Genomic DNA, 57671 nt, shown 5'->3' with positions numbered 1-57671 from the left:
CGAAATGACAAATTTGGCGTGAGTTTGTATGCTTCTGGAAACTATCAACAAATATTTGACCCAGAAGATGACGGATTTAGCAATCTCCCAGAAACGACTTCGATTACGTTCAATCCGAAATTTTATTACTATCCATCTGAAAAAACCACGTTTTGGATTGGACTAAACGGAACGTACGACGATCGAATCGGTGGCGATGTTTCCACTATTGAAAACAACCAAAATGGTACACAACAATACACGGAAGAAAACATTTCCAAACGTTTAAGTAGTCAAGCTGTATTCACGACAAAAATAGATTCTACGCGAGTTTTTACGCTTAAAAATAGTTTCTCCTTTTTTGACAGAGAATTGAATGTGCCGAATTTACAATTTAACGGAACACAACTCAATTCCTTTACTGAAGCGACGTTACAACACAACTACGACAAAAATGATTGGACGCTTGGCGCGAATTTGTACACGACCAATTTTGACGAAGATGACAATGCAGCATTGCAACGCGATCAAGATGACGTGACCTTAGGTGTCTTTGTCAATTCCAACTTTGACTTATCGGAAAACTGGATTTTAGAAACAGGCTTACGAACCGATTTTGCAAAAGGTTGGGGCGTTTTTGCATTGCCGAGAGTATCATTATTATATAAAAACGACAGTGGATTTTCAAGTCGTTTTGGTGGCGGATTGGGCTATAAAACACCCGATTTATTCACTGAAGAAGCAGAATTTATCAACTTTGAAAACATTGTGCGAATTGACAAAAATGTGCTAAAAGCCGAGCGTTCGTATGGTTTGAACCTTGATTTTAACTACAAAACCAAAATATTTGACGATACGGTTGGCTTCTCCATCAATCAATTATTTTATGTGACTGCTATTGATAATGGTTTGCTTTTAAATGTGAATGACAACAACTTTTTTCAATATGAAAATGCAGACGGATTAATTTTGACGCAAGGAGCAGAAACCAATATCAAATTCTCGTATGGCGCTTTCAAATGGTTTGTCAATTATGCTTTGATTGATGCAAAACTTCGCTACTTGCCAGGAAATCCGCAAAAACCATTGACTGCAAAACACAATGCAGGAAGCGTGGTGATGTATGAAACTGAAAAATGGCGTTTGGGGTATGAAACCTATTACACAGGTTCGCAATTCTTGTCAAATGGTACGGAAACCACCGATTTCATTACGATGGGATTCTTAGCGATGCGTAACTTTTCTTGGGGCGGAATTTATGCCAACTTTGAAAACTTTACAGACAGAAGGCAAAGTCGTTTTTCGCCATTGGTATTGCCGCCACATAGCAATCCGACGTTTCCAGAAATCTATGCGCCAACCGATGGATTTATTTTAAGCATCGGACTCATCATCAAACCATTTGGAAATCATTCAGAACATCATGATGATCATTAAATTCTCACGAAAGCGGGAATCTCTTTGATTTCAGAATAATGATAAGCGATTGTAGATTTTTGAGGTGTTTTTATGCTTACATTGACATGTCAAAAATCTACAATTGTAAATTCTATCGACAAGCGCTTTGTTTCAAAATGGCATTTCAAACAAAAAGCATTATCAAATAGACAAATAACGAATAACGAAATTTAAAAATGTAAAAGTATGTTTAACCAATAAATGAAGTTTATGTGTTTATAAGTTAACGTGAGTTCGACTTAAGAAATCACTATGTAATTCATAATTCCAAAGGAATCTCGACTGCGCTCGATTTGACATTGAGTATAATCTATTAGTAATCAATTGTATAATAAAATAGTTATATCGAACTCACGTTAAGTTAAGGAGTTTAAATTTTAAAATAACTAATAGTGTAAACAAGTTAACCGACAACCAAGTTAAAAAGTTATGAGTTAAGAGTTAAGAGTTAAGAGTTAAGAGTGACAAATCGGAAAAAGACAAGCAACACTTCGACAAGCTCAGTGTAAACAACCAACTAAACCTTCCAAGTAAACGTAATCGTAGTACCATTTCCAGCTTCAGAATCAATCGTGATTTTTCCTTTATTTCCAGAAACAATCTTTTTTACTATCGTTAAGCCAATTCCAGTGCTTTCTTCGATATTTCCTTTTTTCAATTGGTAAAACATATCGAAAATTTTGGAATGATATTTTGCGTCAATTCCAGGACCATTATCGCGAATAGAAAACGTAAACATGTCCGCAATTTTCGTGTGTGAAATCGTAATAATCGCTTTCTCTTTATCGCAATGTTTAATGGCATTACTGATTAAATTCAACAATACATGTTCCAATTCTACTTTGCTGGTGTGAATCTGTATGTCTTCTTTCGGAATATGAATTTCGTGTAGATTTTCAGGATTCAGTGTAAGCACAATCTCTTCTAGCAACTTTTGAATGCTAAAGGTTTCTTTCGTTTTCTTTCCGCGTGCAATTTTAGAATATTCTAGCATGCCATTAATCAGCGCGTACATTTTAGAAATACGTCCTTTGAGCGATTCAAAATGTGTGGCAGCTTCAGTATTGGTCTCCAAATCGAGTTCTTCTTCCATAAAAGAAACCAGCGAATGCATGGCAACCAACGGCGCTTTTAAATCGTGTGAAACAATATGATTAAAGCTATTCAATTCTGCATTATAATTCTTCAATTGACGGACATTTTCTTTGAGTTCAATATTGACGTTGGAAAGTTCTTCCGATTTCGTTGCAATTTCCTGTTGCTGTGCTTGTGCCGTTACTTTTGCTTTTTCAAGTGCGTGAAACGAATCGGCAAATCTTGTCATCAACAACATGGAAAGCAATAGAAAAACGATAATATATCCAAAATTCACATACACAATGATATTGCTACTTTCACCTAAAAAGATAAAAATATGCGAAAAGAAAATCAGCGACGCCAATACCATACTCGTCATCATCAAAATAGATTCATGACGCTGACTAGTAAGCGCTCTGATGATGATGTAAAACACATATAAAATGTTAATAACCATCAAAATTAAAAATGGCATCACGAATCGAGTAAAATGTGGCGCAGGTAAAAAAGTGGTCAGTGTGCATAATATCAAAAATCCGTAGATAATGATTTTTTTGTATGTTTTTGGAACGAATTTGACGAAAATGGTATAGAAAAATAGGCTAGAGGACAAGCCCGCTAAAAATAATGAAATGTATTCCACTTTCGTCAAGAAAATCCAGCTAATCGACTCAAAAATCTCTGCAAAAGGCGCGTATCGGTCACTGAGCGACATATAAACGAGCGATAAACACAGCACTGCAAAATACAATACCGCTTTATCTTTATTCCAATACAACAAAAAGAACAAAAGGAAAAAGACACCAATAAAACTCAAACTTCCCATATACGTCATGTCAGCAATGATGCGTTTGGATTTTTGGTTTTGCAGTTTTTGAGAATTGTCAATAATCAAAGGCTTGTCGATGCCACCTTTGTGATGGTAAAAATTCGCGACCTGAATCACGATTTCAAAACGCGTATCGCTGGTATTCAGTGGAATAATTTGCGAAAAACGTCTATGCAACGTTTCGGCACGTGTTTTTCCGACTTTTCCGATTTCAGAGACCAATCTGCCATTAATCCACGTTTTAGAAGCTGCATAAATCGACGGAATGTACAACGAAACATGCGGACGTTCTTTTGGAAGTGTCACTGTCGTTCGATACGTAGCATAGCCAAACGCAGGCAAACTTTCGGCGTTTGAAGCAGCAAAGTTTGTCCAGTCTTGCAATGAAACCTTCTCTGAAGCAGGATTTTGAGGCAACTCTTCAGGAGTCAACAAAGCATTCCAATAAAACTCCCAATCGTCTGCCAATATGACTTGTATATCGTCTTGATGCTCCTCCGAAATCGCTGTTTGTGAATTTTGACCAACGCAAGCAGTAAACGCTGTAGCGCATAAAAAAAAGCTCAAAAAACAGGCAAGATGCGCATAGTTTTTTGGCAACAACAACGTTGGATTTAGGTTAATTCTCAATAGTACATTATTATTCGGGACATCCAAAATAGACAATAAAAATGACTTATGGAAATTTTGTTAATGTAGCAGTTTGCTAATGTAGCAATGTAGCAATGTTTTTTTAATTTGATAATTTGAAAATGTGCTGATTTGAAAATTTTTTGCTACGTCCTTGTGAGGAAGAATGACGAAGCAATCTGTTACTTCAAATACCAAAACTGCGCTACGACACACAGATTGCCACGACTTCGTCTCGCAAAGACGTTTCGTAGTTGGTGTTTAAAGGTTTATAAGTTTAGGAGTTTAGTTTGAAGAAATTCAAAATTCAAAAATCCAACATTTGTCATATCGAGCATTATTGAAATTAAAATAAATTTTAATTGAAGATACCTAGCGGAGCTATCGAGATACAACATACCAAAAAGCAAAGCCGCCACCAAAATTCCAAAACTCTAAAAGCAAAGCGCCTCCAACAATCTAAGAAGTCTAAGCCAGTCTAAAAAATCTAACAACTCTAACACCAAAAGTTTACACTGAGCCTGTCGAAAAGTTTACACTGAGCTTGTCGAAGTGTAAGAATATATTTCCTATTTTAGTAAGATATAAAAAACCAACACCTGTCACATCGAGCATAGTCGAGATGCAACACCTAACAAAAAAACATGTCAAAAGAACTAAACCCAGCAGATTTTAACAACGAATTGGAATATGTAGAAGCGGTATTAGGGTTTAAACTTGATGAAAGTAATTATAAATTAAATAAGGAAGGAAAGCTTGTAAGGTTAAAAATTATAGATAAAGGAATCTCTAATATTAAATTTATAGAAAAGTTAACTTCGTTGACAACATTGGATCTTTATAATAATCAAATTCAATATATCGAGGCACTTTCAGGCTTGACTTCGTTGACTTTGTTGAGTCTTTCTGCTAATCAAATTCAAGACATCGAAGCACTTTCTGGCTTGACTTCGTTGTCCTTTTTATACCTTTCTAATAATCAAATTCAAGACCTCGAAGTACTTTCTGGCTTGACTTCGTTGATTTATTTGAATCTTTATGGAAATCAAATTCAAGACATAGAAGCGCTTTCTGAATTGACATCATTGACGGAGTTATCTCTTTCTAATAATCAAATTCAAGATATTAAATCACTTTCTGAATTAACATCGTTGAAGGAGTTATCTCTTTCTTCTAATCAAATTCAAGATATCGAATCACTTTCTGGATTGATTTCTTTGAAGAAATTAGATATTTCTTATAATCAAATTCAAGATATCAAAGCATTCTCTGGATTAACTTTATTAAAGTATTTATATATTTCTTTCAATCAAATTCAAGACCTCAAAGCACTTTCTGGCTTAACTTCGTTGAAAAAATTGTATCTTGATAATAATCAAATTCAAGATCTCGAAGCACTTTCAGGCTTGACTTCGTTGACGAGTTTGTATCTTTCAAACAATCCAATTAAAAACATTCCAGAAACCATTCTAAATAGTTCTGCTCAAGAAATCGTCCGTTGGTTGCAGCTAAACGAAAATGCCAAAGCAACGAACGAAGAAAAGGTACTTCTACATGATATCAAAGTATTGTTATTAGGAAATACGAATATTGGGAAATCAAATTTGCTATCATATTGGGAGCAATGGTACAAAGACAGGAAAATTACCAATCTGTATCCTATAAATAGTGAGACCACGCATGGCTTGGTCTATAAAGAACTGCAAAAAAAAGGTATAGAAACGCCATTATTACATATTTGGGATTTTGGTGGACAAGAGTATTTTCATGCTACGCATCAACTGTTTTTTAGTCCGCAAGCCTTGCATGTATTGCTTTGGACAAAAGACATGACCAATACACGTATCAAAGGCGAGCAAATTTTTGAATTGGACTATTGGCTGCGCTGTTCGGAGCAATTGAGCAAACATGACAGTCCCATCGAAATGGTGCTCATCGAAAACCGTATTGACCATACAGATGAAAATGATAATCTAGAATTTTATTCACATTTTCCGGATGACCACTATTTGGAAAAATTCAATATTCATTCACCACACAAAGAAAAAGATACGAGCAGACCGCCTTTTATGCTCAATACGTGTTCTGTTAGCTTGTTGCATCAAAAGCGTTTGGAAGGCATGTTTGAATTGTTGGACGAGCGCATTGAGATGTTGCATCAAAAGAATTTGCATCCGCCGATATATGCTGAAATACGAGATGGTTTGGAAAAATCCACCAAAAAGTTTTGGACATTAGCCGAGTATAAAAAGAAATTTAATCAAGAAGATAATACCATTCTAAAAACACTGCACAAGCTAGGCTGTATTCTCTATTTTCATAAAAGATTGCCCAATAAAATCTTTACGCAACCCGAATTGTTATTGGAGTTGATTTATAATAAAATTTTAAATGAAAACCTTCAAAAACAACAAGGAAAACTAACGGATGAATTGAAAAAAGCTGGAAAAGATAATGAGTTGGGATTGACAGCCTTAGAATTGCAAAAGCTACTCAGCGATTTTAAACTAATCTTTAAAACGCATGACGATTGTTGGTACGCGCCGCAATACTTACCCGAAGCGTCGCCTGCGTGGTTGCAATTGCTGAAAGATTATACCTTTGGTGTGGCAAATATCAAAGTATCGTCTGACCGTTATTTGATGAATAACATTTTGCTTGACCTATTTACGGAATATGCAGATGTTATTAAAAAGGACGATTCGTATATGTTTTGGCAAAAAGGTTTGGTGATACAAAAAGACGGACAATTATTGCTGATAGAATATGACCGTAAGCAAATGTGTTTATTATTATATGGAGACCAACAGGAAAAAAATCGTGCCTTGCAAAAAGAAGTAGTAGACTTTATCATCGAAGTCATCCACAAAGACGGCAAACCAAGCTACGAACTAGAAAGTATGAGTGAAGAGGTTGACCGTATTGGATTCAAAAACCATGAATTAAAACTCAAAGGAGAGAAGAGAGCAACAAAAAACAGCGGTTGGCGTAGTGATAAAGTCAACATTGGCGTGAGTATTGACGGAAATTACTATGTAAATGTACAACAGTTGCACGACAATGTGCTAAACAAAATATACCTACACAAAGAACTACAAGGAACCATGAAAAAAGTGACTATCAGTTATTCCAAAGACGATTTAAAACTAGTCAATGAGTTTATCAAAAACTTAGTACCGTTGCACGATGATGGTTTGATAGAAAATCCGTGGTATTGCTCGCAATTGGAAGCTGGTACGGAATGGAATAAGGAAATTCAAGAAAAATTTAACCAAGCAGATATCATTTTCTTTATGGTAAGTCCTAACTTTCTAGCAACCAAATATATCAAAGAACACGAAATCAAAACTGCCATTGCGCGGCGTCAAAAAGAAATAGAAGAGAAGCTGGTGCCAAGTAAGCAAGTGAAAATCATTCCTATCATTTTAGATTTCTGTCGTTGGAATCGAAAAGATGCAAAGTACAATCTAGGAAAATACACAGCACTGCCATACACGGCAAAACCTGTTATGGATTTCAAAAACAGAAGCATGGCTTGGTACATCATTGAAGAAGCTATTCGTGTTGCTATTGAAAAAGACAATGACCCAGATTTTAATAATACACTAAGCAAAGAAGTTCAAAAAATCTACGAACGCATCATGGCGAGAAAAGTAGATGATGACAATGACATTAGTGATTAAAAACGGTTCTACAATATCGGCAACCATTCCCACAAACCTTCCTTGACGTTGTATATAGACTCTTTTCGGTTACAACAATCATTCGTTGCGGTTGTTTAATGAATATTTTGGGTTGTGTAAAGAAAATATTCGGTTATTTAATGCTTTGAACCCCTTTCAGAACCCTTTCGAAGCTATAAAATATAGAAAATAAGCTATAAATAACCTCAAGAAATGATTTCCCAAAGGGATCTCAATTATTACTGAACCTTTTTCAATGTATCAATGAATCAATGTAACAGTGTATCGATGTTTTTTAATGTGTTCATTTGAAAATTTTTTGATTCGTCCTTGCGAGGAAGTATGACGAAGCAATCTGTTATTTCAAATACCAAAACTGCACTATGACACACAGATTGCCACGACTTCGTCTCGCAAAGACGTTTCGTAGTTGAAGTTTAAAGGTTTATAAGTTTAAGAGTTTAGTTTGAAGAAATTCCTATATATATTTTTTGCTACGTCCTTGCGAGGAAGTATGACGAAGCAATCTGTTATTTCAAATACCAAAACTACACTATGACACACAGATTGCCACGACTTCGTCTCGCAAAGACGTTTCGTAGTTGAAGTTTAAAGGTTTATAAGTTTAGGAGTTTAGTTTGAAAGGAATTCAAAATCCAACATTCAAAATTCAAAATTCAACACCTGTCATATCGAGCATTATCGAAATTAAAATAAATTTTAATTGAAGATACCTAGCGGAGCTATCGAGATACAACATACCAAGAGCGAAGCGCTACCAAAATACGAACATACCAAAAGGCAAAGTCGCTACCAACAACAATCACCCTAAAAACTTCCCCAAAGCCGACGGTTGTTGCAATAACCATCCTGTTAAGCTATATCTAGGTTTGTGCGATGGCATGACGCGATGTGGCACTACAGCACTTTTAAACATGACGCATCTTGCTTCAATAGGTTCTACGAGTATAGAACTTCCGTCTTTGCGGAAAATTTCCAATTCACCACCATCTCCTTTTTGCCAGTCTTTATTCAAATAAATGACCATACTAATCGTTCGGTTGTTTCGAGCGTTGAATTGGTCTAAATGGGTATCGTAATGTCCGCCTTTTGGATAATGTGCTAAATGAAATTCATGTCCTGCCAGACTCAGAAAGCAATAGCGATTGTATATATACATGGTTTCATCAATCAAGTCCCAAAGCGCGTGTAAGCTTGCATCTCTATTTCTGTCGAGCCAATACGTATAATCTCCGCGAATGTCCTCGCGTATTATATTTTCACTCAACGCACCAATTCCAGCGCGCGTAAAATCTTCTAAATGTGATAGAAAAAACGATCGAATTGTATCAAATCTCTGTTGATCTAAGAAATTGTCAACAATTACAAAATCTTTATCGGAAAGTTCATCCACCCAGGAGAGCCAATCCGTTAACGTATGGCACTTGTTCAAGTCATAAAAAAAAGTGCGTAAATATAGAGTTTAATCATATACAAAAAACACAGTGTATTGTAATTTTTTAATATGTTGATTTGAAAATGTTTTTTATACCACGAACCATCAGCTTGAAAGTATAATTATAGATTTGATATGAATCGATAAACTCATCAACACTATTGAGAAAAGCTTAGATTTCAAAGTACTTCTCGATACATTTTTTCTTCATTTCATTGCGAAAAAACACTCGAAGAGACGGTTTGAAGTTTAAAGGTTTAAAAGTTTAGGAGTTTAGTTTGAAAGCAATTCAAAATTTAATATTTGTCATGTCGATTTGATGTGCATCGATAAGCTCATCAACACTATTGAGAAAAGCTTAGATTTCAAAGTACTTCTCGATACATTTTTTCTTCATTTCATTGCGAAAAAACACTCGAAGTGACGGTTTGAAGTTTAAAGCTTTATAAGTTTAGGAGTTTAGTTTGAAAGGAATTCAAAATTCAATATTTGTCATGTCGATTTGATGTGCATCGATAAGCTCATCAACACTATTGAGAAAAGCTTAGATTTCAAAGTACTTCTCGATACATTTTTTCTTCATTTCATTGCGAAAAAACACTCGAAGTGACGGTTTGAAGTTTAAAGCTTTATAAGTTTAGGAGTTTAGTTTGAAAGGAATTCAAAATCCAACATCCAACATTTGTCATATCGAGCATTATCGAAATTAAAATAAATTTTAATTGAAGATACCTAGCGGAGCTATCGAGATACAACATTCCAACATACCAAAATACGAACATACCAAAAAGCGCCAGCGACCCAACACCCAACACCCAACACCCAACACCTAAAACCTAAAACCCAACCGCCTTATCATCCCCACGCGGATCCGCCCCGCCTTCTAACTTTCCGTTGGGCAATACTAAAATGCCTTCTACTTTTCCTATGACGGGACTGTTCGTAGCATCAATCGTATAACCGAGTTTGGTGAGTTTTGCTTGTATTTCTGGACTGAATCCGTCAGGTTCCATTTTAATCGTGTCTGGCAACCATTGATGGTGAAATCGCGGTTGATTGATGGCTTCTTGCATGCCCATTTTATGTTCGTGAACGTTTAAAATTGTTTGTAATACGCTCGTAATAATCGTAGAACCGCCTGGCGTTCCCACAACCATGTATAGTTTTCCGTTTTTTTCAACAATTGTAGGTGTCATGGAGCTTAACATCCGCTTTTCAGGCGCAATGCTGTTGGCTTCTGCACCAATCAATCCAAACATATTGGGTTCGCCAGGTTTGGCACTAAAATCGTCCATTTCGTTGTTTAAAAAGAAACCCAATTCCTCACAATACAACTTGGAACCGTACGCACCGTTAATCGTGGTTGTGACCGATACCGCATTTCCAAATTGATCTACGATGGAGTAGTGCGTGGTTTCATTACTTTCTACAATTTCAATATTTCCATGCGCGACTTCCGATGACGGCGTGGCTTTTTCAAAAGAAAAGTTTGCCATTCGTTCTCTAATATAGGTTTCGCTTAGTAATGTTTCTGTGGGAATGGTGACAAAATCAGGATCACCTAAAAAATAATTTCTATCTGCATAGGCTCTGCGTTCTGCTTCGGTAATTAGTTGAATCGATTTAACAGTATTGTGTCCAAATTCGTCCACAGCATACGGTTCAATCGCTTTCATGATTTCTGCCAAGCAAATTCCACCACTAGACGGCGGCGACATGGAAATGACGCGTAAATCATCATACGTAAACGTAATAGGAGTACGCCATTTCACTTCGTATTTTGCCAAATCTTCCAGCGTCATAATACCGCCCGATTGTTGCATGAACGCTACGAGTTTTTGTGCCGTTTCTCCCTTGTAAAATTCGTCGCGACCGTTTTTCTGAATGCGTTCCAGCGTTTTTGCCAATTGCAAACGTTTGATGGTATCGTTCGCTTTCCACGCTTTTGCAAATAGAAAATTAGCATCGTTTACTTTTAAAAATTCACTTCGATACTCTTCCAAGCGTTCTTGTTGTTTTTTCGTTACAACCACACCTTTTTTTGCCAAGGCAATCACAGGTTCAATGATTTCGCTCATTGGTAGTTTTCCATATTTTTCATGCGAAGCAAAGATACCCGCTATATTTCCAGGAATTCCAACTGCCATTGCGCCCAGCGTGCTTTTATTGGGAATGACTTCCTGCGTAATAGAATCCAAATACATATTTTTAGACGCTGCCAACGGTGCTTTTTCCCTAAAGTCCAATCCGCCAATGCTTCCATCATCCAAACGATATACCATAAATCCGCCGCCGCCCAAACTTCCCGCGTACGGATAGGCAACCGCCAACGCCAATTCCATTCCTGCCATGGCATCAAATGCATTGCCGCCTTTTTGAAGAATATTTTTCCCAATCATGGAGACTTCTTCACGCGCCGAAACCACCATTGCATTTTCAGAAATAACGCCTTTTACGGTTTCTTTACAAGAAAAAAATAGTAAAAAAGTAAGACTAAAAAGTAAGAGTTTATTCATGTTGTAATTCGTTTAGTTTTTGGTTGGAAAATGCTATGAGTTCTTCAAAAAAAGAGGTGAATTCTGCTTCAAATTCATCATAAAATTCTTTGAGTTCCACAACTGCTAAGTTCATTTTTGAACGATTTTGCGTTCGGCGATTCATACCTTCCAATACTTTGGTAATGCCTTCAATCGATGCATAACTCACCAACCAATTGTCGTGAATCATGTGCGGAAGCAAGCGTTGTACATTTTCGGGAAGCATCTCAAAATGATCTTCCAGCAAATGGTAAAAATCGTTTACAAACGTTTCGAGTGGAACATCGGAATACGTTGTCCAGTTTTTCGCCAAAAAATGATCGTATAAAATATCGACAATAACACTGCTATAGTGACTGTAGTTTTTATGCAAACGTTTCGTGCTTTGTCGCACCGTAGGATGCGCATCGGTAAAAGTGTCAATATGGCGATGCAGTAAAATGCCTTGTTGCACTTTGGGTGGATATTTTTTATACTTTTTGCCACGAATACTATCGGCAATAAAGTTTCCTATCGTAATTTCGTCGTCGTTTTGTGAAAGATAAATGTGCGCTAAAAAATTCATGTATGCTTAAAAAGAGTTTCTAAAGTACATAAATATTTGCGTATGGAATTATGAAATCATTAATAATTGTGCTGTGCGAACAAAATCCATCAAGAACTTTTATATTTGCTTGAAATTTTAATTGAACAGAATATGACTTTAATCAAATCAATTTCAGGGATTCGAGGAACTATTGGAGGAAATGTAGGTGATAATTTGACACCTATTGATGCGGTAAAATTTGCAAGTGCCTACGGAACTTGGTTGAAGAAAGAATATAACAAAGAAAAATTAACGGTTGTCATTGGAAGAGACGCACGAATTTCTGGCGCGATGATTCAGAGCTTGGTGGTCAATACTTTAGTAGGTTTGGGAATTGATGTCATTGACTTAGGATTGTCCACAACACCAACAGTTGAGGTAGCCGTTCCGTTAGAAAAAGCCGATGGTGGAATTATCTTAACCGCAAGTCACAACCCAAAACAATGGAATGCGTTAAAATTGTTGAATCATAAAGGTGAATTTTTAAATGGTGCCGATGGTGCTGACATTTTAGAAATTGCCGAAAGTGACGATTTCGATTTTGCCGAAGTAGACGATTTGGGAAGCGTGACTGAAAATGATACCTACATCACCAAACATATAGAAGAAGTACTCAACTTACCATTGGTAGATGTTGAAGCGATTAAAAAAGCAAATTTTAAAGTGGTTGTTGATGGCGTGAATTCTACAGGAGGAATCGCCATTCCACAGTTATTGCGCGCGTTGAATGTTGATGTGGTGGAATTGTATTGTGAGCCTAACGGACATTTTCCGCACAATCCAGAACCGTTGAAAGAGCATTTAACCGATATTTCAGAATTGGTAGTGAAAGAAAAAGCTGATTTCGGAATTGTCGTTGATCCTGATGTTGATCGTTTGGCATTTATTTGTGATGATGGCGAAATGTTTGGCGAAGAATATACTTTGGTCGCTTGCGCAGATTATGTACTAGGAAAGGAAAAAGGCAATACAGTTTCTAACTTATCATCGTCAAGAGCCTTGCGCGATGTCACGGAAAAACACGGAGGAAGCTATGAAGCTAGTGCGGTTGGAGAAGTGAATGTAGTCATTAAGATGAAAGATACCAATGCTGTGATTGGTGGTGAAGGAAACGGAGGTATCATTTATCCTGAATTGCATTATGGACGCGATTCGTTAGTTGGTGTTGCATTATTCTTAACGCATTTGGCAGAAAAAAACATGACCGTTCGCGAATTACGTGATAGTTATCCGAGTTATTTTATGAGCAAGAATAAAATTCAGTTGACGCCAACATTAGATGTAGACGGAATTTTAAAAGCGATGGAAGAGAAGTATGCTGATGAAAATGTAACTACGATTGACGGTGTAAAGATTGATTTCCCAGAAAATTGGGTACACTTACGTAAATCGAACACCGAACCAATTATTCGTATCTACACAGAAGCCAAATCGCAACAAGCAGCGGATGACTTGGCACAGCGCATTATGGGCGAAATTAAGGAGATTGCGAATTTGTAGACGATAAAAAAATATGAATTAATGAAAAGCTGTCCATTTATGGATGGCTTTTTTTAATGGTTTTGTGTAAATTGATATTAGTTCAGTACGCAATATAGTTTTGACGAACTTGTACTTTATACACATAACTTTTTTTTGATTGTATGTTTAAGCTATGTATGTAATATATACATACGTGCTAATAACTAACAAACTAGGTAAGAGATATACAGGATAAATTGTTCTAGAGAAAAAGGTATTCCAATAATTACAATTACCTTTGGTATAGTTTTGTATATTCATATTAAATTCTTTAATGGAACTTTTCTTTTGGATAGCATCATTGTACAAACTTCTAAATTTTCGCTCAAGCATGAGATAGTAGGTGTCTAAAAACCAAAATACCGTCAGCGGAAACAGCGCAGAAAGTATGATAAGAATATTCTTTTCTGCACAGTAAATAGCCAATAAAGCAGAAACAATGGTGATACATAATCCTTTCAAATGAAAAGAATTAGTGTTCATTCGGGTAATGATATTTTGAATAAATTCAAGGTGTTTTAATTTTTCGTCACTCATATTCAAAATTTACTTGTTATTTGATTAGCGTGAAATTGCAATTCTGGATACTTATTCAAAATCTGTGGTTTACTGCCAGTAGTGTTGGGAATTCGCATGCAAGCAATATCTTTATGTAAACTATTCGCAACCTCAACTTCCCATGTAATCCAATTGTGATTATGTGTATTATCTCCAATCAGTACCAACACTATATTTGCTTTATTTATCAATGGTTTTAGATATTCTTTTACTGCTTTTTTTCCGCTAGTTCTGTTGTCTTCTTTTTCAGCAACAATTGTATAACCGGGAAGTAAACCTTTACTTTCCCATCTTTTAATTTTATTCAAATATTTTATGTCTTCGTAGACATAGCTCACAAAAATTGATTTCATACTAAATTTTACTTTAAAGTAAAACTAGCATAATAATCGGAACAATAATTACGGATTTCCGTACAGTGAAAAAAATAGAAAAACACGCTTACTTTTGATACTTCTCAGGCACTTTATCTCGGTGTTTCCAACGCTTGTGTACCCAATAATAATGCTCCGGAACTTCGCGTATTTGTGCTTCTAAAGCTCTGTAGAAAAATTCGGTAGGTTCGTGTTGTGCGTAATTTTCAATTCCTTCAGGAGTTAAATCGATAAACGAACCTTGATAGTGTCCGCGCTTTACCTTTTCAATCTTAAAATAAATAAAAGGCATATCCGCTTTTCGCGCTAAAATTTCAGGTCCGTCAAAACAAGGAACCACAATGTCCATAAACTCCGTCCAGTAATAATGATCTAACGGTTTTGGCGATTGGTCACTGACCATATAATAAATTCCCAACAAACCATCATCTTCATTCTTTTTAATGGTTTTAAAGGTTTCTTTTGTGGTAATTAGTTTTGCATCAGTACGTTCGCGAATATCGCGGACAAGTTTGTCAAAATACTTATTGGTGAGTCGTTTGTAAATTCCGAAACCTTTATAAGACACATATTCATTCATAATATTCATCCATTCCCAATTGGCGTAATGTCCAGAAATTAACAAAATACTTCGTCCTTGCTTTTCATATTCGGTAATCAGCTCAATATTCGGAAATACAAAACGTTTTCGCATCGATTTCTTTGAGATAGTCAACGATTTAATCATCTCTAAAAACATATCACACAAGTGACTGTAAAACTTTTTCTCAATTTTCAAGCGTTCCGAATCGCTCTTTTCAGGAAAGGCTAATTTTAAATTTTCGCGAACAACTTTCTTTCGATAGCCAATTATATGATAAGTAATAAAATAGCAAAAATCAGAAAATAAATATAACAGCGGAAACGGCAACAAGGAGATTAACCAAAGAATAGGATAGATAATAATGAATGCGACAAGCTGCATAGGAATCGTATATTTTTGACAAATATAGCTATATTTGGCATCTAATAAAGGCTATTTCATGATGAATTTAGAACCCGTAACCATTGTGCTCATTTTAGCAAATGTGTTGCCATCAATCAAAGGATTTGACGATCAATCTTTTCTTAATAAATATTTGTTCAATATCAGTGCTATTAAATACGGACAACATTTTCGAATGTTTACTTCCGGATTTTTACATGCTGATATCACACATCTGTTATTCAACATGTTAACGCTGTATTTCTTTGCAAACTATGTCATCTTTACACTTGGAACACAGTATTTTATACTCATCTATTTAGCCAGTTTATTGTTTGGAAACCTATTATCGTATTTCTTTCATCAAAATGAGCCACATTATACGGCGTTAGGCGCGAGTGGTGCGGTTTCAGGCGTGTTATTTTCGGCTATTTTGTTATATCCAAACATGAATTTGTATCTGATGTTCATTCCTATTCCTATCAAAGGTTATGTAGTTGGAATTGGTTATTTGCTTTTTTCTATTTATGGAATGAAAAATCGTTTGGGTAATATTGGACATGATGCGCATTTTGGTGGCGCTGTCGCGGGATTTGTCATTACGCTCATTCTTCGTCCCGACAGACTTTATGAAGAAACTCTTTTGGTAATTTTACTCGCGATTCCTATTGTTATTTTATTTGTGATGATAAAAACAGGGAAGATTTAGACGAAATAAGCGATTTTAAAAAGGGGAATTTTCCTATATAAAAGGGTAAAATAAATGTTTTTTCTTTGTAAAAAACATAACTACCATGAACATTAAAACCATTTTTACAAGTATCGTGTGTTTCATCATTTTTTCAATGAACGCACAAGTAGATATCAATGAAAAAGCAGCAACCATCAAACTATCTCCATCCTTTACGAAAGGAATGGAACTAAAGTATGATGTGAAAAAGTCTATTTTCGTTGAAGAAGCAGACACCATTTCGTATCAATTAAATATTTTGTTTAAAGATATCAAAGACGACACTGCAAATCTTTCAGTGTTTTACACCAATTTAAAAAACGGAAACTCTCTTACAGAACTTTTTGAAGATGTAATAGTTGATATAGACTATCATCTCACAAACCAAACGTTTACATTGAGTAATGAAAAAAAGCTTCAGCGCAAGCTCAAAAAAATCTTGAATAAAAATTATAAAAACAACGACATAGCATCCATAAAAGCATTAACAGAAATTGTAAATAGCTTACACAATCAAGGAAATCCTATTGAGAATATTTTTGTAAATGACATAGAGCAGCTTAGTATGTATTATCAAAAAACGATTCCTTACAATCGTTCGGTTTCAGATTCTTTAAAGGTAGATGAACCTATACCACAATCTACACAAATATTAAAATATGGAATGTATAAGCAAGACAACGGTGATTATAATTTTAAATATAATAAAGAGGTACTAACTGATGGACTACGAAAACTCATTGAAGCAGAAACGGAAAAGGCGTATAGAGAAGAAGTAGGCGCTGATTCTTTAAGTGTAGTTGAATTCACCATAGATAAAGATATTAAAATGGAAATGACTTCCGAAGAGAATATCTTGTACGATGGCGAAAGTTGCTTGATAAAATCATATACATTTACAGATAGAGTTGTAGCTTTTGGATCAAAACTTCTAGATACATTCAAATCGATGACACGTGTTGAGTAGAGAAGATGACATACAAAAAAATCCGTTCAAAACTTGAACGGATTTTTTTTGTGGGGAGAGCAGGATTCGAACCTGCGAAGGTAAAAACCAACAGATTTACAGTCTGTCCTCGTTGGCCGCTTGAGTATCTCCCCAAACGCTTTTGCGTTATTGCGGATGCAAATATAGCATTGTTTTTGAACCGCGCAAATAAAAAATATACGTTTTTTTACGAAAAATAATAACTCGTTGGAAATCAGTTATCGGTTGTCAGTTGCTAGTTGTGGGTTTTCGCTTTTTCATTATCTAAACGAAAAACGAAATTTAAAACTCAAACACTCACAAACAAAACAACTCACCTACCAAAATACCAAGAGCGAAGCGACCTAACACCCAAAACCTAACACCCAAAATCCAACACCAAATTATTTCCCAAGCAATTCCTTAATCTTTGCTTCCAAGACATCGCCACGCAAATTCTTTGCAACAATTTCTCCTTTTTCATTCAAAATAAACGTTGCAGGAATAGTTCGTACGTTGTATGTTCTTGCAATGGCATCTCTTCCGCCGTCTAAGTTTGAAACTTGATGCCAAGGCAATCCATCAGTTTTGATAGCGTTTATCCACGCTTCTTTAGGATTGTTCTGATTTGGACGACCATCAAGCGAAACACCGATAATTTCCAAACCATCTTCGTGGTATTTATTGTAAATCTTTACCAAATTCGGGTTCTCTTTTCGGCACGGTCCACACCAAGCTGCCCAAAAATCAATCACCGTGACTTTTCCTTTGATATCATTCAAAGAAATCATTTCTCCGTCAGGATTTGGCGCTGTAAAATTGGTAGCAACACTTCCTACTGCCGTACGCAACAGTTCGGTAGTTTTGATAAACAATTCCTGACCAATACGTGTCTTTTTCATATCATCTGGAAGTCCGTCAAAAAACTGTTTTGCATTTTTTGGAGTCGTCAATTTATTTTGAAGCATACGGTTTACCAACATTACAGAAATATAAGAAGTAGGATGTTCTAACACATAATCTTCTTGGTATTGTAGCGCTTCTTTATCGATTGCAGAAACTTTCTTTTTAGCAATAGCAACAGCTGCCGTATCTTTAGCAATCATTGCTTTTTGATATTCAGCGCGTACTTCTTGCACTCTTTTTGATAATTCTTTCGAAGCCTCAATAAAGTTGAGGTATTCTTCATTGTGCTTTCCGCCCGAAATTTTAGCTGCCGACAAACTATCTTTATGAGCATCAATCAAAATTGGAGCATTTTCTAAGATAACGTTGATGTTACTTTGGGTACCATTCACATAAATAAAACCTAACTGTGGATATTCAACTTTTCCTGTAAAGATAAATTTACCATTTTGAACAATGGCAGTGTCTTTGGGTTGTGGTGCACCTTTATCATTTGGCACTTTCAAAAATGCACGGACACCATCAGGAATTCCATTGACGGTAGTTTCTATCACATATCCATCGCCACTATTTTGTGATTGTTCGCCACAGGAAACAAACAATAACAGTCCCATCATACAAGTAATTATAGATACTTTTTTCATGTTTATATACATTTTTGTTGCTAATTTTAAAGTTAAACGCGCAAATTTAACCAAATGTGTAGAATTACCCTAGAAAAATTAAAATTGATAACGCACGCCCAGCGCTAGATCAAAATTTAAGTCATCGTTAAAACCATTATCAAAGCCAATTTCCGGACGTACATCTAGCGAAAGCTGTAATGGAAATTCAAAAGAATACGCAATTCCAACATCGCCTGCAAGAAAAGCATACACACCGTCGTTGGTCAAATTTCGATTACTTTTCCAACTCCCAATTCCGCCACCTGCGCCCGCGTACCAATGAAATCCGTCATCAATATTCCAAATCCATTGGTACAATCCTGTGAGTTTGTAAGCATCGTAGGCATCGCTGTCTTTCCAACCCAAATCCAATTCCAAACGGTTGTTACTCCACAACGCTCTTTGATACGAAATTTCAGTACCAAAACCATTATTTCCGCCAATTCGCAATCCGATAGCATTGTCTGCTATTTGTTGGGCTGAAGCTGAAAATCCCACAAATAAAACTCCTAAAATCACCAGTTTTTTCATAATATACTCTTTTAGTTTATGTACTTTTGTTACGGCAAAACCGATACCTCATATTCGTTACGGTACTGCTAGAAGTGGTGGTTAGAAATACTTGTTAATATCTTGTGATGAACTCATCATTGGTTGTTATTTATAACTAAAAAAATAAAAGTATATTGCCAAAAAAATTGCAAAAGACACGTAAAAAAGTGGCATGAAGACGAAATTGGAACAACTAAAAAAAACGTTTGCAGGAACGATTTTTTACGACGATTTACATCGAATTTTATACGCAACCGATGCATCTGTATATCGAAAACTTCCGCTTGCGGTTGCCTATCCTAAAAATACCACCGATTTACAATTACTCATCAATTTTGCCAATACGTACCATACATCGCTCATTCCCAGAACAGCTGGAACCTCGCTTGCGGGACAATGTGTAGGAGAAGGAATTATAGTAGATGTGTCGAAACATTTCACAAAAATCATTTCGGTTGATGAACAAGCCAAAACTGTCACCGTGCAACCTGGCGTGGTGCGAGATGCATTGAACAATCATTTACAAAGTGTCAATTTATTTTTTGGACCGAATACGTCAACGTCCAATCGTTGTATGATTGGTGGCATGGTTGGAAACAATTCGTCTGGAACAACGTCTATTCAATATGGCGTTACGCGCGATAAAGTTTTGGAAATGGACGTATTGCTATCTGACGGAAGTGAAGTCACTTTTGGTGAAATTACGGTAGATGAATTTCATCAAAAACGACAATTGCAAACGCTTGAAGGTAGCATTTATCAAAAAATATACAACATGCTTTCGGATGAAGCGAATCAGCGTGAAATCTTAGCCGAATTCCCGAAGGCCGCTATTCACCGAAGAAATACAGGTTATGCCATTGACGAATTGTTGCGTTTGCAACCGTTTTCTACGGATGGAGCAACGTTTAACATGTGTAAATTGCTCTCAGGAAGTGAAGGAACCTTAGCATTTACCACAAAAATCAAGCTACAGCTGGACGATTTGCAACCTGCAGAAAGTTGTGTTGTAGCAGCGCATTACAACAGTATAGAAGATTGTTTGGAGTCGGTTTCGCTAACCATGCAACACAATTTATACACTTGCGAAATGATGGACAAAATCATTTTAGATTGTACAAAATCCAATCTCGCGCAAGCTAAAAACCGCTTCTTCGTAAAAGGCGATCCACAAGCCATTTTGTTACTAGAATTACGCTCAAACTCCAAAGACGATTTAGAAATACAATCCGAAAAACTATTGGCTTCGCTTGAAAAAGAAGGTAAAAGCTATCACTATCCTGTGTTGAAAGGCGAGGAAATAGCCAAAGCGATGGAATTGCGCAAAGCTGGTTTGGGACTGTTAGGAAATATTGTGGGCGATAAAAAAGCCGTAGCATGTATTGAAGATACGGCAGTCGCGCTGGAAGATTTGGCAGCGTACATTTCCGAATTCACACAGTTGATGGACAATTACGAGCAAAAAGCCGTGTATTATGCGCATGCAGGCGCGGGCGAATTGCATTTGCGTCCTATTTTGAATTTAAAGAAAAAGGAAGATGTCGTTTTATTTCGAAAAATAACGCATGATGTAGCCAAGTTGGTCAAAAAATACAACGGTTCGTTTAGCGGTGAACACGGTGACGGAATTGTGCGTGCGGAATTTATTCCCATCATGATTGGTGAGAAGAATTACGAATTACTAAAAGAAATTAAAGCCGTATTTGATCCGAACACGATTTTCAATCCTGGGAAAATTGTCGATGCTGCTAAAATGGACACGTCGCTGCGCTATGAAATTGACCGTGAAGAACCTGAAATTGAAACTATTTTTGACTTTTCAGATAGTGAAGGAATTCTGCGAGCGGCTGAAAAATGCAACGGTTCGGGCGATTGTAGAAAACCTGCGTCGTTTTCGGGAGCTATGTGTCCAAGTTATCGCGCTACGACGAATGAAAAAGATACCACACGCGCACGAGCTAACGCGTTGCGGGAATTTTTAACGGTTTCCGAAAAAGAAAACAAGTTCAATCACACGGAATTGAAAGAGGTGTTTGATTTGTGTTTGAGCTGTAAAGCTTGTGCTAGCGAATGCCCAAGCAATGTAGATGTAGCAGCCTTAAAGGCAGAATTTTTATATCAATATTACAAATCGAACAAACCTACATTTCGTGACAAATCGTTTGCGTTTTCAACCAAATCAAATCGTTTGGCAAGTACATTTCCGAGTCTTTCCAATTTCGTCAAAACAAATGGTTTCACGTCAAAAATCATCAAAAAAACACTTGGTGTTGCGGTAGAACGCGATTTACCTACAAATTCCAAAAAGACTTTAGAGAAAATTATTCAAAAGTCATTCAAAACGGCTTCTCCAAAAGTGACAAAAACTAAAAAAGTGTATCTATTTAACGATGAATTTACCAATTACTTGGAATCTGACATCGGGCAAGATGCCTTGGTTTTATTAGTACAATTGGGATATGACGTACAATATGTAAAACACAAAGAAAGCGGTCGAACCTTTATCTCAAAAGGATTTTTGGAAGAAGCCAAAAAAGTAGCCAATGCCAATGTAGAAATCTTTAAAAATCTACTCAACAACGATGCGGTTTTGGTGGGCATTGAGCCTTCTGCCATTTTAACCTTCCGCGATGAATATATTCGTTTGGCGGATGATAAAACGGCGGCAAAACAACTTTCAGAACACGTGTATTTATTAGAAGAATTTTTAGCAGAAGAAATCAAGTTGGGAGCAATTACTTCGGAAGCGTTTACGGAAGAAGCGAAAGACATTAAAGTTCACGTGCATTGTTATCAAAAATCCTTGTCCAATCAAAAATGTACGTTTGATATTTTGAATCTTCCAAAAAATTACAAACCGACGATTATTGCTTCGGGTTGTTGCGGTATGGCAGGTTCGTTTGGCTATGAAAAAGAGCATTATGAAATCAGCATGAATATTGGAGAACACTCGCTATTTCCAGCCGTTCGAAACGCAGCAGCTACCACTATTATTGCAGCCAATGGAACAAGTTGCAGACATCAAATTAAAGATGGAACGAGTAGGGAAGCATTGCATCCGATAACGGTGTTGAGACGCGCGTTGGTTTAGATTTTTAGACACGGCTCGTGCCTTTAGAATCGCTCGCTTTGCTCACTTTTGGAAACGGCTTCGCCTTTGGTATTGCTCGTTGTTACTCGCTGTTCGTATTTTGGAAAATGTTTTTAGATTTTTCTATGAAAATTACTCGAACTGACGGTTTGTTGTTTGAATTATAATTTAAAATTAAACATCCAACATCCAACATCCAACATCCAACATCCAACATCCAACATCCAACATCCAACATTCAACATTCAACATCCAACATTCAAAGAGGCGAAGCCAAGTCTAAAAGAGAGCAAAGCGAGCAACTCTAAAGCAGAGCGTTTCAAAGAAGTCTAAAAAATAAAAACCTATTTTGTTTCTTTGATAATTGTTATGGCTGCCAATAAATCTTTATAATCCATGGATTTTAATTCCTCGTCTGCATAAAAAGCAGTAAGGCGATCTTCGGTATGGCGATAGAGTTTCCAACGGTTTTTGTGATATTCCAACGCAGTTAAGTTTTCAACCCAATCACCTGAATTTAAGTAAATACACGAGCCTTTACGATTGGATTTCTTCTCCATTTGTGGTTGGTGAATATGTCCGCAAACCACATATCCGTATCCGTTGTCAATCGCTAAATCAGCAGCGACATCTTCAAAATCACTGATATATTTTACGGCTTTTTTGACGCTGTTTTTTATTTTTTTCGATAAGGAATATTTTTCGCGACCAAGTTTTAGCAATACCCAATTAATCATTCGGTTCAAGCGAATGAGCAAATCGTAGCCAATGCCGCCCAATTTCGCAATCCATTTGGCATTTTGAATAGAAGCATCAAACACATCGCCGTGAAAAAACCATGCTTTTTTGCCGTTCAATTCAAGCACCAATTTATCAACCAATGAAAAATGCCCAAGCGTGGTATCTGAAAAACGACGCAAGGATTCATCGTGATTTCCCGTAATATAAATCACTTCAACACCTTTTGTCGTAAAATCAATTAATTTCTTGATGACTTGTAAATGTGCTTTGGGAAAGTAGCGTTTTCGAAACTGCCAAATATCAATAATATCTCCGTTCAGAATAATTTTTTTAGGATCAATGCTGTTCAAATAGGCGAGTAGTTCGTTTGCGTGACAACCGTAGGTTCCTAAATGAACATCGGAAATCACCACAAGGTCTATCTTTCTTTTTTTCATGGGCTATTATTACTATTTGCAAATAAAAAAGAAACCCACAAAATGCATGAAAAAATAGTGTTAAGGTTCGTTGGTGGAATGTTACCAATTTATCAACAGAAATCGCTGAATGTTAAGATAATGTGAGATTGGTGTTAGCTTTATTCAAACAAAAGAAAATGTACATGACAAAAGTATTGCTGGAAGTACTTATAAAGTTAATTTCAAGCATTTGTTGGGTTTTTAAATCAGTTCCTTTAAATTTACAAACGTTAAAAAATTACTATGGCAGGAAATACGTTTGGTTCGCTATTCAAATTAACCACTTTTGGAGAATCGCATGGCGCAGCAATTGGAGGAATTATTGATGGTTGTCCAGCAGGATTGGAATTGGATATGGACATGATTCAACACGAAATGGATCGTAGAAAACCCGGGCAATCAGCGATTGTGACGCAACGTAAAGAACCCGATACGGTAGAATTTTACTCTGGAATTTTTGAAGGAAAAACAACTGGCGTTCCTATCGGATTTGCCATTCACAATACCAATCAGAAATCACACGATTATTCACACATCAAAGAAACCTATCGTCCATCGCATGCCGATTATGTGTACGACCAAAAATACGGACATCGCGATTATCGCGGTGGCGGAAGAAGTTCTGCACGAGAAACTGCAAGTAGAGTCGTAGCAGGTGCCATTGCCAAACAATTACTTTCAGACATTAAAATCAATGCGTTTGTGGCATCTGTGGGAGATATTTCGATTGATAAACCCTATCACGAACTCGATTTTTCATTAACAGAAAGCAATCCCGTGCGCTGTCCTGATGTGGAAAAAGCGGCGGAAATGGAAGAAAAAATTCGTCAAATTCGCAAAGAAGGTGATACCATTGGCGGAACCGTAATGTGCGTACTTCAAAATGTCCCTGTCGGATTGGGCGAACCTGTGTTTGACAAATTACACGCAGAACTCGGAAAAGCCATGCTGTCGATTAACGCCGTCAAAGGATTTGAATATGGAAGCGGATTTGCAGGCTCCAAAATGAAAGGAAGCGAACACAACGATATTTTCAATGCAGATGGTACGACAAAAACCAATCTTTCTGGAGGAATTCAAGGTGGAATTAGCAACGGAATGGACATTTACTTTACGGTGGCTTTCAAACCTGTAGCCACCATTATGCAATCGCAAGATACCATCAACAAAGACGGCGATATTGTGGAAATGCAAGGAAAAGGTCGCCACGATCCGTGCGTGGTGCCACGCGCCGTTCCTATTGTAGAAGCGATGGCAGCATTGGTGTTGGCGGATTATTATTTAATCAATAGAACTATCAAACTATGAGCGTAAAGGATTTTTTTATCGCTGTCATCCGAATTATGGCAATCTATTTGTTTTCTCAGGGAATCATTTCGATAAGTCATTATCTTACATATTCGTTTGATATTGATAATTCATCAACCATGTTTTGGTCTGTGAGTCTAACTTTACTTTTTTCGACTATCCTTTATTTTTTATTCAGAAAGACTTCTGCTATTGTAACGTTTTTAGGCTTGGATAAAGGTTTTTCTTCAAATCATTTTAATTTTTCCAATACGGAAAGCAAATACATTGTAGAAATTGCCATCACTATCATGGGACTTTTTTTAGTTTTCATGAAAATTCCTTACATGTTAGAGAATTTATATATATTGATAAAATCTAGTTACAGCACGCTTGTTCTTGCAAGTGACTATAACTTTAGGCCATTACAACAAGATTTAATTATTAACTTTTTACATATCTTAGTCGGATTGGTGATTATCTTTTTAAGAAAACCAATTGCAAACCTATTTACCACAAACACAGACAAAGCATAATCTATAAAATAGAAACAGATACAACATGAAAAAAATGGCATTACATTGGAAAATCTTGATAGGAATGGTGTTGGGCGTTATTTTCGCCTTCATTTTACTGTCCACTTCTTGGGGAAGCGAAAAAGTAGTTTTAAAAGAAATTGCGGCTTCTGAAGAAATTGTACAGCAAATTGTGAATGGAGAAGTCGTAACGACCGTCAAAGAAATTCCAGCACAAATCATCAAAACGACACGTGCCGAATATTTCATCAGTCGCTGGATAAAACCATTTGGAACCATTTTTATCAACTTGTTAAAATTGATTGCGGTTCCGTTAATTTTAGCGTCCTTAATTAAAGGAGTTTCTGATTTAAAAGACATCGCAAAAATCAAAAAAATGGGCTTGCGTACTATTGCCATTTACATTGTAACGACGTTGGTAGCGATTATCATTGGACTCGGAATAGTAAACACCGTGCGTCCAGGCGCAGGAATGCCACAAGATACCATAGAAAAAATTAAGTTGAAATATGCGGATTCTGATGGTGTTACTGACAAACTCACCAAAGCTGCTGCTCAAAAAGATGCTGGACCATTACAACCATTGGTAGATATTTTTCCAGATAATGTTTTTAAATCGTTGGGAGATGCGAAAATGTTACAAATTATCTTTTTTGCGCTATTTGTTGGAATTTGTTTGTTGTTAATTCCAGAAAGCAAAGCCAAACCAATGATTGACATTTTCGATTCGCTCAATGAAGTCGTCATGAAAATGGTCGATTTAATTATGCTTTTTGCGCCGTATGCCGTTTTTGCGCTCTTAGCAAACGTTATTGTTGCTTTTGACGACCCTGAAATTCTGCTGAAATTAGTTTCGTATGGATTGTGCGTTGTTGGCGGATTGTTATTAATGATTGTATTCTATTTAATCATCGTGAGTGTGTACACCAAAAAATCACCATTATGGTTTTTAAAACAAATAAGTCCAGCACAATTATTAGCATTTTCTACAAGTTCTAGCGCGGCAACCCTGCCTGTAACCATGGAACGTGTAGAAGAGCATATTGGTGTTGACAAAGAAGTTTCAGGATTTGTATTGCCTGTTGGCGCCACGATTAATATGGACGGAACGAGTTTGTATCAAGCGATTGCAGCGGTATTCATCATGCAAGTGTTGACGCCAGAAAATATCAACTTTCAAGTACAATTAATCATTGTATTTACAGCCTTATTAGCTTCTATCGGAAGTGCGGCAGTGCCAAGTGCGGGAATGGTGATGTTGGTCATAGTATTAGAATCTGTAGGATTTGACCCAACATTGCTTCCAATTGGATTGGCGTTGATTTTTGCTATTGATAGACCACTTGACATGTGTAGAACGGTCATCAACGTTACAGGAGATGCTACCGTTTCGATGGTAGTTGCCAAATCGCTGGATAAATTACACGAACCACATCCTAAAAATTGGGATGACAATTATCCAGCAAAAAAAGCTTGATACATCACTTCGAGAGATTACTGCTCGATTATTGGGTAAAAACCAACATTTTGCCTACATTTAAATAAATCAATAAAGAACCAAAAAAAAATCTCAATGAATATTTGTTTTTTAATGTATCCATGGGAAGATATCGATCCAGAAAATGATACAAGTTTAGCTTTAATCAAAGAATGTGTAAAAAGAGGACATGGTGTGGCAATGTGTTCACCTTCCAATTTAACAATTCGCGATAGTGTTACGAGTGCTTTTTGTACGGTTATCGGTAGAATGGATAAAGTGCCAAGTACATTAAAATCATTTTATGCAAAAGCACAGCTTAGAGAAGAAATGCTGCCTTTAGCGGGTTTTGATGTCGTATTCATGAGAGCCAATCCGCCATTAGATCCAATTATGTTGAACTTTTTGGATTCTGTGAAAGATGACGTGTTCATTGTGAATTCATTACAAGGAATGCGAGAAGCTAACAACAAATTATACACCGCAGCTTTTGGCGATGCGCATAGCAATATCATTCCAAACACACATGTGTCAAAGAATAAAGATTATTTGGTAGAGCAAATTAAAGAATCAAAATCTGATAAAATGATTCTAAAACCATTAAATGGTTTTGGTGGTTCGGGTGTGATTTTAATTGAAAGATCGGCAATGAACAATATTAAATCGTTGTTGGATTTTTATATTACAAACAGCGACGGAACGTCTAATTATGTGATTCTTCAAGATTATATAGAAGGCGCTGACCAAGGAGATGTTCGTATTTTACTGCTAAATGGAGAACCTATAGGAGCGATGCGTCGTGTGCCTGGAAATGACGATCACCGCTCAAACGTAAGTGCTGGTGGAAGTGTGCAAAAACATACCTTAACTAAAGCGGAAAAAGCGTTGTGTAAGCAAATTGGACCGAAATTGGTCAATGACGGACTCTACTTCGTAGGAATAGATGTCATTGGTGGTAAACTGGTAGAGGTCAATGTGATGTCGCCTGGTGGAATTACCTATATCAATAAAGTGTACAAAATACGTTTACAGGAAAAAGTAATCGATTTTATAGAAAGCAAGGTTGTAGACAAGTTACAAGCTTTTGACAGACGCGTACGACTTCGTAAAACCGTGGACGACGCCTAATGTACGTTCACTTAGAAAACCCAATAATTTCAGTAGATTGGTTGTGTGAAAACCTTTCCGCAACCAATCTTGTGATTTTAAACGGAACCATTCCAAAAGTCGTTAATGCTACATATCAAGCAGAAACGCATCAAATTTCTAACGCTCGTTTTTTTGATATCAAAAATACCTTTAGTGATACCGCTGCGCCTTTTCCCAATACGATGGTTGATGCAGTAACATTTACGAAGGAAGCACAAAAGCTAGGAATTAATCAAGATAGTGCAATTGTGGTGTATGATGAATTGGGTATCTACGCTTCGCCACGTGTTTGGTATATGTTCAAAACGATGGGATTTGACAATATTGCCGTTTTAAATGGCGGATTTCCTGCGTGGAAAGCAAGAAACTATCCGATAGAAGTCAAAAAAGTATATCAGGGTAATCACGGAAATTTTCAAGCAAAAAGTTCATTACACAGATTTAAAAATTATACCGCGATGCTTCAAATCGTGCAAGATGAAGCTGCTGTCATTTTAGATGCGCGTTCCGAGGCTCGTTTTACAGGGCAAGTTCCAGAACCGAGAAAAGGCTTGCGAAGCGGAACCATTCCAACCTCCAAAAATTTACCGTACACGGAGGTATTGCAAGATTATCATTTCAAATCAACAACAGACTTACAAAATATTTTTTCATCCTTCCAACACGAAAATTCACCATTTGTCTTTTCGTGCGGATCGGGAATTACAGCGTGTATTCTCGCGTTAGCAGCTGAACTTGCTGATTACACAGATTACGCAGTATACGACGGTTCGTGGACGGAATGGGGAACATTATACAATTAACACCTTCATTAGTAACTAACCAATTATCGCATGAATTTTCAAAAAATTAAAGATTTCGTTTATCAGAACATCGTGTATTTTGCTATGTACAACGTTTTGATACTCTTGGTACTTTTCATTATCGTGAACTTTTCGGACTTTTCAACAGGATTTGGCGCCATCACAACTGTAGATTATTTTATGTTTGATTATACGAAACTCTCGTATTTTGGAACAAAGCTATTTAGAACGGACATAGATTTACTGAGCAGTTTTTCATTATTTAGAGAAATATTTATTCCTGTATTTTATCTCATGATTATTGTTGCCATTGTGTTGTATTTCATTTCTAAAAAAACAGAGCAACGATTATTGCAATTCTGTATGTCTATTATGTTTATCTCAAACGCAATCATGGCTCTTCTATTAATTTTTGCCATTATAGGTTTGTTTTCTACGTTGGGCAATCGACCACTTTCAGAAGAAATAAGCATTTCAGGAATTTTCTTAACGTTTTTCTTTACACTATTCAAAATTTTAGTTACCGTGAGTGTTTGCTTTATCTATTTACGCGAAAGCAAAAAACGTGTCGTTCTAAGAACGTTGCCAGAAGAACAACTAGAAGTTTTGTTCTTAAAAGAAGGAAAAGTTGAAATTCCGTACCAACGCGCAACACGCGGTACACGTTTTTTAAACGTTTTTATTGATTCCGTCATCATTGTATTGGTCTTTTCTCCCATACTGATGCGAGAATTAAGAATCTTTTCAAGATATATAGAAGATGTAATGGGAGAAAACTTAGGATTGTATGTTGTTTCTTTAGTGACAGGAATTTTATACTATACTATTTTTGAAGGTTGCTTCCGAATGACACCAGCAAAATTCTTAACCAGCACGATTGTAACAGGATATACATCCTTGAAAACAAATTTTGGTCAAATTATTGGGCGTTCATTCTGTAGAAAAATTCCGTTTGAAGCTTTTTCTTTTTTTGGCGATATGGGCTGGCACGATCAATTACCAGAAACTACCGTCTCACGTTATGAAACAAATAAAAAATATACAAGTGTCATCACTACCGTTTTTATAATAGCTGCTATAATTATACTATTTGTTATGCTTAAAAACATGTTCCGCTTTTAATCGTATTTTTGCAGGATGAATGAAGAAGAAAAACAAGCACTACAAACAGAAATACTTGACACGCTAGTTGCTATTGAAAAACTACAACTCAAACGAAAAAGTTTACTCAAAGAAGCTAGTCTGTTAGGGATTATTGCGCTTGGTATTATGGGAATTGGCGCCTACGGAAGTGTTCAGGAATGGACGGAATTTCCAATTTTTCAAGGTGCGATTGCCGCAGGCGGAATTTTATTAGCCATAGCGTTTCGTCCGTTACAACAATGCAAACAGCAAATAGACCTTTACGAAAAAAAGTTGTCGGAATTGGAAACTTGGTTAAAAAAGAATAATTTAGAATATAAAGCAGACGTACGTGTTTCTCGTAATCAAAAAGGAGATTATGTGGTTCAAAAAAGTATCAAGCTTGCTACAATAAAATAAAAACGCATGGAAATTTACCAACATTGTTCATTTTGCGAGCATAAAAAATTTGACTTTACAACAGGAAATTTGTGTGGAATCACGAATAAAAAGGCAGATTTCATCCGTAAATGTCCTAAAATTGAGTTGAACATCAATGCAAAAAACGAAATTGCGAGAATCAACAAAGAATACAAAAAAATCCAAGATCAAAAAGTAGATGTGTTTGGACATTTAGTGATGTTCTCAATCATAGGTGTAGTCATCATGGTAGCAGATATTTTTTTAACGCAGTATTTGTATGATACTGGCTGGGTTTCTACCATAAGCATTATCGGAATTGGGATAGGAATGTCTGCAATAGTGTATGCATTTGCTCCTTTCTATAAATATCGAGAAGCAAACAGCGTTGCTAAAGACAAGAAAAAAGAGCTAGATAACTTTTTAGCCTTGTATGACTATGATTATGAGATTAATTTTGAAAAAGAAAACCCAGAAGCTGCTGTCAAATTATTTAGATCAAAACGATCAGCATAAGTAATCTTAAATTGTATATGAAAAAACTAACCATCGAGCAGATTATAACGAATATTCAAAATGAAGAACTGTTTGAAGCCGTTGCTTCCGATTATTCATTTACGATAAAAATAGACAAATACGTGCCGTATGCCTGTGGCGCGGTACACGACGGACATCAATTTAGACGCGAATTGTGGGAAAACTGCATGCACACGGAATACGATCGTTGGTTTGAAGAAGATCCTGCGACGAAAGAAATGGTACAAACGCATCCGATTGTGATTGCAGGCATGGATTCTCGCTTTGAATACGACTTGAATCGTGCACCAGAAAGTGCCATTTACGAAGATGCTTGGGGAAAACAACTGTGGCATTCACCGTTGCCAGATGCGATGAAACAGAAAAGTTTAGACAAACACGCCAATTTTTACAAAGTAGTACACGCGTTAATTGCCAAATTGGAAGAAAAATTTGGCGTTTGTGTGGTGTACGACATGCATTCGTACAATTGGAAACGCTGGACGCGCGAAGTACCAACCTTCAATTTGGGAACGTCTAATGTTGACAATGAACGTTTTGGAAGCATCATAGAATTGTGGCGAAAAATGCTTTCAGAAATCAAATTGCCTAATGGAATTGCTTCAACCTCAAAAATTAACGATACTTTTCAAGGAAATGGCTATTTTTTAAAGTTTATTACGGAGCATTTTAGCAATACCTTAGTTTTGGCAACTGAAGTAAAAAAGATATATTGCGACGAAATTGAGCAAATCATGTTCCCCGAAGTTGTTGCTGCGGTTGAAGAAGCGTTAAAAACGCTCATTCCGCAACATGCAGACGGCTTTTACCAACAATATAGCTAAGAAAAAGACGTACGATGAAGGATATTAATGTAGCCAGTAAAGTAGTTATTGATATTGACAACAATATCAACGAAGTTGTTAAAAAGATTGAATTACTCAGTTATGTCAATCCGTTAAATATAGAAGAAGAAAAAGAAAAATTCTTCAAGTCAAAATACCTAAAAGATCCGAAGTTCAAATATCCAAAAATGGATTTTGATCGTTTTCAACTCCATCGCGAACTCATTTCACAACCTATTGAATACATAGAAGATGAAAATATTCGCGAGTTATATGAAGATGTTATTTATGCGTATTCAGGCTTGGTACAGTGTATTCAAACGATAGGAACGAAACGAAAGTTTTATTACAATAGTCTGCGTTCGTTCGGAACACCAAAAGAGCAAGATGTAGAAAACGCAAAGTTTATTCTGCATTTTGAAGATGAAGATCCTTCCGAAGCACAATTTCAGCCTAAATATTCTCCCAAAGAAACTGAAAAATTATTTCGTGATTATTCTAAACAATACGATTTTAGCTATCACATTAAGTTTTCAAAAGACATGAGCGCCATTGCCATGGTGCTGAACAACTTTCAAACACTAGTTATCAACGAAAAACACACCTTTTCGGATAATGAAATTGCGGTGTTGACCAATCATGAAATTGGCGTACACATGGTGACTACCATGAACGGATTGTTGCATCCGCTTAAAATATTTTCCAACGGTTTTCCCAATTATGAAGAAACTCAAGAAGGTTTGGCGGTATTTTCAGAATATATGAGTAATAATTTGACGGTAAAACGCTTAAAAGAACTGGCATATCGCGTGATTGCAGTCAACAGTTTGGCAAAAGGCTATTCGTTTTCGGAAACCTTTCGAATGTTTGTCAACAATTACGATTTAGACCGAGAAACTGCTTTTAACATTTCCGTGCGCGCACATCGCGGTGGTGGATTTACAAAAGATTATCTGTATCTCACGGGACTGAAAAAAATCTATAACTACTACAAATCGGGTAAAGACATGAAACCGTTACTTCGCGGAAAAATAGCCTTAGATTATTTAGAAAATATAGATTCCCTTGTCAAAAACGGATACGCAGTCGATTCCAAGCACATTACTGATTCGTACATGGAAAACAAAAACACCAACAAAACCGTTGATTTCATTTTGGAGAATTTGAAGTAAGACATTGGTTTGGTGTTGGGTGTTAGGTGTTAGGTGTTCAGGACTTAAACTGTTTCTTTTTATAAAATGCAGTAGAGTTCACAAACTTTTGCTATCTTAAAGTTTTAAAAGTTAGCATACATGTCATATTGGGCACTTGGGATTTTTATTTTTATCATTATTTATATTCTTGCAAATGTAATTCTCTACTTTTTGCAAGAACGCTTTATTTTTAAGGCAGAAAAATTGCCAAGTGATTTTAAATTTGACTACGAAAACCAAATTTTTGATGAATATAATATTGAAGTCGATCCTGGTGTGAATATCAACGGAATCCACTTTAAAGTCCGCAAACCGAAAGGTGTGGTGTTGTATTTAAAAGGAAACTCCAGAAGCATTAAAGGTTGGGGAAAGTTTGCAGTCGATTTTACCCGTCACGGATTTGATGTATTGATGGTAGATTATCGTGGCTATGGAAAAAGTACCGGAAAACGTACCGAAAAAGGCATCAAAAAAGATTTGCAATATGTGTACGACCGACTGAAAGAACAAGTTGATGAACAATATATTACACTGTACGGACGTTCGTTAGGCTCAGGATTTGCTACCAAACTCGCTTCTAGTAACAATCCGAGATTGCTGATTTTAGACGCGCCGTATTACAGCGTCAAACACATAACCAAACGATTTTTGCCTATCATGCCGATGTCGCTTATTTTACGTTTTCCTGTGAAAACCTATCGTTGGATTGAATATGTAAAATGTCCGATAAAAATCATTCATGGTACGAGTGACAAACTCATTCCGTTTAAAACGAGCGTAAAACTCTCCAAAATCAATCCTGAATGGACGCGCTTGTATCCTGTGATTGATGGCGGACATAACAATTTGCATACGTTTCCGCAGTATCATCGTTTCTTGGAAGAAATTCTACATTCGGAATTACCCAAAGAAATTGACCCGAAAAACTCTAGTTTGAATTTTAGAAGAAAAAAAGTCTAGATGAAGTTTCTAAAACGTGTCAGTATTGCGCTCATTGCCGTATATTTGTTGCTTATTTGTATGATAACTGCATTTCAAGAAAAAATAATATTCCGAAGCGAAACACTACCGCAAGATCACGTATTTACGTCGTCGATACCTTTTGAAGAATTATATTTAAAAGCGTCTGACGATGCCATTATACATGGATTACATTACCAACAGCCAAACCCAAAAGGCGTTATTTTATATTTTCATGGAAATGCGCGTACGATAGATTATTGGGGACAATGGGCAGAAACGTTAGCTACAAAATATAAATATGATGTAGTAATCATGGACTATCGCGGTTATGGGAAAAGTGTAGGAGAGCGCAGTCATGGACAAATGTTGGCAGATGCTTTGTTGTTTTATGACTATGCACGTACAAAGTTTGAAGAAGAAGATATTACCATTTTCGGTCGCTCACTTGGTGGCGCTTTTGCGACGCACACGGCAACAAAACGTAACGCCAAGCAATTACTTTTAGAATCTACATTTACGAGTGTATACGATATAGGAAAACAACGCTTTTGGTTTTTACCGCTAAAATGGTTGTTACGCTATCCTTTTCAAAACATAAAAAACGTACAACACATCAAAATGCCAACGCATATCATTCACGGAACAGAAGATGCGGTAGTACCTTATAAACACGGTCAAAAGCTCTATAAAAAGGCTGCTAGCAATAACAAACAATTCTACACCATCCAAAACGGCGCTCACAACGATTTGATAAGCTTTGAAGACTATTTTAAAGCATTAGACGCGATTTTTCTTTAGCATCGCTGCGCTCAATTCAAAGATTTTAAAATTCAATATTCAACATACCTAAAAGCGAAGTAGTCTTACAAAAAAAGCTTTTTGGGTTCTTTTTACACTGCTACAAAACATTGTAGAGGCAAAGAATAATGCTTTTTTTAGGCTATACGCGTTAACTTTTATAGGGATGTACAATTTGTACACTACACAAACAAAAATGCGCTGACTTTTAAAGAACTTTTTTGATTGTCTACGCATCACACAGTATGAAAGCGATGTGTTTTTTTATCAAATTAAACAACCATTCAATTTTGTAAACCTTTATCGGTAAAGATGTTTTTGCAAACTTTTCTTACTTGCTTTAGGGTAGAAATAAACGGCCATTTATTCAAAAAGGGGAAGCCGAAAAACTACTAGAGTAGGCACTACTAAAAATGTATTTCATCATGAAAAAACGAGAATTCAAATCAAATTTGCTATTTAAAAAGTCTGTAATTTCAAATTTTAACGGTACAAAACTAAAAGGGGGAACTATCGGAATTGAATCTGCTGACAGACTGCATTGTGAAACGGAAGATTGTACACAAAACTGTGTTACTGCCTTGTACACTAATTGTTATCAGTGTCCAAACACCACATGCTAGTCACCAACAAAAGTGGAAGCTGAAAAACTTACGAGTAGGCATAAATTTTTAATTACATCATCATGAAAAAACAAAAAATTGAAAAAACGTTAAAAATGAACAAATCAAGCATTGCTAGCTTGTCAAATAAAGAATTAAACATGCTTAAAGGAGGTTCGGCCGTAGCGCATTTATGTCCGACATTTATTCCGTATTTATGTTTAATTACCGAGCGCTCATGCACGTTCACAGAAACATATCATACGTGTCCAGTGTAATATAATTGTAAATCATTAAAACCAAAAGATTATGAAAAAACAAATCAAAAAATCATCGTTAGAAATTAAAAAAGCTACCATTGCACAATTACACGATAAGCAAGTAGACGCTGTAAAAGGAGGTTCAACCATTTCAACTTCGGTATTGGCAGCATTATGTGCTACTATTAATCCGTTAGATTGTACGATGAGTGCGTATTGTGCGTACTAGTATTAATTAATTCGCTAATCCAAATGTAAAGGGACAACTCCAAACTTCGGTTTGGAGTTGTTTTTTTATGAAATGTATGCTGAAACTAGAGAATTCACAATTTTTGAATGATTTTCTGTCTTCTACAGCCAAAAACTAAACTTTTAGTACATTGCGGAAAATTTTTCACATGTGTGACATCTACATTTACATACTTCTCGGACTCGCTGTTGGTTATATTGGTGGATTTGCAGGCATTGGTGGCGGTCCGTTTTTAGTGTCGTTTCTGGTTTTATACTGTGGAATGTCGCAATTGGCGGCGCAAGGAAATGTATTGACCATGATGCTTGGTCCAATGAGTTTACTCGGTGTTATGTCGCTTTATCCGTATGTAAAACAGCAATGGTTGCATATTGTCGTCGGTGTCATTTCCTATTGTGTATGCTCGTATTTTGGAGCTGTATTCGCTTTTTACATTGGAGAAACTAGTTTAAAATATTACTTCGCTGTATTATTAATCATTATTGCGTTATTGCAATTCAAATCGTTTGTTCAAAAGAACGCGAAAGAACCACACAAAGATCAAATTTCTGTCTATTGGATTGCTATTTTAGCAGCTGTGACGGGAATTTTAGGCGGATTATTTGGAATAGGAGCAGGCGTACTCATGGTGCCAATTCTAATCGGTGTTTTTAAACTAAAAAAAGAATTTGCCCGTTCACTGAGTTTGGCAATTCTAATTCCGCCAGTTAGTTATGGTGCGTTTTTAAAATACAATCTAGAAAGTCCTGTTGATTGGCAATTGGTCGGAATTTTATTCGGAACCTACTTTATCGCAAACTTCTTCGGAGCCAAAATGGGCAGCAAAACCTCAGGAAAAACGTTTACGTTGATTTATGGCGTAATTTTACTTTCAATTGCTACAATTTATTTGGTGTAAGGTGAAGGAAATAGTCTTTTGTTTAAGAATTTGATTTATAAGACTTAAAGAAAAATCTAAGCGTTACGCACGTAAAATACTTAAAACTGTTGTTTCATCCTAAAAAACATTCAAATCATCTAAAAATAGCATATTAATTATTTCAATTATTAACTATTTTCTTTATATTAAATACTTTTGATAGATAAATCAACAACATATATGAAATATATTTTCCCCTTATTATTTCTTTGTTTTTCAGTGACTTATTCCCAAATAGGAATCAATACAACTACTGTAGAAGATGGTGTTGCATTAAAAATAGAAAGCTCTGATGAGGGTATTTTAATTCCTCGAGTTTCTCTAACTGCAAAAAATAATTTGTCACCATTCACTACAGCTCCTCCAACAAGTACACTGATATATAATACCCAAACATCTGGTACATTTCCTAACAATGTTGTCCCTGGATTTTATTATTGGGATGGCTCTGTATGGCGTCCTATCAATGATACTAAAATTAGTAAAACAACAAAATTTTCTAACAACAGTACTTCTACAAACTTCAATACATCAGGCGGTGTTGATATTGATATTTTCAATAGTTTGCAATGGAACGAGGATACTGCGTTATACAATAAAATAAACAATACTCAACTGGAAATCCTTGAAACAGGATTGTATCGAGTTACATGTAATTTATCATTGGTTACAAGTGATATCGAGCGCTATATTTATACAAGTTTAAGACTCGATACTACTGATGTTGGAGATAGAATACATGGAGTAGGTCCAGAAGATTCGGGAGGTAATGATAAATTTTCAATACATTTTTCTCAAATAATTCAAATAAATGCAGGGCAAATATTAAAACTTCGATCGTACAGAGATGGAAGTAGTGCTACCATAACATTTGACAGCTTAGGAACTTCTAGCATACTAGTTGAACGTGTTAGATAAACGACAAACAGTATATAATTTTAATAAAACAATAATAACATACTTTTTTATACAAAGTGAAACCCTATGATGATAAACACCATAAAAATAAAATTTTTTATTGGTCTATTACTTCTTTTATTTAGTAATGAAATTTATGCACAATTGCTAGTACAAGACGATGCGTATATATTTGTAAACGATCGCGTATTGTTTGTGGGAGACGATGTAAACTTACAAAGCACAGATGCTAAAATATATCTCAGGGACAATAGTCAATTGATTCAAGGAGATGGTACTACAGGAAATGCTGGAACAGGTCAACTAAGTGTCTACCAAAGTGGAACGACACATGAATATGCGTATAATTATTGGTGCTCTCCAGTAGGGAATAACTCAGCAGCTTTAGGAAATGAAAATTTTAGAATAAACCTCATTGACGATGCTACTGGTTTAACGACAAGTTCAGATGCACTTTTCACCTCTTATAATGGCTCTTCGAGTCCATTAACCATTGCAAGTTATTGGATATATACTTTTGAAAATGCCACTGAATACAGCGAATGGTTTTATAGAGGAAATACAGGTACTATTGCTCCTGGACTCGGTTTTACAATGAAAGGAACTAGTGGTTCTGGCAATAATCAATTGTATGACTTTAGAGGAAAACCCAATAATGGAACTATTTCAAATAGCGTGACTGCTGAAGAATGGACGTTGGTAGGTAATCCGTATCCTTCTGCAATGGATGCGTTAGATTATATTCACGATACAGACAATGCCGCCGCTATTACAGGAACCTTATACTATTGGGAGCAAGATTTAAGTGTATTATCTCACTTTGTTGCTGATTATGTTGGCGGGTATGCAACCTATACTATAAACGCAGCAGGAACCTTAGAAACATTCATTCCTGCGACTTTTGATACGTATAATTCTGATGGCTCTCTGAACACTGTTGGTTCTAATAGTACCAGTGGTAAAAGAGCTCGACGTTATATTCCTATCGGGCAAGGATTTATGGTAGAAGGAAGTAGTTCGACAACAGGAATCGTTCAAACAAAAAATTCACATCGAGAGTATTACAAGCAAACAGGAGCTGACAGTGAATTTTTTAGAATGTCAAACCAAGATGATGTTGGTTTTATTGAAAATGATAGTGCTACAGAAGATAATGCTACCACAACTAATTCAGTACTGAATCCTTATGGTGTAGTTCCAGAAGCATACAAGCGCTTTCGCTTAAATGTAGATTTTAATGATGTGTATACGCGACAGTTGGTGCAAACATTTCATGGCACAGAAGCAACTACAGGATTTGACTATGGACTAGAATCCAAAAGTCCTTCAACAATTGCGAAAGATGCATATTGGTTAATAGAAAATGAACCTTATGTTGCTCAGGCATTGCCTTTTGCAAGTAATATGACAATTCCGCTTCACATTCAACTCGATGACGATAGTGTATTGCGAATTCGCATTTTTGATATTCAAAATTTTGATGCAAATCAATCAATATATTTGCTTGATAATGAAGCGAATACTTATACAGACTTGAAAGTATTACCTTTTGAAATAACGCTTCCGCAAGGCGAATATCACGATAGATTTCAAATTGTGTTCAATCAAGCAACTTTGCTAAGTACAGATGATTTGATACTTACTGATGTACAAATCACACAAGACAATCTAAATCATAAAATTTACATTCACAATCCAGAAAGGTACAACCTTAAAGAAATTGCTTTATATGATATTTTAGGGAAAAAAATAAAGCTTCAACAATTTTCAGATGCGAAAAATCTATACGAATTGGATACCAATACGTTAACTGATGGTGTATATATTATTCACATCTTAGCATCAGATTATAGGAAGGTTTCTAAAAAAATAATTATAAAAAAGTAAGCAATAAATATTTCTAGTTTCGTTTGGCACATTCAGAAAATACACAAAGTCTTATAAATACTAGGATTTCTTTGTAACTTAAAGAACCATAAAACCCCGAAAATGACCGATATGGTTCAAAAATGGGGTTTTCTTTTTTCTATGACTATGATAATACAAAGAATTTCCGATTTACAAACACCGTTTATCTCTTTTTTCAATATCTGAAAATTACACGCTGTTTTATGAGCGTTTTTTACAAAGTGATTTAGGCAAGATTTATACAACTATTTCTTGGGACGATTTGGTAGCCACTTTTACTATTAAGGAACATAGACTGGGCAGAAATATGCTTTTCAGTCCCAAAGGTAGGATTGCGCTAATGTTTTTAAAACATTATGCATGTTGTGGTGACAAACGACTTATAGAACAACTCAACGGCAATGTTGACTATCAATTTTCTATTAGAAGAAAAACCCTCTTATTTTTACGGTTTTACTAGAACGCATCTTTATATTATTGTTGTATAATTGGTAAACCAAATTGGTTTACCAATTTGGTTTACCAATAAATAATTAACCATAAACCAAAATCATGAAGTATTTTTTAGTACAACAACATCAAAAATTAGTGAAAATCACCATGCTCATCGCTTTTATGCTATGCTTTTCATGTCAAACAGACGAATTAATACAAGTAGAAGAAGAAGCTGCCATTGTTGATAATGGAAAAGTTCCATTAACTGCAAAAAACGGTGAAATTATCCCAATTAGCGTTTCTGCCAATGGCGATGACGGAAACGTTCCGCAGAATACACTAGATGGGAATTTAGGAACACGCTGGTCGTCCAACGGCTATGACGGAAAGTATATTACCTACGATTTAGGTTCGGTAAAATCGGTTTCGTCAGTAAAATTAGCCTTTTACAAAGGAGATCAGCGAAAAGCGTATTTTAAAATCAGAGTAGGAACTTCTATTTACAATTTACAAACGGTTGTAGATAAAAAATCTTCAGGAAGTAGTGGAAACACAACTGGTTTAGAAACCTATACGTTCAATGCTGTCGATGTGCGTTATGTGCGAATTTCGTGTTTTGGAAATTCTTCAAGTTCTTGGAATAGTATTACGGAGACCGAAATCTACGGAAGTGGAGGAACTAATGGAAACGGAGATTCTCCAGGAGATAATTTAGGACTAACTTCTAATGATTGGAAACTGAACGGGTTCACAGGAAGCCCAGGACCTAATGCAACGTATAGAGATAATGTTTTAGCTGCTACAGGAGAAACATTTGGTACGTATAATGATCCAAATTATTTCTACACGGATGGTGAATGGACATTTTTTAAATGCTACAGAGGTTTGGGAGGTTCTGAAAATTCTGGAAATCCTAGAGTTGAATTACGAGAAATGAGCAATGGAAACTTAGCAAGCTGGAATGGCGGTTCAGGAAATAACACCATGACCTTTACCGTGAGAGTAGACAGATTGCCTCAAGATGCCGACAATAATGGTGGCGTTTTGTGTTTTGCCCAAATTCACGGACCTTCAAGTACCGTTGATGATGTCATTAGAGTACAATTTATAGGAGATGAAAATCAAACTTCTGGAGGTGTACGCATGAAAATTAGCGGATATATTACCGAAGATGTACAAGGAAGTAGTTTGATAATTGATAATGGCTATCAACTCAATACAAGTTACACTTTTAAAATCTCTTACAACAACGGAGTTGTAAAGGTGTTTGATGGATCAAATGAAATCTTTTCACAAGCAATCGGTACCAATACTTCAGGAAACTATTTTAAAGTTGGAAACTATTTGCAATCGGTTCAAGGTGCAAGTTATACAGGTTCTCATGGAGTTGTTCGAATTAAAGACTTGAGTATTACGCATTAATTCATTTTGCCGAATTAGCGCAAAAAAACTCCCAATAGTATATTTATTGGGAGTTTTGATTTTATAATTAATCTATAATTAGGTTACTTTTTTTTGGGTTGAAACACTGGCAATAATTTTGAACTTACTTCTCCAAAACCGATACGCACATGCTCATTTTTACAGTGTCCACGCATGGTTACCGTATCACCATCTTCAATAAAGGTACGTTCGGAACCGTCTTTTAATTTGACAGGATTTTTTCCGCCCCAAGACAATTCTAACATCGAACCGTACGAATCAGGTGTTTTCCCAGATAAAGTTCCACTTCCCATCATATCTCCTGAATTTACAGGGCAGCCATTCACGGTGTGATGCGCTAATTGCTGTGCCATATTCCAGTACATATATTTAAAATTTGAACGCGACACAATCGTTTCTTCTCCGTTTTCAGGTGTAATTCCTACTTCTAGGTGAATATCATAACTTTTCTTGCCAGTATATTGTAAATATTCCATTTGTGGTTTTAATGGTTCAGGCGATTCTACTCTAAAAGGTTGTAAAGCATCCAATGTCACAATCCAAGGAGAAATAGAAGAGGCAAAACTCTTACCTAAAAAAGGACCTAACGGCACATATTCCCACTTTTGAATATCGCGCGCACTCCAATCATTAAACAAGACCAAGCCAAAAATATAATCTTCCGCTTCTTCAATAGGAATCGGTTCTCCTAAATGATTTGCATCAGTTGTAATAAACGCCATTTCCAACTCAAAATCAACACGTTTTGAAGGACCAAACACAGGTGTGTCTGCACCAGCTGGTAGAGTTTGTCCTTGCGGACGGTGAATTGGAATGCCTGACGGAATGATAGACGAACTTCTACCGTGATATCCCACAGGAATATGCAACCAGTTTGGCATCAAGGCATTTTCCTCACCGCGAAACATCTTTCCAACATTCGTTGCGTGTTCAATACTTGAATAAAAATCCGTGTAATCGCCAATCTGAACAGGCAATTGCATTTCAATCTCGTTCAAGGTAAAAATAACGCGATTTCTATGTTCCGCATGATCGCGCAAAGTAGCATTACTTACGTCAAAAATATCTCCAATACGATTGCGAACCAAACGCCAAGTTTTCTTTCCGTCAGAAATAAAATCGTTTAAACTATCTTGTAAAAATATATCATCGGTTAGTGGAATTCCATCAAAATATCCTAGTTGATGCAACGCTCCTAAATCGATGGCATAATCACCAATTCGTGTTCCAATAGTAATGACATCATCTCTAGTAAGGAAAACTCCAAAAGGTATATTTTGTATAGGAAAGTCACTATCGGGAGCAACTTCTAGCCATGTTTTTCGGTTGGGATTATTGGTTGTATTTGGCATAGTTGTTCTGAATATTTAATATTTGAAAAAAAATGTTATTTCTCTTCAAATATATGAGTTTTATATATGAGTTATCGAATCTAAATCATATTTTTGGATTTTATTAACATAGAGTCAAAAAAATGCAACGCGACGAACAAATTTTTGAATTAATACAAGCTGAAAAAGAAAGACAACTCGAAGGATTAGAATTGATTGCTTCGGAAAATTTTGTAAGTGACCAAGTCATGGAAGCCGTAGGTTCTGTACTTACCAATAAATATGCAGAAGGCTATCCAGGAAAACGGTATTATGGTGGTTGTGAGGTAGTTGATGAAGTAGAAACGATTGCTATTGAACGCGCAAAAACCTTGTTTGGCGCCGAATGGGCAAATGTGCAACCGCACAGTGGAAGTCAAGCAAATACAGCCGTTTTTGCAGCCTGCTTGAAGCCAGGCGATAAAATTTTAGGATTCGATTTATCACACGGAGGACACCTCACACACGGTTCACCTGTCAATTTTTCAGGAAAATTATACACACCCGTTTTTTACGGAGTAGAAGAAGCAACGGGCGTATTGAACTATGATAAAATTCAAGAAATTGCGACCAAAGAACAGCCAAAAATGATCATTGCGGGTGCGTCTGCATACTCAAGAGATATTGACTTTAAACGCTTTCGCGAGATAGCAGATAGTGTAGGAGCCTTGTTATTGGCAGATATTTCACATCCTTCAGGATTGATTGCCAAAGGAATTTTAAACGATCCAATTCCACATTGTCATATTGTAACGACAACTACACACAAAACACTTCGTGGCCCACGAGGCGGACTGATTTTAATGGGGAAAGATTTTGACAATCCTTTCGGAATCACACTAAAAAATGGAAAACCACGCAAAATGTCTTCGTTGTTAGATGGCGCTGTTTTCCCAGGAAACCAAGGTGGACCGTTGGAACACGTCATTGCAGGAAAAGCAATTGCTTTCGGTGAAGCATTAACGGATGAGTTTATGCATTACATTTTACAAGTACAAAAAAATGCCAAAGCCATGGCAGCTGCGTTTATTGCAAAAGGATACAATATCATTTCTGGCGGAACGGACAATCACATGATGTTGATTGATCTTCGCAACAAAAATATCACAGGAAAAGATGCTGAAAAAGCCTTAGGAAAAGCAGATATCACGGTCAACAAAAATATGGTGCCGTTTGACGATAAAAGTCCATTCGTAACTTCTGGAATTCGCGTTGGAACTGCAGCGGTGACTACCAGAGGTTTAAAAGAAGATGATATGGAACTTATTGTGGAATATATTGACGAAGCCATTACGCATTACGAAGATGAAGGACGTTTGGAAAATATCGCCTTTAAAGTAAATACAATGATGTCTGGAAAACCGTTGTTTCAGGCGTAATTATCATAAACAGTTTATACGTACGTAAAAATTATCAAATCGAGCGCAGTCGAGATTCCTAGAAATCTCGACTGCGTTTTGTTTTATGTATATGTAACACATTCACTGCCAAACAATCGCATAATTTTTTAACACAAAATTAAGATTTTGCTATATTTGTCTTTATAATAAAATTGGCAGATGAAAAATTATACGATGGTACTTTTAGCACTTCTTTGTTTCCCCTTAGTACACGCGCAGATTTTTTTTGAGGAAAAAGCGATAGACGTGGGAATTAATATCACAGGAAGTTTTAGCACACAACTTGGCGGCGTTAGTTTTTATGATTATGACAACGATGGTTGGGACGATATTACGTTTGCTTCCAAAGGAAATTTTTCTGTTCGATTTTTTAAAAACAATGCAGGAACGTTTGTTGAAGAAACCTTCAATATCAGTATTCCAGGACATTCCAAACAAGTATTGTGGGTTGATTATGACAACGATGGCGACAACGATTTGTTTGTGGCACGACTAGATGCAGCCAATAAATTATACAACAACGACGGTAATTTCAACTTTACCGATGTTTCTGGAATTGCAGGAATTCCAAGTACGATTCTATACACGTATGGCGCTTGTTTTGGGGATTATGACAATGATGGCGATTTAGATTTGTTTCTGTCTAATAAAGATGATGCTAAAATAATTCCGAATCAACTATACAGAAACAATGGCGATGGTACGTTTACCGATGTTTCGCTAGTTGCGGGCATCAGTACTGTGGGACATTTATCGTTTTGTGCTTCCTTTTTTGATTATGACAACGATGGTTTTTTGGATATTTATATTTCCAATGACCGATTTGTCAATACGAATATTTTATACAAAAATAATGGCAATGGAACCTTTACAGATGTCAGTGCATCTTCGGGCGCTGGCGTAGCGGCAAATGCCATGTCAACTACGATTGACGATTACAATTACGATGGTTTTTTAGATATTTATGTGACGAATACTCCTGAAGGAAATCATTTATTACAAAATAACGGTGACGGAACGTTTACTGACGTAGCAACCGCCACAGGAACTATTTTTAACAGTATCGGTTGGGGCGCAAATTTCTTTGATGCGGACAATGATATGGATTTAGATTTGTATGTAAGTAGCATGATCAACAACACCGCTTCTGGATTGATGACTTCAGGGTTTTACGAATGTGCAACAGGCTACAATTACTCCGTACCTACAACTGCAGGATTTACGAATGATACGTTCACAAGTTTCTCCAACGCTATTGGTGATGTCAACAACGACGGTTATCAAGATTTTGTGGTAGTGAATCAGGCACCTGAGAATCACACATTTTGGAGAAATGCTGGAGGCACCAATAATTGGCTAAAGGTAAAACTGCAAGGAACAACTAGTAATAAAGCGGGGATTGGCGCTAAAATAAAGGCAACTGTTGGTGGACAAGTCATGTACCGATATGTATTGTGTGGAGAAGGATTTTTGGGACAGAATTCAGCAACAGAAATTTTTGGTGTAGGAGCACAAACTACCATTGATATGCTCGAAATCTTTTGGCCAAGCGGTATTCAAGATACGTATACCAACATTACGGCTAATCAGGTGGTGACGGCTGTTGAAGGTAGTTCCTTAGGTATAAACGAAGAAAACGCTGAAAAATTCAGCGTTTACCCAAATCCGGCATCGGATGTTTTGTATGTTTCTTCAACTGTTTCTGAACCGTATACGGTAACGATTTTTGATAGTGTTGGAAAAAAGTTATTTACACAACACCTACAAAATCGTCAAGCGAACCTTGATGTTTCTTCACTTGCTAGCGGATTATTCTTTGTAGAAATTCGCACTAAAACCGCGAAAACCGTTCAAAAAATAGTGATTCAGTAGTTTTTAAAAAATATTTAAAATTGCTAAAATTAAAAGTGCAATTCCAATAATTACCTTAAAAGGCATTAGTGCTTTTGAAGCTTTTACAAGACTTTCTCCTACTGATGGAATCTGACTTAGCACATGTGTTAATAAAAGTAAACCTGCAGCAATAGCGACACTACTGTATAGTATGTGGCTAAAAAGAAACCAAATTCCTAAAGCTAAACAAGTACCTCCAATTAATACTGTGAAGGGCATTAGTTTTTTGGCAATGTCATTAAAAAAATTGCTTTCTCCGTCGAGTTTGTCTAAAGCAGTAATTCCTAAGAGAATTCCTCCTGAAATCGTTGCAATTGTAAAAATAATGTGAGCAATCATGTCGTTGTTTTTTTGATTAGTTATATCCTTGTTTGTTAATATTTACTTCTAAGATACATATAAAAAAAGAATCATAAAACAGGAAATTGAATTTATGATTCTTTTCGGTGTATTGTTTATATATCAGTCAAAATGGCGGATATTTTGTTACAACTTGTAATTTGATTTTTTTCAGAAAGAGTGATTTTTAGTATGAAAACACGATTAATAATTTCGATTTAATTAATCCTCATCACTAAACGTCGTATGATTGTACGCACCAACATCCGACATCATCGCTCTGGCAAAGCCTAAAATGTCAAATTGAATTTCTAGAGGCGTGTTTGGCGTACTTCCAATACCAATAGCAACAGAGTTTTCGCCAATGTTGAATTCGTTGTTTTCAGGATTTTTAAAATCAATTGTGTTGGAATTGAGTACCAAATCGACTTCGTCAAAAATTGTATTGTTAGAGAAGTTATATAATTCGTTATTCGTGAAACGATTTTGGAAATCGTCAAACTTTATCAAAGAGTTTTTAAAATTATAATTTAATTCGATAGCGGAATTGGTCTCGGCTCTGTCAAAAAGCAATTCAATAGCATTATTTCCGTCAATAATACAATTGGAAAAGTCAGCTTGAACCAAGTCTTCAAAAAGCTCTGTTCCGTCGCCTAAATCAATATAATTATCAATCAAAACGGTTGGAAAGACTCTAAAGCTGTTGCTCCAATAATTGGCAAAGGTACAATGACGAAACGTGTATTTTCCGCCTAAATTTAAGTATAACGAAGCTTGTCCAGAGTTTCCAAAAACAGAGTTGTTTGCTTCTATATGTGCTGTTCGTGCCAAAAGTCCGACCGTGGCACTGTTGTATATTTTTGAATTATTGAGTCGCAACATCGGATTGTCAGGATCGTCACTTTTATCAGATAAGATTCCGACCGTAGCGTTTTTTATGGTTGCATAATTAATTTCGCTATTCACACTTCCGTTGGTTAGCCAAATCGTTCCCCATTGTCCAGGAACATCCGCAAAAACAGGCTCCAAACGATCGCCTTCAAAAATAACTTCATTTTCTTGTTCTTCGGTATTGCTCAACGCACCATTGACTTGCAACGAACCCTGATTTCCAATAATTAAACCAGAATTCGCATGAAAATGTACACGTGCGCCAGCATCAATCGTAAGTATTTTATTTTGTCCGACCGCTGCATATCCGTACACAACATACGGTTTTTCGTTGGTCCAGTTGAGTTCGGTATCGTCTAAAAAGAAACCTTCAATACGTGTTTCGTTGCCTTCGTCATCTACGCCGAGTAGGAGCGTTTCTGTGGTTCCGTCGCTAAATTGTTGTGGATATAGAAACACCGCATCTTGTACCAACGTTACCAATTCTACTTTTTGCTGATTGCTTCCTGAGTCAAATTCAATCGCATCGGTATACAAAAATTGAGTTCCGCCTGCAAAATCATTGATATCAATTGTTGTTTCTACAAACACAAACATGCTGTCATTTGCCAACAATTCTACATCTTCAAATATCTTTCCTGCAAGTCCGTCCACATTTAAGCGATAGCGTGAGTTTTCACCTTCGCCCAACTGAATACGCGGAATGCGAATATCATCGTCTGTGCGATTGTACACTTTAAGATTATAAGTACTAGAACCAATATTGGTGAAAACTGTGTCTAAAAACACCGTATCTTTTGAAAACTGTAGTTGTCCCGAACTCGGAACAGTAACAAAATCTTTTCGGCAAGAACTCCAAAGAATGGCGATAGAGAGTATTAAAAACGTGTATAAAAATTTCTTCATTGTATTATTTTAATTGTTGATACTGTTTGTAAACAGCAAACGTGGTAAAAATATAACTTTTTGAAATTCTTATTATTGTTTACAGGTGTTTATTTGTTGTTTTTCTTCGGATTTTTTGAATGATTATTACCTTTTCGATTTTCGTTTCGCTCTTCTTGCTGCACGAGCTGCTTTACGTTTGGCACGTTTTTCCAACCATTTTTTGCGTTTAAAAGTAAAGTAGTTTTTTATACGTTTTTTTCGGGCTTTCTTTTCAGGAGTTTCTTGGTTGGGTAAGCCATACGAAGAACCGTCACAATAATAAATTCCACCAACAACAGTACTTGCTTCCAATGCTTCTCCTAGTTTCATTTTGATTTTATATTCAAAAGTACCTTCAACTACAGATATTTCTTGTGTTTCGTACCCAACATAACTTATAATTAGCGTGTCGCCAACGTTTGCTGTAATAGAAAAGTCTCCATCAAAATCGGTTGCTTTTCCTTTGTCAGTTCCTTTAATTGCGATTGTTGCGCTAGGCAAAGGAAATTCGTCTTCATCAGTTACGTTTCCTGAAATCGTTATTTGTTTGCCTAATTCTTTTTTCGAATTTACTTTTAGAAGTTGCTCTTCAGCTATGGTAATGCTATCGGCATCTATAGTAACCATTTCTCCTGCAATTTCTGATAATTCATGTGTAGCAATCGGAACCGCTTCTGCAGAAGGATCTACGGCTAGTTGTATATTATATATTTCTTGTGATGCGTTGATTGTTAATTCTTTAGTTTTAAATCCAAAGCTATTGAATGTTAGTACGCTGCCAGCTCGCACATTCATGGAAAAGTTACCATCAAAGTCAGTTGTCGTTTTACTGTTTTTATTTTTCACCGAAACATGCACTCCAGGCAATGGAATTCCCTCTTCGTCAACAATAGTTCCTGAAATTGCTATACGTTTGCCTAATTCTTTTTGTGTTTTTGCTTTCCGCTGTAAAGCACTATTGATGTCTAATCTTTTAAATTGAAGCGAATCTAGTTGTTCCACTTTCGTGGGATTTTTCTTGTCAGCAGTTTTTTCTTGTGAAAACAAGGTCATTGGCAATAGGAGTGAAGCTACATACGACAACCAATGATTGCGTTTTTTTCTGTCTGCAATAAGTTTTCGATTTAATTGCGACGGATAAAAACGTCCGCAAGCATTGTTATGTTTTTTGATATGATGGATGATTTCTTCGTCGCTTTTACTCGTAAAATCAATCACTTCTTTGGTGCAGACTTTGCAAAATCGTCCTTTTTCTGTGGGCGACATTTCGTTCCAGTTTTCGTGACACGGTTCAGGAATACTGATTTGTAATTGTGTTGGCTTCATGGGAATTTGTTTTTAATCTTCTCAAAAAAAGCCAAAAGAGAACGGATAAGAAATCATAAATACGTGAACCGTCGTTTTGAGTGAGTAAACACGCTTCAAAATTAAATCCGAACAAAAAAAGTCAGTAATGTATTCGTGAAACACTCTATTTTTATAGTATTTTCGAAGCATAGTTACTAAATATCACATCGTGTTTCAAATAGAAGAAAATAAGCAAACTATTATCATTTCGAACAAAAGTAACAGCGTAAACGCTCAAATTATTCCAAATGAAGGTGGACGATTGGCTGATGTAAAATTGAACGATAGAACGATTATTGCAGAACAACCGCAGTTTCCATACAGTCAATCATCGGCATCGGCAATTATGTTTCCGTTTGTCAATCGTATAGAAGACGGGACATATACATTTGAAGGAAAAACGTATCAAATTGCATGCAATGAACCTGCAAAAAACAACGCGATTCATGGATTGCTCTATACAAGAAAATTTGAAGTGTATTCCACAGATGTTTCTGAGACTTCCGCAAGCGTGACGTTACAGTATACCTACGACGGAACCACAAAAGGGTTTCCGTTCCCGTTTGATTTTTACGTCACATATAAGTTTACCGAAACCACGCTTGATGTCATTATGAAGGTTACGAATACAGGCACACAAAACTTTCCGTTTACCATTGGCTGGCATCCGTATTTTGTGGCTGAAAATTTATATGAAAGTACGCTCAATTTTGATTGCGAAACAGAATATACAACGACACTCGACCGCAGTTTGACCAACGGAACAACGAAACACACACTTTCCAAACCCTTTCAAATACAAAACACCGAATTTGATACTGCGTTTAAGCTAAAAAATCCAGCAATTGAATTTACAACAGCGAATTACAAAGCAACAATAAAAGGAAGCGCAACAGAGAATTTTGTGCAATTTTTTACGCCTTCCACAAAAAATATCATTGCCATAGAACCAACCGTCGGATTGTCCAATAGTTTCAACAACGGCATCGGATTGCAAACGCTGGAAGCTGGAAAAATCTATGAAATTGCTTGGAATGTTGCTGTAGCTAAGTTGTGATTTTTGCTGGTTGCTAGTTACTAGTTGTTGGTTTTTTAATCATTTAATTTTTCAATCAAAAAATACACATCAGCAAGCTAAGCATAAACAAACAACAAAAAACGAATAACAAAAAAACAGAAAAAAAACCTACGCCGCCGTAATATCCACTTGAAAATTCTTTTTCATAAATTTTCCAATCATTTGTCGGGCTAAGCCTAAATATTCTTCTTTTGGATCGAGAAAACTTTGCAAGGTTTCCATTTCTCGTTGCAAGACTTTTCCAAATTTTTCTGCGCGTTCTGGGTCATTTATAAAATCGTTGTAATTGATGAATGCTTCTTCTACACGTTGCATTTGCGCACTGATTAAGATGGCTTTTTTCTCTCGTTCCATCACCAATGGCACACGTTGCAAGGCAAACACTTTGATAGAGGATAAGGCGCGTTGTTTTAAAAATTCTTTTCGCTTTTTAGGTTTTATCACACCAGAATTGATATCATATTTAAAATATTCTTCAGGATTTTCCTTACACGGATTGAGCAATAAGCGTACTTTTTCTTCTTCTTCAATATCATCTTCATGCGAGCGAACACGTTGATTTTCATCAAATAGAGGAAACTGATTCATTTTCCCCATACTTTTCGCTTCCGCTACTGTAGCTGTCGCTTGTTTGGATTTTTGATTGCAGTTTCGACACGAAAACAACAAATTATCCCAATCGGCCGCCAACCAATAATAGCCTGGTTTTGAGTTGCCTGTAGGTTTTAATTCTTCAATTTCTCCTTTAGGGCGAAAATGCTCAATATCACCTACGTATGTCGCCAAAATATCGCTTTCGCAATAGGCACACTTTCCTTTGCCCATTTTAATCAACGCTTCTTTGACGTCTGCGTGACTGTACACGTTGAATTTAAAGGCTTTGTTACGTTTATTTGGATCGGCATAATGCGCAATCGCTTCCTGTAATTCTTTTTTCAGTTTTTCACTTCCATCTGCAAGAATCTCAGGAATGTCAACTGAAGTTCTGTCAATGAAAATCATAATTTATTTTTTGCGGAAATATTTTTCCAGATGTCTTGTACTTTTAAAACAGCTTTTTCTTTAATATCATCGTCTACAATTTTGAGTTTTTTCTTCTTCATTTTCTTCGCTAATAACTCGTCAATCGCATGATACATCAAGTCTTCACGCGCATCGTCTCCCAAACGTTTCTTTTGAGGAAGCACTTCTTGCAAGGCTTTTATTTCTTTGATTTGTGCTTCGGTTCTGTCAATTTCATCGATGGCAAGCAATTCGTAATAACGCTCAAATTCCTTCTCCGTTTTAGAATCCATCGTACTGTTCAATCCAAAATATTCAGAAGTCAATAATTGGTCAATTCGCAATGTACTTGGATCTGGTAAATCGCTTATCGCGATGATGGCATTTTCACTGTCACGTTTCAACACCACGACTTCATTTTGCTTTAAACCACGCAAACAAAGAGGTTCATGCGTAGTAATGATAAATTGAATTTTCGGGAAGGTATTACGCATACGTTCAATAATTTCCATTTTCCAGCGCGGATGTAAATGTGTGCCGATTTCATCAATCAATACAATACCTTCTGCGAGTTCATACACGATATTTTCTTGCGAAAGCGTATAAATCATGTCTATCGCCACCGCAAAAATAGATTTGTAACCATCGCTTAAATGCTCAATGTTAATATTGTCACCCGAATGATGGTATTTGATGTAAATTTCACCTTTTTTGGGACTTCTTTTGATAGAATCCAAATCGTGCAACAGCAAAAGATTCTTCAAGGTTTTTGATACTTGATTGAACGTTTTAAGGTCGCTTTCTAAAAACCAATCTTTCGCATTGGATAACGAAACAGAAGCATCAAATAAGTTTTTCACCTTTAAATAACTCGGATGATCTTTTTCGGGTTGTAAATTCCCAATCGGAAGCAAACGCGTAGAACCATAACCAATGATAAACGCTGGTGGTTGCTGAATATTTGCGGTAATTTTATTTGTTTTTCTGTCAAACGTAACGCTATACACTTCGTCATGATCTTTCCCAAAAACCTTGATATGTCCGGTTTGTTTGCCATATTTCAATACATCTTGCACCGTGATTCCTAGTACGTCCAAATATTCTTGTCCCATCAACGCAATCGCAATTGCTTTGAGTACGGAACTTTTTCCTACACCATTTTCACCTAAAAATACCAACCAAGGTTCTACGCTTGTATCGTCGGCATAACTTGGCAATTGGAGTTTTAAATCGGAAAAGCATTTAAAATTTCGCAATTCAATCGTATCGAGATAGACATTTTTTAAAATGCTAGCGTAATATTCGCTGTCCTTTTTTTGAAAAATAGCCTTCTTAGTGTCAGGTTTTTTCGTTTTATCTCTGGACAAGCCTTCCGAAGTTTCTTCCAGCGGAAATGACATGGATTCAAAAACATCGCCACCTTTTATATTTTCCTGTGCATCAGGAATTGGCGGTATTTGTTGTTGTTGTTGTTGTTGTTGTTGTTGTTGTTGTTGTTGCGGTGGATATTGAGTAAAGTAAGAATCTTTCGGATTGCTATAATCAGAAATAATTTTATAAAGTTTTTGGTCTTTTAAAATATCCTTGATAAGTGCGTTTCGAAATGCAATATGGTTTTTGGTAGAAGTTTCTAATAAAACAGCATTCCAGTCTTCAGCAATGTTTTGTATGTTGTAGTCGCCTTTTCGTAAACTTTCTGCTTGTTGTCTAATTTCATTAACGATATACGTTCGCTCATCAATCAAATCGGTACGATTCAACCCTAAAACATGTATGGTTGCTTTTGCACGTTGAATATTGGCTTCAATTTGAGCTGAAAACTCGTCGCTAATCATCTGGTAGTTAGGATAGGATTCTATCTTTTTAGGAATGATTTCAAACTTTTCTAAGTCAAAATCAAAAAACTGGCTGGGATCTTCGTAGCAAGGATCAATTAAAAAGGCATTTTCTTTTTTTGAAAGTTCGCTGTGTAATGTTTTTAAAGGCGCGCGTTTGCCATTGACAGGAAATACATTCGACTTAAAACGCTGACAACTGTGGCAGACCAAATATAAATTCTCCCATTCGTAGGTCAACCACCAATAGTAATCTTCTGCAATCTCCTTACTATCAAAACCTTGCGCATAATTCATCGGGCGAAAACGGTGCAAATAGCTTTCATAGCCTGGTTTTCCTCTTCGTAAAGTAGATTCACATAAAGCACATTTGTGGTGTTGTAATTCTGCTAACTCATATGAAATTTCACTTGGAATATAGCCTTCATTAAATGTTCGCTGTGCGCGCGAATTTTTATGCAGATTGTAAAATTCGTTGATTTCCTGCTGTAGTTGCTCGTATTCTTTGGAGAAAAAGAATTTTGGCTTTGCTATTTTATTTCTTTCTATCTTAATCACAACGCATCAGTTTTTGAGTATTGAACACTTTTCCAACCTAAAGTACGTGATATTTCATAAAAAATAAAGAAAAGACAGAAAATACCGTGTTTTTCCCCTATGCTGTTTTTTGAGTATTAAATACATTGTAAGTGTTATAAGCAATAGGTGCATGAAAGCGGAAAAGCAATCTGAAATAACGGAAACAACACGTCAAATTATACAGCGAAAAGAAGCTAGTTCGTTTGTAAAGTCAAAGGCTGATAACGATAGTTTTACACCACCGACAGCAGCTTCAAAACAAAACAAAGCGCTGCCAAGCAACTTACAATCGAATATGGAAGCTTCTTTAGGACAGGATTTTTCTAACGTTTCTATTCATACCAATTCGCAAAAAGCCGCTCAAATGAACGCTCGTGCTTATACACAAGATGAAAACGTACATTTTGCCCCTGGAGAATTCAATCCGAATTCAACACAAGGACAAAATTTAATTGGTCATGAATTTACACATATTGCACAACAACGTGCAGGTGTGGTAAAACCAACTAAAGTATTGCAAAAAGGAGTTGCTATTAACGATAGTAAAAGTTTGGAAAATGAAGCAGATACTTTCGGAAAAAAAGCGGTGCAAGGAGAAACTATTTCAAAATATAGAGGAGCAAGTCCGCAACATTCAAATGCTACTACGCAGGCAAAATCGGATTCGCAAGGGAAGTTGTCTGAGCAATTAACAACAGCACTTTCTCCAGTACAAAAACAACAGGCAGGAATAGTGCAATATACCTTAGCAACTGACCTCACAAGTTCATTGACAGCTGAGGCTTCGATTAATTTTGAAGGAATAATTGTGACAATTCGAAATGCGCCTGTCGCGGAACGACAAGCTGTTTTGGGAGATGTAGCCGTGATGACATTGATACGTTCTAGTTTTTTCCCCGAATCTGTAGCAAGAATTATGTCTGAATTGATGGTCGGTTCTCAGAAATGGAAGAATCCTATTTATTCAGATTTTTATCAATACTTTGTTGTTTCACGCGGCACGGGAGAATTACCTACGTCTGCCTCAATGAATTGCTGGGAAAGTATTATGTATGCTGGGTATTTAGCTGGACAAATTAATGCAGATTGGATTTATGATTTTTATGATAGAACTGGACTCATTGCAGCATCGTTATCATCTGGAGCGGCAAATCCAACACCTGAAATTTGGGCAGCGTTAGGATGGAATTCTAGTTTGCCAATATTGACATCAACAGGTAATGGAAATCCTGTTCCAAGTGAAGGCGATTTGATTTTTTACACACCAACGGGAAATACGATACCAGATCATGTTGCGGTGTATGTTGGAAATGGTGAAGTGATTAGTTTGTGGAGTCAGCCAAATAATATAAAATCTGTACAACGAATTTCTATTACAGCACTTTCGGGAGATATTCAATTTACGAGTCCGCCATGGTAGAGTGTTTTAAATTAGTAGTATATTGTTGTTTGAGTCAGCTACTTCGGGGCAAGTCCACGAAGCATCTCGTAGAAACTATTAAAAACATTTCGACGCAACCGTCGGAGCATTTTTAATCTCGATTATCGAGTAAATTATAATTATAAAAAATGGAAACAGTTAATTGTTTTGAGCCAGTTATATTTTCGCAAGTGGTAACATTTGTAGAAAAAAAAGGAAAAGAAACGCTTTTAGATGCTAAAATTGTCACTCAAAAAGGGACAAAGGCAACCGTATTTGTTGTCGATAGTTTTATGATAGCAGCTGTAGGAAGCGAAGAAGATACACGATTGATTGTTATTGACGAAACGCACAAAAATCCAACATTTACAATATCGGTAGATGAAGAAAATCACTTAGACATTTCCGCATACGCATCTCGTATTGATAGCGAAGAAGATATACAACAACGAAAAGAGACTTGGTGTACACTTGTCACTAAAATTTTGAAATAATCATTCAAAAAGCAGTTAAAATGAAAACAGAACAGCAACCAAAACAACACGATAAAGGCACAAAGAATATTATTCAGAAAAAAGAAAAAAGTTCTTTTGTAAAGCCTGTGGGCGATACTACGAAATTTTCGCCACCGTCAATTTCAGGAAAGCAAAACAAAAGCTTGCCAAGCAAATTACAGTCCAATATGGAAAGTTCCTTTGGACATGATTTTTCCAATGTAGGCATTCATACCAATTCACAAAAAGCGGTACAGATGAACGCGCGAGCATTTACGCAAAACGAGCAAGTTCATTTTGCGCCAGGCGAATTCAACCCGAATTCTGCGGGTGGACAAAACTTGATTGGTCACGAATTTACACATATTGCACAACAACGTGCGGGTGTTGTAAAACCTACCAAAATGCTAAAAAAAGGCGTCATGGTGAATGATGATAAAAGTTTGGAAAATGAAGCAGATACGTTAGGTAAAAAGGCTGTTAGAGGAGAAGCTGTTTCTAAATATCGTTCTGCGGGATTGGGCGTTCGTAATTCTATGCGAACTTCACAAATGATGTCTAATGTAATTCAACGAGATATTGTTGATACAGGCAATTTAGGTTATGGAGAATGGGACTTAAATTTAATAAAAAATGATGCTACCGCAGCTGGAGGAAAAGCTGAAGAACGTGGCACACTTAAATTTACGCCTAGCAAATATTCACCAACCTCTAATGATATTAGATTGATACAAATTGTAAGAACTGTAGATACTGCTACAGGATCAAATTATAAATGGACAGGAGGAGAATCAGATAGAAATAATGTGATGACTACTGCTGATAGTGCAAATAATGTAGCTGGCGGCTTTTTTGTAGATCATAAAGCCGCTTCTGTTTCGCCTAGAACTAGTAAGTCTGATGCTACAATTACACCAGATTATAGAAGTTTTTGGCCAAACTCTGGTTCAAGTCAAAATGGGCATAAAAAAAGTACTACTGATATTCAACACGCAAGTTTATGGGATGCTCCTGGAGCAAATTTCCCAATTAAATTCAACTTTGTAACCTCTGCAAAAGCCATGGATACAGGACGTTATTATGGAACCGTTTTATGGGGATTTGAAATTTATAATGATAAAAAAGGAATTTCAAAAATTAAAAATGAATACCACCGATTTAGAGAGTATAGAGGTCAGACATTTGATGCAGCATTACAGGCATTCGACGACTTTTATAAAAATCCAGGCACCACAGGTGCACCAACCAAATAACAATGAAAAAGTCAGTTGTTTTTTTATTAATACTAATAATTTCTTGTATGGAAACTGAGAAACAGAATTCTCCAAATACTGATAAAATTACTTCATTAGTAAAAATTATTAATGAGCATCCTGATAATTTACACCAAGACTACACACCAGCCGTTCATGAGTTGATTGATTACGGAAATGAAGCAATAAAAGCCGTACTTCCTTTATGGAACAGCGATGATATTTGGGAACGCTATC

General features: G+C 36.3%; 49 protein-coding genes and 1 tRNA gene (2 of these 50 cut by a window edge). 33 read left to right on the top strand and 17 right to left on the bottom strand.

What is annotated here, in order from left to right:
* On the top strand, positions 1–1416 hold the 3' portion of the coding sequence (locus tag C8N46_RS10640; RefSeq protein WP_108114872.1) for a TonB-dependent receptor. Its footprint begins 783 nt before the window's first position; only the last 1416 of its 2199 coding nucleotides appear in the window; the start codon falls outside the window, past its left edge; the stop codon is at positions 1414–1416.
* 538 nt (positions 1417–1954) lie between these two features.
* On the opposite strand, the gene C8N46_RS10635 is transcribed toward C8N46_RS10640, so the two are convergent.
* Positions 1955–3973 (bottom strand): sensor histidine kinase, encoded by a 2019-nt coding sequence (locus C8N46_RS10635; protein WP_146169792.1) that lies wholly within the window; start codon positions 3971–3973, stop codon positions 1955–1957.
* A gap of 644 nt (positions 3974–4617) precedes the next feature.
* On the opposite strand from C8N46_RS10635, the gene C8N46_RS10630 reads away from it, so the two are divergent.
* Positions 4618–7656, top strand: a complete 3039-nt coding sequence (locus C8N46_RS10630; protein ID WP_108114870.1) for a leucine-rich repeat domain-containing protein — start codon at positions 4618–4620, stop codon at positions 7654–7656.
* An 823-nt stretch (positions 7657–8479) separates the two neighbouring features.
* On the opposite strand, the gene C8N46_RS10625 is transcribed toward C8N46_RS10630, so the two are convergent.
* From C8N46_RS10625 to C8N46_RS10615, 3 genes are all read right to left on the bottom strand, one after another.
* Positions 8480–9070: a 2OG-Fe(II) oxygenase gene (locus C8N46_RS10625; protein ID WP_108114869.1), complete on the bottom strand. Its 591-nt coding sequence runs from the start codon at positions 9068–9070 to the stop codon at positions 8480–8482.
* An 878-nt stretch (positions 9071–9948) separates the two neighbouring features.
* On the bottom strand, positions 9949–11628 hold the full coding sequence (ggt, locus tag C8N46_RS10620; protein ID WP_108114868.1) for a gamma-glutamyltransferase: 1680 nt from the start codon (positions 11626–11628) through the stop codon (positions 9949–9951).
* Positions 11621–12214, bottom strand: coding sequence for an acyl carrier protein phosphodiesterase (locus tag C8N46_RS10615; RefSeq protein WP_108114867.1), 594 nt, complete (start codon positions 12212–12214; stop codon positions 11621–11623). The genes ggt and C8N46_RS10615 overlap by 8 nt, the downstream gene beginning before the upstream one ends.
* 132 nt (positions 12215–12346) lie before the next feature.
* On the opposite strand from C8N46_RS10615, the gene glmM reads away from it, so the two are divergent.
* Entirely contained in the window at positions 12347–13735 is a 1389-nt protein-coding gene (gene glmM, locus C8N46_RS10610; RefSeq protein WP_108114866.1) for a phosphoglucosamine mutase, read from the top strand.
* A gap of 147 nt (positions 13736–13882) precedes the next feature.
* Here the strand turns inward: glmM and C8N46_RS10605 are convergent, their stop codons facing one another.
* The 3 genes from C8N46_RS10605 to C8N46_RS10595 all read right to left on the bottom strand — a co-directional run bounded on the left by C8N46_RS10605 (position 13883) and on the right by C8N46_RS10595 (position 15652).
* Positions 13883–14293, bottom strand: coding sequence for a hypothetical protein (locus C8N46_RS10605; RefSeq protein ID WP_108114865.1), 411 nt, complete (start codon positions 14291–14293; stop codon positions 13883–13885).
* 2 nt (positions 14294–14295) lie between these two features.
* Positions 14296–14667 (bottom strand): TIR domain-containing protein, encoded by a 372-nt coding sequence (locus C8N46_RS10600; RefSeq protein WP_108114864.1) that lies wholly within the window; start codon positions 14665–14667, stop codon positions 14296–14298.
* 88 nt (positions 14668–14755) lie between these two features.
* Complete coding sequence (locus C8N46_RS10595) at positions 14756–15652, bottom strand: lysophospholipid acyltransferase family protein (protein WP_108114863.1); 897 nt, start codon at positions 15650–15652, stop codon at positions 14756–14758.
* A gap of 58 nt (positions 15653–15710) precedes the next feature.
* On the opposite strand from C8N46_RS10595, the gene C8N46_RS10590 reads away from it, so the two are divergent.
* Together C8N46_RS10590 and C8N46_RS10585 are read left to right on the top strand one after the other, a co-directional pair.
* Entirely contained in the window at positions 15711–16361 is a 651-nt protein-coding gene (locus tag C8N46_RS10590) for a rhomboid family intramembrane serine protease (RefSeq protein WP_170110080.1), read from the top strand.
* An 85-nt stretch (positions 16362–16446) separates the two neighbouring features.
* Positions 16447–17349: a hypothetical protein gene (locus C8N46_RS10585; RefSeq protein ID WP_108114862.1), complete on the top strand. Its 903-nt coding sequence runs from the start codon at positions 16447–16449 to the stop codon at positions 17347–17349.
* Between the two features lie 51 nt (positions 17350–17400).
* On the opposite strand, the gene C8N46_RS10580 is transcribed toward C8N46_RS10585, so the two are convergent.
* The 3 genes from C8N46_RS10580 to C8N46_RS10570 all read right to left on the bottom strand — a co-directional run bounded on the left by C8N46_RS10580 (position 17401) and on the right by C8N46_RS10570 (position 19451).
* Positions 17401–17483, bottom strand: a tRNA-Tyr gene (locus C8N46_RS10580).
* A gap of 270 nt (positions 17484–17753) precedes the next feature.
* Positions 17754–18899, bottom strand: coding sequence for a TlpA disulfide reductase family protein (locus C8N46_RS10575; protein WP_158269131.1), 1146 nt, complete (start codon positions 18897–18899; stop codon positions 17754–17756).
* Between the two features lie 78 nt (positions 18900–18977).
* Positions 18978–19451, bottom strand: coding sequence for a hypothetical protein (locus C8N46_RS10570; protein ID WP_108114860.1), 474 nt, complete (start codon positions 19449–19451; stop codon positions 18978–18980).
* Positions 19452–19644: 193 nt separating this feature from the next.
* Here C8N46_RS10570 and C8N46_RS10565 point away from each other — a divergent pair, with 193 nt between their 5' ends.
* Both C8N46_RS10565 and C8N46_RS20465 read left to right on the top strand, forming a co-directional pair.
* Positions 19645–22563 carry an FAD-binding and (Fe-S)-binding domain-containing protein gene (locus tag C8N46_RS10565; protein WP_108114859.1) on the top strand — a complete coding sequence of 973 codons (2919 nt, stop codon included), beginning with the start codon at positions 19645–19647 and terminating at the stop codon, positions 22561–22563.
* Positions 22564–22719: 156 nt separating this feature from the next.
* Positions 22720–22896: a hypothetical protein gene (locus tag C8N46_RS20465; RefSeq protein ID WP_158269130.1), complete on the top strand. Its 177-nt coding sequence runs from the start codon at positions 22720–22722 to the stop codon at positions 22894–22896.
* Positions 22897–22907: 11 nt separating this feature from the next.
* Here the strand turns inward: C8N46_RS20465 and C8N46_RS10555 are convergent, their stop codons facing one another.
* The gene (locus tag C8N46_RS10555) at positions 22908–23741 is read right to left on the bottom strand and encodes a UDP-2,3-diacylglucosamine diphosphatase (RefSeq protein WP_108114858.1); all 834 of its coding nucleotides are present in this window, start codon (positions 23739–23741) and stop codon (positions 22908–22910) included.
* Between the two features lie 264 nt (positions 23742–24005).
* On the opposite strand from C8N46_RS10555, the gene aroC reads away from it, so the two are divergent.
* From aroC to C8N46_RS10465, 19 genes are all read left to right on the top strand, one after another.
* Positions 24006–25070, top strand: coding sequence for a chorismate synthase (gene aroC / locus C8N46_RS10550; RefSeq protein ID WP_108114857.1), 1065 nt, complete (start codon positions 24006–24008; stop codon positions 25068–25070).
* A complete protein-coding gene (locus C8N46_RS10545; RefSeq protein ID WP_108114856.1) occupies positions 25067–25585 on the top strand; it encodes a hypothetical protein in 519 nt (172 codons plus the stop codon). The genes aroC and C8N46_RS10545 overlap by 4 nt, the downstream gene beginning before the upstream one ends.
* Before the next feature lie 25 nt (positions 25586–25610).
* Positions 25611–27062 (top strand): dicarboxylate/amino acid:cation symporter, encoded by a 1452-nt coding sequence (locus C8N46_RS10540; protein ID WP_108114855.1) that lies wholly within the window; start codon positions 25611–25613, stop codon positions 27060–27062.
* Positions 27063–27158: 96 nt separating this feature from the next.
* The gene (gene gshB / locus C8N46_RS10535) at positions 27159–28190 is read left to right on the top strand and encodes a glutathione synthase (protein WP_108114854.1); all 1032 of its coding nucleotides are present in this window, start codon (positions 27159–27161) and stop codon (positions 28188–28190) included.
* Positions 28190–29014: a sulfurtransferase gene (locus tag C8N46_RS10530; protein ID WP_108114853.1), complete on the top strand. Its 825-nt coding sequence runs from the start codon at positions 28190–28192 to the stop codon at positions 29012–29014. Before gshB ends, C8N46_RS10530 begins: the two co-directional genes overlap by 1 nt.
* Positions 29015–29044: 30 nt before the next feature.
* Entirely contained in the window at positions 29045–30136 is a 1092-nt protein-coding gene (locus C8N46_RS10525; RefSeq protein ID WP_108114852.1) for an RDD family protein, read from the top strand.
* Positions 30137–30151: 15 nt separating this feature from the next.
* Positions 30152–30556, top strand: a complete 405-nt coding sequence (locus C8N46_RS10520; protein WP_108114851.1) for a hypothetical protein — start codon at positions 30152–30154, stop codon at positions 30554–30556.
* A 6-nt stretch (positions 30557–30562) separates the two neighbouring features.
* Positions 30563–31072, top strand: a complete 510-nt coding sequence (locus tag C8N46_RS10515) for a hypothetical protein (protein WP_108114850.1) — start codon at positions 30563–30565, stop codon at positions 31070–31072.
* A gap of 17 nt (positions 31073–31089) precedes the next feature.
* On the top strand, positions 31090–31917 hold the full coding sequence (locus tag C8N46_RS10510) for an N-formylglutamate amidohydrolase (protein WP_108114849.1): 828 nt from the start codon (positions 31090–31092) through the stop codon (positions 31915–31917).
* 14 nt (positions 31918–31931) lie between these two features.
* Positions 31932–33089: a flavohemoglobin expression-modulating QEGLA motif protein gene (locus C8N46_RS10505; protein ID WP_108114848.1), complete on the top strand. Its 1158-nt coding sequence runs from the start codon at positions 31932–31934 to the stop codon at positions 33087–33089.
* 120 nt (positions 33090–33209) lie between these two features.
* The gene (locus C8N46_RS10500) at positions 33210–34070 is read left to right on the top strand and encodes an alpha/beta hydrolase (protein ID WP_108114847.1); all 861 of its coding nucleotides are present in this window, start codon (positions 33210–33212) and stop codon (positions 34068–34070) included.
* Positions 34071–34871, top strand: a complete 801-nt coding sequence (locus tag C8N46_RS10495; protein WP_108114846.1) for an alpha/beta hydrolase — start codon at positions 34071–34073, stop codon at positions 34869–34871. It begins immediately after the preceding gene.
* A 425-nt stretch (positions 34872–35296) separates the two neighbouring features.
* Complete coding sequence (locus C8N46_RS20135; RefSeq protein WP_146169791.1) at positions 35297–35494, top strand: hypothetical protein; 198 nt, start codon at positions 35297–35299, stop codon at positions 35492–35494.
* A gap of 62 nt (positions 35495–35556) precedes the next feature.
* The gene (locus tag C8N46_RS10490) at positions 35557–35751 is read left to right on the top strand and encodes a TIGR04149 family rSAM-modified RiPP (protein WP_108114845.1); all 195 of its coding nucleotides are present in this window, start codon (positions 35557–35559) and stop codon (positions 35749–35751) included.
* Between the two features lie 31 nt (positions 35752–35782).
* Complete coding sequence (locus tag C8N46_RS10485) at positions 35783–35962, top strand: class I lanthipeptide (RefSeq protein ID WP_108114844.1); 180 nt, start codon at positions 35783–35785, stop codon at positions 35960–35962.
* Positions 35963–36131: 169 nt separating this feature from the next.
* Positions 36132–36881 carry a sulfite exporter TauE/SafE family protein gene (locus C8N46_RS10480; protein ID WP_108114843.1) on the top strand — a complete coding sequence of 250 codons (750 nt, stop codon included), beginning with the start codon at positions 36132–36134 and terminating at the stop codon, positions 36879–36881.
* 201 nt (positions 36882–37082) lie between these two features.
* On the top strand, positions 37083–37820 hold the full coding sequence (locus C8N46_RS10475) for a hypothetical protein (RefSeq protein WP_108114842.1): 738 nt from the start codon (positions 37083–37085) through the stop codon (positions 37818–37820).
* 66 nt (positions 37821–37886) lie between these two features.
* Positions 37887–39707: a T9SS type A sorting domain-containing protein gene (locus C8N46_RS10470; protein WP_108114841.1), complete on the top strand. Its 1821-nt coding sequence runs from the start codon at positions 37887–37889 to the stop codon at positions 39705–39707.
* A 573-nt stretch (positions 39708–40280) separates the two neighbouring features.
* A complete protein-coding gene (locus tag C8N46_RS10465; protein WP_108114840.1) occupies positions 40281–41585 on the top strand; it encodes a polysaccharide lyase family 7 protein in 1305 nt (434 codons plus the stop codon).
* A gap of 83 nt (positions 41586–41668) precedes the next feature.
* Here C8N46_RS10465 and fahA read toward each other — a convergent pair whose 3' ends face one another.
* Entirely contained in the window at positions 41669–42958 is a 1290-nt protein-coding gene (fahA, locus tag C8N46_RS10460) for a fumarylacetoacetase (RefSeq protein ID WP_108114839.1), read from the bottom strand.
* 122 nt (positions 42959–43080) lie between these two features.
* Between fahA and glyA the strand changes: the two genes are divergently transcribed.
* Entirely contained in the window at positions 43081–44355 is a 1275-nt protein-coding gene (gene glyA / locus C8N46_RS10455) for a serine hydroxymethyltransferase (protein ID WP_108114838.1), read from the top strand.
* Between the two features lie 180 nt (positions 44356–44535).
* A complete protein-coding gene (locus tag C8N46_RS10450) occupies positions 44536–46248 on the top strand; it encodes an FG-GAP-like repeat-containing protein (RefSeq protein ID WP_108114837.1) in 1713 nt (570 codons plus the stop codon).
* Between the two features lie 3 nt (positions 46249–46251).
* Here C8N46_RS10450 and C8N46_RS10445 read toward each other — a convergent pair whose 3' ends face one another.
* The 3 genes from C8N46_RS10445 to C8N46_RS10435 form a co-directional block, all read right to left on the bottom strand.
* Positions 46252–46608 (bottom strand): hypothetical protein, encoded by a 357-nt coding sequence (locus C8N46_RS10445; protein WP_108114836.1) that lies wholly within the window; start codon positions 46606–46608, stop codon positions 46252–46254.
* Positions 46609–46830: 222 nt separating this feature from the next.
* Positions 46831–48405: a hypothetical protein gene (locus C8N46_RS10440; protein ID WP_108114835.1), complete on the bottom strand. Its 1575-nt coding sequence runs from the start codon at positions 48403–48405 to the stop codon at positions 46831–46833.
* A 126-nt stretch (positions 48406–48531) separates the two neighbouring features.
* Entirely contained in the window at positions 48532–49752 is a 1221-nt protein-coding gene (locus tag C8N46_RS10435) for a carboxypeptidase-like regulatory domain-containing protein (protein ID WP_108114834.1), read from the bottom strand.
* Between the two features lie 190 nt (positions 49753–49942).
* Here C8N46_RS10435 and C8N46_RS10430 point away from each other — a divergent pair, with 190 nt between their 5' ends.
* Positions 49943–50830 (top strand): aldose 1-epimerase, encoded by an 888-nt coding sequence (locus C8N46_RS10430; RefSeq protein WP_158269129.1) that lies wholly within the window; start codon positions 49943–49945, stop codon positions 50828–50830.
* Between the two features lie 129 nt (positions 50831–50959).
* Here the strand turns inward: C8N46_RS10430 and C8N46_RS10425 are convergent, their stop codons facing one another.
* A complete protein-coding gene (locus C8N46_RS10425) occupies positions 50960–51853 on the bottom strand; it encodes a retron system putative HNH endonuclease (RefSeq protein ID WP_108114832.1) in 894 nt (297 codons plus the stop codon).
* Positions 51850–54246: an AAA family ATPase gene (locus tag C8N46_RS10420; protein WP_108114831.1), complete on the bottom strand. Its 2397-nt coding sequence runs from the start codon at positions 54244–54246 to the stop codon at positions 51850–51852. The genes C8N46_RS10425 and C8N46_RS10420 overlap by 4 nt, the downstream gene beginning before the upstream one ends.
* Before the next feature lie 151 nt (positions 54247–54397).
* Here C8N46_RS10420 and C8N46_RS10415 point away from each other — a divergent pair, with 151 nt between their 5' ends.
* The 4 genes from C8N46_RS10415 to C8N46_RS10400 form a co-directional block, all read left to right on the top strand.
* Positions 54398–55687, top strand: a complete 1290-nt coding sequence (locus C8N46_RS10415; RefSeq protein WP_108114830.1) for an eCIS core domain-containing protein — start codon at positions 54398–54400, stop codon at positions 55685–55687.
* A 149-nt stretch (positions 55688–55836) separates the two neighbouring features.
* Positions 55837–56181, top strand: coding sequence for a hypothetical protein (locus tag C8N46_RS10410; RefSeq protein ID WP_108114829.1), 345 nt, complete (start codon positions 55837–55839; stop codon positions 56179–56181).
* Between the two features lie 20 nt (positions 56182–56201).
* Entirely contained in the window at positions 56202–57434 is a 1233-nt protein-coding gene (locus C8N46_RS10405; protein WP_108114828.1) for an eCIS core domain-containing protein, read from the top strand.
* Between the two features lie 47 nt (positions 57435–57481).
* Positions 57482–57671, top strand: the start of a protein-coding gene (locus C8N46_RS10400) for a hypothetical protein (RefSeq protein ID WP_108114827.1). 212 nt of this gene lie beyond the right edge of the window; the window shows 190 of its 402 coding nt (coding positions 1–190); its start codon is at positions 57482–57484; its stop codon lies off the right edge, out of view.

Origin of the sequence: Kordia periserrulae, from assembly GCF_003054265.1 — a bacterium.
GTDB lineage: Bacteria > Bacteroidota > Bacteroidia > Flavobacteriales > Flavobacteriaceae > Kordia > Kordia periserrulae.
Note: the sequence above shows the minus strand (reverse complement) of the source record. Positions and strands in the feature narration are given on the sequence as shown.

Bases quoted from the DNA above. Each gene is read 5' to 3' on its own strand.
- C8N46_RS10630 (WP_108114870.1), top strand. From the start codon at position 4,618: ATGTCAAAAGAACTAAACCCAGCAGATTTTAACAACGAATTGGAATAT.
- ggt (WP_108114868.1), bottom strand. From the start codon at position 11,628: ATGAATAAACTCTTACTTTTTAGTCTTACTTTTTTACTATTTTTTTCT.
- C8N46_RS10615 (WP_108114867.1), bottom strand. From the start codon at position 12,214: ATGAATTTTTTAGCGCACATTTATCTTTCACAAAACGACGACGAAATT.
- glmM (WP_108114866.1), top strand. From the start codon at position 12,347: ATGACTTTAATCAAATCAATTTCAGGGATTCGAGGAACTATTGGAGGA.
- C8N46_RS10605 (WP_108114865.1), bottom strand. From the start codon at position 14,293: ATGAGTGACGAAAAATTAAAACACCTTGAATTTATTCAAAATATCATT.
- C8N46_RS10600 (WP_108114864.1), bottom strand. From the start codon at position 14,667: ATGAAATCAATTTTTGTGAGCTATGTCTACGAAGACATAAAATATTTG.
- C8N46_RS10595 (WP_108114863.1), bottom strand. From the start codon at position 15,652: ATGCAGCTTGTCGCATTCATTATTATCTATCCTATTCTTTGGTTAATC.
- C8N46_RS10590 (WP_170110080.1), top strand. From the start codon at position 15,711: ATGATGAATTTAGAACCCGTAACCATTGTGCTCATTTTAGCAAATGTG.
- C8N46_RS10585 (WP_108114862.1), top strand. From the start codon at position 16,447: ATGAACATTAAAACCATTTTTACAAGTATCGTGTGTTTCATCATTTTT.
- C8N46_RS10575 (WP_158269131.1), bottom strand. From the start codon at position 18,899: ATGAAAAAAGTATCTATAATTACTTGTATGATGGGACTGTTATTGTTT.
- C8N46_RS10570 (WP_108114860.1), bottom strand. From the start codon at position 19,451: ATGAAAAAACTGGTGATTTTAGGAGTTTTATTTGTGGGATTTTCAGCT.
- C8N46_RS10565 (WP_108114859.1), top strand. From the start codon at position 19,645: ATGAAGACGAAATTGGAACAACTAAAAAAAACGTTTGCAGGAACGATT.
- C8N46_RS10555 (WP_108114858.1), bottom strand. From the start codon at position 23,741: ATGAAAAAAAGAAAGATAGACCTTGTGGTGATTTCCGATGTTCATTTA.
- aroC (WP_108114857.1), top strand. From the start codon at position 24,006: ATGGCAGGAAATACGTTTGGTTCGCTATTCAAATTAACCACTTTTGGA.
- C8N46_RS10545 (WP_108114856.1), top strand. From the start codon at position 25,067: ATGAGCGTAAAGGATTTTTTTATCGCTGTCATCCGAATTATGGCAATC.
- C8N46_RS10540 (WP_108114855.1), top strand. From the start codon at position 25,611: ATGAAAAAAATGGCATTACATTGGAAAATCTTGATAGGAATGGTGTTG.
- gshB (WP_108114854.1), top strand. From the start codon at position 27,159: ATGAATATTTGTTTTTTAATGTATCCATGGGAAGATATCGATCCAGAA.
- C8N46_RS10530 (WP_108114853.1), top strand. From the start codon at position 28,190: ATGTACGTTCACTTAGAAAACCCAATAATTTCAGTAGATTGGTTGTGT.
- C8N46_RS10525 (WP_108114852.1), top strand. From the start codon at position 29,045: ATGAATTTTCAAAAAATTAAAGATTTCGTTTATCAGAACATCGTGTAT.
- C8N46_RS10520 (WP_108114851.1), top strand. From the start codon at position 30,152: ATGAATGAAGAAGAAAAACAAGCACTACAAACAGAAATACTTGACACG.
- C8N46_RS10515 (WP_108114850.1), top strand. From the start codon at position 30,563: ATGGAAATTTACCAACATTGTTCATTTTGCGAGCATAAAAAATTTGAC.
- C8N46_RS10510 (WP_108114849.1), top strand. From the start codon at position 31,090: ATGAAAAAACTAACCATCGAGCAGATTATAACGAATATTCAAAATGAA.
- C8N46_RS10505 (WP_108114848.1), top strand. From the start codon at position 31,932: ATGAAGGATATTAATGTAGCCAGTAAAGTAGTTATTGATATTGACAAC.
- C8N46_RS10500 (WP_108114847.1), top strand. From the start codon at position 33,210: ATGTCATATTGGGCACTTGGGATTTTTATTTTTATCATTATTTATATT.
- C8N46_RS10495 (WP_108114846.1), top strand. From the start codon at position 34,071: ATGAAGTTTCTAAAACGTGTCAGTATTGCGCTCATTGCCGTATATTTG.
- C8N46_RS20135 (WP_146169791.1), top strand. From the start codon at position 35,297: ATGAAAAAACGAGAATTCAAATCAAATTTGCTATTTAAAAAGTCTGTA.
- C8N46_RS10490 (WP_108114845.1), top strand. From the start codon at position 35,557: ATGAAAAAACAAAAAATTGAAAAAACGTTAAAAATGAACAAATCAAGC.
- C8N46_RS10485 (WP_108114844.1), top strand. From the start codon at position 35,783: ATGAAAAAACAAATCAAAAAATCATCGTTAGAAATTAAAAAAGCTACC.
- C8N46_RS10480 (WP_108114843.1), top strand. From the start codon at position 36,132: ATGTGTGACATCTACATTTACATACTTCTCGGACTCGCTGTTGGTTAT.
- C8N46_RS10475 (WP_108114842.1), top strand. From the start codon at position 37,083: ATGAAATATATTTTCCCCTTATTATTTCTTTGTTTTTCAGTGACTTAT.
- C8N46_RS10470 (WP_108114841.1), top strand. From the start codon at position 37,887: ATGATGATAAACACCATAAAAATAAAATTTTTTATTGGTCTATTACTT.
- C8N46_RS10465 (WP_108114840.1), top strand. From the start codon at position 40,281: ATGAAGTATTTTTTAGTACAACAACATCAAAAATTAGTGAAAATCACC.
- fahA (WP_108114839.1), bottom strand. From the start codon at position 42,958: ATGCCAAATACAACCAATAATCCCAACCGAAAAACATGGCTAGAAGTT.
- glyA (WP_108114838.1), top strand. From the start codon at position 43,081: ATGCAACGCGACGAACAAATTTTTGAATTAATACAAGCTGAAAAAGAA.
- C8N46_RS10450 (WP_108114837.1), top strand. From the start codon at position 44,536: ATGAAAAATTATACGATGGTACTTTTAGCACTTCTTTGTTTCCCCTTA.
- C8N46_RS10445 (WP_108114836.1), bottom strand. From the start codon at position 46,608: ATGATTGCTCACATTATTTTTACAATTGCAACGATTTCAGGAGGAATT.
- C8N46_RS10440 (WP_108114835.1), bottom strand. From the start codon at position 48,405: ATGAAGAAATTTTTATACACGTTTTTAATACTCTCTATCGCCATTCTT.
- C8N46_RS10435 (WP_108114834.1), bottom strand. From the start codon at position 49,752: ATGAAGCCAACACAATTACAAATCAGTATTCCTGAACCGTGTCACGAA.
- C8N46_RS10425 (WP_108114832.1), bottom strand. From the start codon at position 51,853: ATGATTTTCATTGACAGAACTTCAGTTGACATTCCTGAGATTCTTGCA.
- C8N46_RS10415 (WP_108114830.1), top strand. From the start codon at position 54,398: ATGAAAGCGGAAAAGCAATCTGAAATAACGGAAACAACACGTCAAATT.
- C8N46_RS10410 (WP_108114829.1), top strand. From the start codon at position 55,837: ATGGAAACAGTTAATTGTTTTGAGCCAGTTATATTTTCGCAAGTGGTA.
- C8N46_RS10405 (WP_108114828.1), top strand. From the start codon at position 56,202: ATGAAAACAGAACAGCAACCAAAACAACACGATAAAGGCACAAAGAAT.